Genomic DNA, 57,671 nt, shown 5'->3' on the forward strand with positions numbered 1-57,671 from the left:
TCTGATATATGCGGACCATAGTCTGCCTTGTCTTCGCCCCCAATTCCTGCAAAAAACTGATTTATATAGTGTATAGCTTTTTTCATCTCATATCCTCCTTAGAATTCCCTCATTGTCTTGGTTGACCATCCTGCTACCTGGTCTCCACAGAACATGGCATTATTTTCCATAATTACAGAACCATCTTCTCTTACTGAAGATCCTAAAACTTCATCATCTGCCCATCCGCCTGAAAGTCCGTCTCTGGCAAGTGACTCAAGCTCACCTATTACAGCTGACGCTGGAGCAAGCTCTATTATCTGAGATACGTTGCCTGTCGAAACAAGTGCGTCTGCTTTTTTATCAAGAGTAACAAGTGGCTGCGACGCACCATCTCTTCCTGTACACTCATTGCTTATTCCCACTACTTTTACACCTGCATCTTCAAGCGCTACTATGCATCTTATATAGTCGGCATCGGGATTACCGTATCCTTCTTCTGTAACTATGGCCCCATCTGCACCCAGAGATTTTGCAATCTGTGCTACAAATATTGCTGCTCTTTCTTTTTGCTCAAGTGAAACGTTTAGATTTGACATTATCACTCCCAAAAAGTTTATCGTCTTTCCATGCTCAGTGTAAAGCTCTCTTATAGTCGGGAAATTTTGAAGGTCATATGTTGACCATTTGGATGAAGCCGGCATAAAGCTTCCTGAAATTATTGCTCCGTCCAGAACTTCTGATGGACTCATGAAGGTTGGTACATATTTGTTCATATCCCATCCATAAATCATTGCATTGTAGCCAAGTTCTTCCATCTGTGACTGAGGTTGCATAACCAGGACTACTGAAGGAAGCTTGTTTATTTCTTCACTTCTTTTTGTTACAGGATCCAGCTCATAAACGTCTATGGCTTCTGGCTCAAGGTCCTTTACTGCCTGTCCTATAAATTCTGCAAGTTTGTGGGCGGCCCATCTAAGTGCTTTATTCTTTTTCTGCTGCTCGTATCTTTCAAATTCCTCATCAGTATCTGCAACCATACATATATTTATGAGTTTTGAGTAATATGTATATTTGGCACCAGCATTCATATCTATCATTCCATCTCCAAAGCTTCCCCAGTGCTTTCCAACGGCCAGAACGCTGCAGCCCTTAAGTGCATGAACCCTTCCTTGTCCAGTTGGCATAACTTCACCTGTTATCCCAGGAAAAAGTGTCCTTCCATCAGGTCTTATCCTTGGCTCTACGGCCTCTTTTACAGGAACTATCCTTACATCATCACCAGGTCTTGCTATTACAATATCTACATCTGTTATATGATTCTCTTCTTCTTTTATAAAAGCCAGCGCAGCTTCTTTATCTATACTAAGAATTCCATCTTTGTATGATGTCTCATTTCCAAGTCTGACATCTTTTACATAAAAATTACCTATTTCCAGTTTCATATTTTGCTCCTTTCAAATTAAAATTATTCTGCCGCAACAGCCACACCAATTTTCGTTTCTATTTCAATTTCTATTTCGCTTGCTTTTTCTAATAGCTTTTCCACTACGTATTCAGATTCACTTTCTGCGACATCTTCTCTAAGGACTTTTACAAGTGATACCATTGCTAATAGCATTATGAATGCAAAGGGAAATGCTGCGACTATAGATATGGTCTGTAACATCTGCAGTCCATTACTGCTTCCAATCATAAGTGACAGGGCCAGCGAAGACTGTATTATTCCCCATACAAATTTGCGCTTTGTATCTGGATTAAGATCCCCATTAGAACTAAACATCCCCAGTACAAAAGTTGCAGAATCTGCAGATGTAACAAAGAATGTGCAAAGTAACAAGATTGCTACCATAGAAATTATCGATCCAGCAGGATACTCTCTCATTACTACAAAAAATGCTGTTGAAGTAGATTTTATAGCTTCTGATGCGACTCCAGAACCAAGGTTGAATCCCATTCCTCCAAATACAGCGAACCATATAAATGAAGCCAGAGTTGGTGCTAGTAATACTCCTGTTATAAATTCTTTTATCGTTCTTCCTCTTGATATCCTGGCTATAAATGTCCCAGTAAATGGTGCCCATGCTATCCACCAGGCCCAGTAGAATATTGTCCAGCCTCCATACCAGCTTGTATCTCCAAAAGCTCCAAGTTGGAATGAATTTTGAGCAAGGTCCCTAAAATATACCCCTATTCCCTCAACAAAAATATTCATGATATAAACTGAAGGTCCTATTATAAAGGCCCCAATCACAAGAATTGAAGCAATTCCCACGTTGAGATTTGAAAGGAATTTTATTCCTCTGTCCAATCCTGTTATAGCTGAAATCATAAATGCTACAGTTACAACCACAACTATGATTACCTGAACCATACTGCTTTCTGGTATCCCAAACAAGAAGTTAAGCCCACTGTTTATCTGATAGGTTCCAAGACCAAGTGAAGTTGCTACTCCAGCTACAGTTGCAAATATAGCTAATATATCTATCATTTTGCCTACCCAGCCACTTACTATTTTTTCTCCAAAAAGAGGTATAAATACGCTACTTATGAGACCTGGCTTGTTTTTTCTAAACTGCATATAGGCAAGCGCAAGTGCAAGTACGCTATAGTTAGCCCAGGGGTGCAGTCCCCAGTGAAGAAACGATTTGGATACAGCAAACTCTTGTGCTGCCAGTGTACCAGCTTCTGCACCAAGTGGCGCCATAAAATGATTGAGCGGCTCCGCAGCTCCCCAAAATACCAGACCAATCCCCATTCCTGCCGAAAAAAGCATTGCGAACCATGAGATGTTGCTGTACTCGGGTTTTGAATCATCTGGCCCAAGTCTTATATTCTTGTATTTCGAAAAAAAGCCTATCCATATAGCAAAAATAACAAATGATGACATAGATAAGGTATAGAACCATCCAAACTCATTTACCAGAAATCCAAATACCCCATTTCCTACTTTTTCAAAATTATCTGGAGCCAATAGCCCCCATAAAACGATTATCAGCGTGAAAGCCAATGATATGTAATATACTGAGTTGTCTTTTTTTACATTCAACTTGTTTTTTTCCACAATACTCTCCCTTCATTTTTTAAAATAAATCAGTATTTTTATAAAGCAGAATGATCTTTATAGGCTCCTTTCTAATTTGTAATCATGATTAATTAATGATTCAACTCGTCTCTTTCTGATAATATAATATCAAACTTTATAATAAACGTCAACTACTATTATTAATAATTTGAATAATTTTCATAAAATTTATAAATATCTGTTTTTTAAAAAAAATACGAACTGCTTATGCGCAGTTCGTATTTTTAAGAATTATTTATGGTTTTTCGAAAATCTCATAATTATTTTTCGTTTGCTTCTTTTTTAACTTTCTTTATAAGATCAGTCACAAGCGGAAGAATTTTTGCTACATCTCCCACAAGACCAAGATCTGCTACTTCAAATATAGCTGCATCTGGATTTTTGTTTACAGCTATTATAAGTTCTGATTCTTCCATTCCAGCAACGTGCTGTATAGCTCCTGAAATACCACACGCCATATAAACTTCTGGTCTTACAGTCTTTCCTGTCTGTCCTACCTGTCTGTCTTTGTCAAGCCATCCAGCATCTATTACTGCTCTTGATCCTGAAACAAGTCCACCTATTGTATCTGCAAGCTCATAAAGTGGTCCAAGATTATCTTTTCCACCTACTCCTCTACCAGCTGATATAAGCATGCCAGCTTCATCTATGTTTGCTTTTGCTTTTGTTTCCTTAACATATTCAAGGATTTCTACGTTCATATCTCCTGCTTCAAGTTTTGCATCAAATGCTACTATTTCACCTTTTCTGTTATGATCTGATGCCATTTTTTGCATAACACCAGGTCTTACTGTAGACATCTGTGGTCTAAAGTCAGGGCAAGCTATAGTTGCCATTATGTTACCGCCAAATGCGGGTCTTGTCATAAGAAGATTCTTAGTTTCATCTTCAATGTCAAGGCTTGTACAGTCAGCTGTAAGTCCTGTATGGACTCTTGCTGAAACTCTTGGAGCAAGGTCTCTTCCTATTGAAGTCGCTCCAAAAAGAACTATCTCCGGATTTTCCTGCTTTATAATACCTACCAGAGCTTTTGTGTAAGGCTCTGTAACAAAAAGCTCCAGCATCTTATCATCTGCTATTACAACTTTATCTGCTCCATGAACAATAAGGTCTCTTGCAATATCTGTTACATCATGTCCTAAAAGTGCTGCGGTTACACTAACTCCCAATGTATCTGCTAACGATCTTCCTTTTCCCAGTAGTTCCATAGATACTTTTTGAACTTCTTTATTTCTCTGCTCTATGAATACTAATACTCCTTTATATTCTGAAAGGTTCACCTGAATACCTCCTGCTTTCTTCAAAATTTATATTTTATACGCCTGTTTGATATGTTAATAACTATATAAGGTATTTTTCCTGAAGCTTGTCAACTATAATCTGAGCTGCTTCTTGTGGAGAAACATCGAATAATTTACCCGCTGTTTTTGCACCTTTTGTGAATGATTTTTTAACTTTTGTAGGTGATCCTTTAAGCCCAAGGTTGTTTGGATCAACTTCGATGTCGTTTACAGACCAAATTTCAACTTTATCTCCTTCAAACGCTTCAAATATTCCCTGAACGTTCATATATCTTGATTCGTTAAGCTCTTTAAGCGCAGTTATAAGGCAAGGCGTCTGAACTTTTATCATCTGATATCCATCTTCAAATGATCTTTTTACAACAATTGATTTATCATAAGCTTCTATTTCTTCAACGTAAGCTACTGAAGGAATGTTAAGATGCTCAGCTATCTGTGGTCCAACTTGCGCTGTATCACCGTCTATTGCCTGTCTTCCTGCGATTATCAAGTCACAGTCTATTTTTTTTAGTGCCCCTGCTAAAGCTGATGATGTTGCCCATGTGTCTGCTCCTGCAAATGCTCTGTCTGTAAGCAGTATTGCTCTGTCTGCTCCCATTGCAAGCGCTTCTCTAAGTGCAAGGTCTGCCTGAGGAGGTCCCATTGTAAGCACTGTTACATGAGAACCATTTTTGTCTTTTATTCTAAGGGCAGCTTCTAGTCCTGCCTTGTCATCTGGGTTTATTATTGACGGAACTCCATCTCTTATAAGAGTTCCAGTTTTAGGGTCAAGCTTTACCTCTGTAGTATCAGGTACCTGTTTTATACAAACTACTATATTCATTTTATTCCTCCCGTATTTATTTCAATAAGTTTGCTGCTATTACCATTCTTTGAACTTCTGAAGTTCCTTCGTAAATCTCTGTTATCTTTGCATCTCTCATCATTCTCTCGATTGGGTACTCTCTTGTGTAGCCGTATCCTCCGAATAACTGCAGACATTTTGTTGTAACTTCCATAGCTGTTTCAGAAGCTATAAGCTTTGCTGTTGCAGCCTCAACACTATATGAAAGACCTCTGTCCTTACAGTCTGCCGCTTTGTAAACAAGTAGTCTTGCCGCTTCTACCTTAGCTGCCATACTTGCAAGCTGGAACTGTGTATTTTGGAACTGAGATATCGATTTTCCAAATTGTTTTCTTTCTTTTACATAAGCTATGGTCTCATCCATTGCTCCTTGAGCAATTCCAAGAGCTTGAGCTGCTATACCAATTCTTCCTCCGTCAAGAGTCTTCATAGCTACCTTAAATCCCTGGCCTTCTTTTCCAAGAAGATTTTCTTTAGGTACTCTTACATTTTCAAATACCAGCTCACATGTAGCCGAACCTCTGATCCCAAGTTTTTTCTCTTTAGGTCCAAATGTAAATCCTGGCATGTCTTTTTCAACTATAAAGGCTGATATTCCTCTTGTTCCTATTGATTTGTCAGTCATAGCCATAACTATATATGTATCTGCGTACATAGCATTTGTTATGAATATCTTTGTTCCGTTAAGGATGTAATGATCTCCATCTAATACCGCTGTTGTCTGTTGCCCGCCTGCATCTGTTCCAGCATTTGGCTCAGTTAGTCCAAAAGCCCCCATCTTTGAGCCGTTTGCAAGTGGCACAAGATATTTCTGCTTTTGTTCTTCAGTTCCAAAATCCACAAGCGGACCTCCACCAAGTGATGTGTGCGCTGATACTATAACTCCAGTTGTAGCACATACTCTTGATAGTTCCTCCACTGCCATGGCATAAGCTACATAGTTTGCACCTGCTCCTCCATACTGCTTTGCAAATGGTATTCCCATAATTCCAGCCTTAACCATTTTTTCTACAGTTTCTACTGGAAATCTTTCCTCTTCATCAACTTCTGCTGCTAAAGGTTTAACTTCATTTAATGAAAATTCTCTTAGCATCTGTCTAAGTAGTAATTGCTCCTTAGTTAAAGTAAAATTCATCTTATTTCCTCCTGTTAATTAATAATTAAACAATATTTATTACAAAATAAACTCCTTATCCTATCTAGAGCATGATAAGGAGTCTACTATTGTTATCATGGTTATTTGTTATTGTCAGTGTCTATCTTTTTACTATAAGGGCTGTTCCCATTCCCCCACCTATACAAAGTGTCGCAAGTCCTGTCTTTTTGTCTGCTCTCTTCATTTCATATAAAAGAGTTGTAAGAATACGAGCTCCTGAAGCTCCGATTGGATGTCCAAGCGCTATGGCTCCTCCGTTTACGTTTACCTTTTCCATATCAAACTCGAGTGCTTTTGAAACTGAAAGAGCCTGTGATGCAAATGCTTCGTTAGCTTCTACAAGTTCTATATCATTCATAGCCATCCCAGCCTTATCAAGGGCTTTTCTCACGGTTGGAACTGGTCCATAACCCATTACTGAAGGTTCAACTCCACAAGTAGCATATGACACTATAGTAGCCATTGGCTCAAGTCCTAGCTCGTCAGCTTTGTCTTTTGACATTACTATAAGCATGGCTGCTCCATCATTGATTCCCGAAGCATTTCCTGCTGTAACAGTACCACCTTTTTTGAAAGCTGGCTTTAATTTTGCAAGTTTTTCCATAGTCATGCCTGGTTTTATGAATTCATCTTTATCTATTATCACATCACCTTTTCTAGTTGATATAACTACAGGTACGATCTCATCATCAAACTTGCCTTCTTTTTGTGCTTTTTCAGCTCTTAGCTGACTGTTAAGTGCAAGATCATCTTGCATTTCTCTTGTAAGTTCATATTTTTCAGCAAGGTTTTCTGCTGTTATTCCCATATGATATCCTTCAAATGCATCAGTAAGGCCATCGTTAACCATAACGTCTACCATGTTAACGTTTCCCATTCTTGCTCCCCATCTTGCAGAGTTGGTAACATATGGAGCATTGCTCATACTCTCAGATCCACCAGCAAGTATTATATCTGCATCTCCAAGCGCTATAATCTGTGCGGCCATAGAAACAGCCCTAAGTCCTGATCCACAAACTATATTTACACCCATAGCAGGTTTTTCTACTGGTATTCCAGCATCAATACTTATCTGTCTTGATACGTTTTGTCCAAGTCCTGCAGAAAGTACATTCCCTATTATCGACTCATCTATCATATCTGGACTTATCTTAGCTCTTTTAATAGCTTCTTTTGCCGCTACTGCTCCTAGTTCTCTTGCTCCCATAGGAGTAAGTCCTCCACCAAAACTACCTACTGCAGTTCTTGCTGCACTTACTATTACAACTTCTCTCATCATATTGCTCCTTCCAAAATCAAGTGTTACAACGCACTAGTAATCAATACATATAATTTTATATGATTCAGCAGAACATGCAAGCAGAAGTTGAATTAACTTCAAAGTACTGCTTTTATCCATGCTCTGCTGTATTTCAATCTAATATTGACGAATCACCGTTAACCTTAACTATAAATAATACATGAGTATCCTTTACGAAAATTGCCTGTTAGGTATACTATATTATATTTGGTTTGAGTATGTCAAGGGTTTTCTTCGTTACTAATATGTCGAACATCGTGCATTTTTTATGAAAGTAACCTTTATGTTTGGATAAATCTAATAGTTATAGAATCCTGCTTTTGTCTTTCTTCCTAGAAGATTTGCTCTTACCATCTTTTTAAGAAGTGGATGTGCTCTGTATTTTGTGTCTCCAAATTCGCTGTAAAGTACTTGCATTATAGCAAGGCAAACATCCAGTCCTATAAGGTCTGCAAGAGCAAGTGGCCCCATTGGATGGTTTGCTCCAAGTTTCATAGCTTCATCTATGTCTTCTTTTTTTGCAACTCCATCGGCAAGTATTCCAACCGCTTCATTTATCATAGGTACAAGTATTCTGTTAACTACAAAACCTGGTCCTTCTTCTATTTCTACAGGCACTTTGCCTACAGCCTTTGAAAGTTCAAAAACTTTGTTAAATATATCTTGGTCAGTTACCTGCCCTTTGATAACTTCTACAAGTTTCATTGCAGGAACTGGATTAAAGAAATGCATTCCAATTACTCGCTCTGGTCTTGATGTTGTCGAAGCCACCTCTGTAATTGAAAGTGAAGAAGTGTTAGTTGCCATTATTGCATCTTCTTTTGCGATTTTTTCAATTTCAGCGAAAGTAGATTTTTTAGTTTCCATATCTTCTGCTATAGCCTCTATGAATATATCTGCATCTTTGCACTCTTGGTATTCAAGCGCAACACTTATATTAGACAGTATTTCCTCTTTTTTTGCCTCTTCCATCTTGCCTTTTTCAACCTGCTTTGAAAGAGATTTTGTAATAGAACTGATAGCTCTGTTTAGTGAAGCTTCTGATCTTCCTTTAAATATTACTGCGTATCCTGCCTGTGCAAAAGTCTGAGCTATTCCTGCTCCCATTGTTCCTGTCCCAACTACACAAATTTTCATGTTTTCGCCTCCAAATAAGTATTATATTCAAGTGCTACCGTTAACGTTTCCTAAAAACATTATTGCACACTTGATAAATAAGTGTCAATACCTTTTGCTTTTTTATTTATTTTTTAATGAATACAGGTTTTCTTTTTTCAAGAAAAGCCGCCATTCCTTCTTTTTGGTCTTCTGTAGAAAAACATAGTCCGAAAAGACTGGCTTCTATCTCTATGGCTGTGCTAATATCAGTCTGAGATCCACGTTCGATTGCTTCTTTGGCATATGCAACTGCAAGTTGCGCATTAGAAGAGATTTTTTTGGCCATTTCAAGAGCAGTTTCCATAAGTTTTTCTGGCTCAGTAATGTGATTTACCAGACCTATTTCTTTGGCCACCTGCGCGTTTATAATATTTCCAGTAAATATGAGTTCCTTTGCTTTCCCTGGACCTACAAGCCTTGACATCCTCTGGGTTCCAGAAAATCCCGGTGTAATTCCAAGACCTACTTCGGGCTGACCGAACTTGGCTTTTTCTGAGGCAATCCTTATGTCACATGCCATTGCAAGCTCACAGCCACCACCAAGTGCGAATCCATTTACAGCCGCAATTACAGCTTTTGGCATTTCTTCAAGCTTTCTAAATATCGATGCCCCAAATTTACCGAACTCTTTGCCCTCAGAAGCATTCAAAACACTCATCTGAGCAATGTCTGCACCTGCTACAAAGGCTTTTCCTTGGCCAGTTATGATAATCACGTTCACATTATCATCATTTGCCGCTTCATCAACAGCTTCCCCAAGCTGACTGAGCAGGTCCGTATTAAGGGAGTTAAGGGCTTCTGGCCTGTTAAGCTTTAAAACCAGGACGTTTTCAATGTACTCTTTCAAAATAAATTTTTCCATACTTTTTCTCCTTTCATTTTATAAATCTCATACTCAACTTTTCTTAAGGTCCATCCTCATAATATCATTGATTTACTAAATTTTCAACAAATCCATATGGATATTAGATGCTCTTGTTTTTTTATGGGCTTATACAATTGATATCAAAACGAAGCTATGATATAATCCATTTAAAGAGGTGTAATTATGAAAATTTCAACTAAAGGCAGATATGTTCTGCGTATGCTTCTGGACCTTTCTGAACACAAGGGAGAGGGCTACGTAGCTCTTAAAGATATAGCTAAAAGACAGGGAATATCCAAAAAATATCTTGAACAGATAATCCCTCTTCTTAATAATGCTGATATGCTTGTTGCAAGCCGTGGATATCAAGGAGGCTATATGCTAGCAAAAGATCCTTCCATGTATACAGTAGGAGATATACTTCGAATAACAGAAGGCAGCATTGCTCCTGTATCGTGTCTTGAGGGAAACAATTCTACTTGCGAAAGAGAAGGACAGTGCATGACCCTTTATGTCTGGCAGGGTCTGGATAAAGTTATTTCAGAGTATCTTGACAGTATCACACTCCAGGATATTTTGGACAAGCACAGAAAAGAATTTATTTTTGATTTCAGTATTTAAAACAATAAAGAAAGCATGTTCCATATGGAACATGCTTTCTTTATTGTTTTAAATTTATATAAACATCGGCGTAGATAGGTATCGTTCTCCATTATCTGGTAAAATTACAACTATAACCTTGCCTTCATTTTCTTTTCTTTTTCCAACTATCTCCGCTGCTTTTAGTGCCGCACCTGAAGATATTCCCGCAAGTATTCCTTCTTTTGTTGATATAGCTTTAGCCATTTCAAAAGCATCTTCATTTTCTATTGTTATTATTTCATCATAAATCTGAGTATCAAGTGTTTCAGGTACAAAACCCGCACCCAAACCTTGAATCTTATGTGGCCCTGGTTTCCCTCCCGAAAGTATCGGTGAAGCTGCCGGCTCTACTCCAATAACTTTAATATCAGGATTTTTACTCTTAAGATATTTACCTGCCCCACTTATGGTACCGCCAGTACCTATACCAGCTATGAATATATCTACTTCACCATCAGTATCATTCCATATTTCTGGTCCTGTAGTTTCAAAATGTATCTTTGGATTAGCCGGGTTGTTAAACTGGCTTGGAATAAAGCTGTTTTCTATTTTTTCTGCCAGTTCTGCTGCTTTTTCTATAGCACCTTTCATCCCTTTTGTTCCCTCAGTCAAAATTACTTCTGCACCGTAAGCTCTAAGCAGGTTTCTTCGTTCCACGCTCATAGTCTCTGGCATAGTGAGTATTACTTTGTATCCTCTCGCAGCTGCTGCCGAAGCAATTCCTATTCCTGTATTTCCGCTCGTAGGCTCAATTATAACAGTTCCTTCTCTTATTAAATTTTTTTCTTCTGCATCTTTTATCATTGCATTTGCAATCCTGTCTTTAACACTACCAGCAGGATTGAAATATTCTAATTTTACGAGCACTGTTGCCTTTATGTCAAATTCTTTTTCTAAATTTGCAAGCTCTACTATCGGTGTGTTTCCTACCAGGTCCTTTATTCTTTTGTATGTTTTCATATTAAACTCCTTTTCTCGGAAATAATAACCTACTAAACCTACCTACTTTATATGTTTCAATTTTAATCCTTTTTTTTAACTTTGTCAATATAATGTCTTGATTTTCTACCAAATTTCCATCAATCTTTGCATTATAAGACTTACTGCCGTTATTCCAGTCCAGCATGCAAATCCCATAATTAGAGGTTTCCCACCTGTTCTGACAAGTTTTATAACATCTGTGTTAAATCCGATTGCAGCCATAGCAAGTATTATAAAGAATTTACTCACTTCTCTTATAGGTGCAAATATCTCTATGGGCATTCCTATTGAAACTGCTACAGGATACATTGATCCCAATGCCCAGGATGGAACCGCAATCAAAATACAAATTAAGACTCCTGCAAAATTATTTTTGATGTTTTCCATTTTTGTCCTCGTTTCAATGAATAAAAATATGTGTAAATTTTTTCTCATTGAACAGTTTCACCCATTTTCACCTTAATGTACAATGTTTTTAATACGTGCTTTCTATTTCTTTTATTTTTTTGTATAGCAATTCGTTTACCGGCGATTCTACGGAGTGTTCCTTAGATAGATTTATGACCGTTCCCGAAAAAAGCTCTACTTCTGATTTACGTTTTTCAATTCCATCTTGACGCATTGATGGCATATTTTCAGGGTCTAGTGAATCTACAATACTTAAATAATCCTGAAGTTCTTTTTCCGTAACGTTGGCTCCTTCATATTCAGATAATTTTACTACCTCTCTCATCGCTCCAATCATCATATACCTTGGTTCTCCTGGGCTCTGTATAGTCTTGTATGTTCCTTCATTTACCATAACCACCTGATTCACACCCACATTAAGCATGAATTTACTCCACATTCTGTGAATGATGTCTTTTTCTCTTGTGTAAGGCAGCTGGACCTTTTCAAAAAAATCGCACAGGCTGTCGAGCCTTTCTCTCTTTTGTTTATCCTCACTTTGTATCCCAACTATAAGCTCTCCCATTTTAGAATAAGAAAGATCATTCCCAAGTTTTACAGCATCCATCCCCTGTGCCACGCAGTGTATAATCCTCTCTTTTCCATATCTGTCCGAAATAATTTTTTCGCTTGAGATTCCATTTAGCACCGATATTATCGTTGTGTTATCGCCTATCTGATTTTTTGCCGTTTCAAGCGCTTCTTCAAGTCTTGTAGATTTAACTGCAAAAATTACAAGATCTGCCGGCTCGCCTTTAAGGTCTTCTGAAATATAGCTAAAGTCACAGACTTTACCATTACATAAAGATACTTCCTGATTGTATTTTTTTATTCTGTCGTCACTTGCAATAAAAGAGACTGCAGACTTTCCCATTTTTTCTGTAAAATGATAACCAAACAATATACCAAGAGCTCCCCTGCCCACTATTACTACTTTTTTTATTTCCATAATTATAACCTCGTTTACAAATTAATTTAAATTCAACTATATATTTCTTAATACCTTCAAATCTTTTTTTATTTTCCTTTTTTCATTATACATCTTCTCGTCGGCATTGTTTACAATTGCATCGATATATTCATTAGAATCAAATCTGAATGTTTCAATACCATGGCTTGCACTAATTAAATAATTCCTATTTTCCGTCTCATTCACATTTTTGTATTCTTTAATAATACGGTTCCAAATTTCTTCCGATTGGTCTTCATCAAGGCCTTCAAATATTATCAGGAATTCGTCGCCTCCCAGCCTGGCCACAAAGTCATTATTTCGGATATTTTTTTCAATTCCATTTACTACACTTAAAATAAGTTCATCCCCTGCTTCATGTCCCAGAGCATCATTTACTTCCTTCAATCCATTTATATCAATAAAACAAACACTAATCTGACCGTCGTTTTTAGACATTTTCTTATATAGCTGGGCCAATTTTTCAAACCCGGCACGTCTATTATATGCTCCTGTCATGACGTCATATTCCGAAAAATACTTTATCCGTTCTCTCTCATTTTTATTAATAGAAATTAGCATTGCTATAATAACAGACACCATAAGAATAAGGAGATACCAGATATAATTATCCTTGATTACGCCCATAAGCATTTGTCCCAAGCTTTGAGTGAACAATTTGCCGTTTTGTGTTTCTGTTGGCAGGTAAGAAACCAGCATCCAGTCTCCTGAGCCAAGAACTATATCATAAGCTGAGTTGTCTATTGCAAACGCTCTGTTTGTAATAATATTTGAATATATAAAAGCACCATTTCCACTCAACAGGTATCCATCTTTATTGTTTTGCATGTTTTCCCACTCATCAGGATAATTATTGCTAAAGCTCTGATTTACTCTTTCAGGATACATAAAGGACCATTCATTGTTACTGTTTTTACTGTCATAAATCCAGTAGCCATTATTATTTAGCATGAATATTATGCCATTACTTCCAGACGATACTTCTTTTACCTGTTCCAGCATATCATCTGCAGAATAATTCAAAATAAAAATTCCATTAAATTTTCCATTTTGATCATAATATGGCATCGAAACCCTTAGCATCGGCTTAATTGGCTCTTCTATGGTATTATTTTCCATATTCAAATCTAAAGTGGATATGTAAATTTGATTTTTCGATAAATTGATAGTATCCGTAAAATAATACCTGTCTTTTTTATTTTGCAGATTTGCTTTATCAACAATAATTGCTTCATTTTTCTTATAATTTACCCTTACAACTTCATTTCCATCTGCATCTATAAATCTGATTTGATCATAGGTTTTTTTTCTATTTGAAAATGCCAGCCATTGTTTCTCAATTTCAAAATAGTTTCCGTCACCTTTGTCATACATACGAAAGCAATCTGACACATATAATAAATCACTGGTGATTTTATTTATTTTATTAGTAACAATCTTATTTTCTACTTCAATAAGCCTCTGTTCATTGTTCAATAGCTCATTTTTCTTACTTTCATTCAACGCATACTGTAATAGTGAAGTAATAGAAAAAAAGACTGAACTGAATATCAGGAAAAAAATCAATGTATATTTTAAAAAAGTCTTCTTATCTTTAATTAATATTGTTTTTATCATTTAGTTTTTACCTGCTTTTTATTTTTCACCTTTATTTTACCACATATCCAAAAATCAACAAACAAATAACTTCCGCAAAAAAACCCCAGAAACAAAGTCCCTGAGGTTTTTGTATAAAGATATTTCTATCTTTTTGAGAACTGAGGAGCTCTTCTAGCTGCCTTAAGTCCATATTTCTTTCTTTCTTTCATTCTTGCATCTCTTGTAAGGAATCCTGCTGCTTTAAGAGCTGGTCTTAATTCTGCATCTGCCTTTAAAAGCGCTCTTGATATTCCGTGTCTGATTGCTCCAGATTGTCCACTGAACCCTCCGCCGTTAACATTTACAAACACATCATATTTTGATAATGTATCAGTCATCTGAAGAGGTCTGCGAACGTCTCTCTTAAGAGTTTCATATCCAAAAAATTCTTCTATGTCTCTTCCGTTAATAACAATGTTTCCTTGTCCTGGTAAAAGTCTTACTCTTGCAACAGAGCTTTTTCTTCTTCCAGTTCCATAATATTGTACCTTAGCCATGAATTTTTCTCCTTTCTTAAATTGTTTCTAAAGTTTCAAGTTTTTGTGCTTGGTGAGTGTGCTCTGGTCCAACAAACAACTTAAGTCTCTTCATCATAGGAGATCTTAATTTAGTTTTTGGCAGCATACCATTTACAGAAGCCTTAAGAACTTCTTCCGGTTTCTCTGCAAGCATTCTTCTCAAAGGAGCTTCCTTCATGTTACCGATATAACCTGTATGGTGTCTGTATATTTTCTGATCTAATTTCTTTCCTGTTACAGCTATTTTTTCTGCATTTACTACTACTACAAAATCTCCGCCATCAACGTGTGGAGTATATGTTACTTTGTGCTTTCCTCTTAAGATAGTTGCTATCTCAGTTGAAAGTCTTCCTAATGTTTTTCCCTCTGCATCGACAATAAACCATTTTCTTGTAACTTCTGCAGGTTTAGAAATGTAAGACTTCATTCTAATTCCTCCTTAAACAAATAAACCAACTATTAGTGTATGAATAAAGTCCGGGGCAGTGGACATATAGTTTACACATTCTTTAAGATTATAATGCATTTAAAGCTCATTGTCAATAGAATAGCTCACTTTTTTTAGATACAGACCCATTGCCGGAGCTGTGGGTCCTGCAAATTCTCTTGACTTTGACTCCAAAATTTTTTCAACATTTATATCTTGACCCTTGCCTGCCTCTATTAATGTTCCTGCAATTATCCTTACCATGTTATAGAGGAAACCGTTTCCGGTTATTTCCATTTCAATTATATCACCGTATTTTTTAAGTTCCAGAGAGTATACCGTCCTTACAAATTTCTTAGCGGATGAGCCTTCGGATTTGAATGCCGAAAAATCATGTTGCCCGACAATCATAGCTGCCTGTTTTCTCATGCTTTCTATGTCAAGGTCTCCTTTAACGTAATATGATCTGTTTTTTTCAAAAGATCTTCTCACTGAGCCTGTCTGTATTCTGTAAATATAAGTTTTCTCTTTAGCTACAAATCTTGAATGAAAGCTCTCATTTACTAGGGTGCTTTCTATTATTCTGATATCATCATTCAGTTTCGAATTCAGGGCATATTTGAGCCTTTCAGGGGCTATAGTGGTGTCCGTGTGAAAATTGACCACTTGGCCAAGTGCATGAACTCCCGCATCAGTTCTTCCAGATGCTATCAGTTTTGGTTTTTTTCTTGTAATTTTCTCGATTGCATCTTCAATTGCAGCCTCAACCGTATTTAAACTCCCCTGTTTCTGCCATCCATAAAAAGATGTGCCTATATATTCTATAGTAAGTTTTATATTCATCAATCTGTACTCCTCATGCTTATTAACTTACATAAGTATAACAAAATTTTACAGGAAATTCAAATCAATTTATGCTGAAATTTTTTTGATTTTTTTAACAAATTTTATCACATTAGATGTTGCAATTTTTAGATAATTGTAATATAATGTTTTATAACAATATCGCAAATAAATTAAATGAGGGGGTTTGATTATTTATGGTACCACGTTTGCTTTTACTTTTTGCATTTTTTATTGTTTCATGCAAAGTTTTTCAGCTTATACATATTGAAATATTTAAAAAGAATCTGTGTGATGATAATTTTTACAGTGGTGGTTTGGCTGGTTCTTCTGAAAAATCGGAAATTATGCAAAAATCTTCTGTAAGCTTAAATCTTCGCAGATCAAAAAGGCCAGACAAGGTCAGACCCGCTGCTAAACATAGGATTTCTAACCCTTCAACCAGAACTGTTACATATTCTTCCTACCAAGCATACAAAAAATCAGGTACTGGTTTTAGATAAAACTTTTCTTAAGATGAGCTTTGCTCATCTTTTTTCGCGTGCGGAGGTGTCTAAGTGCCATCTAAATACAAATTTGACAACGTCAAACTATTTTATTTCATTTCTTTTTCAGCTTCATTTTCTCAGGGAATTTTCAGTATGTTTGCAGGTCTTTATCTCATTGACATAGGATACAGTGAGTCTATATCTGGTAATATACTTTCTATAAACACTCTGGCCGTAGCTATTGGATCAATAATAAGTGCTTATCTCATAGAAAGAATCGGACGTAAAAAAAGTTTTTATCTGAGCTGCATCCTTATATCGGTCTCCATGGTTCTTATGGTCGCTTTTACAAATCTGCCCTCTATTGCTTTATTTGTTGTCATAAATGGATTTGGCCTAAGTATAAGGGCCACAGCCGAAGGACTTTTTCTGGCCGAAAATACACAGCCCTCAAACAGGCTCAAAGCTTTCAGCCACAATTTTGTAGTTACTTTTTTCGGTTTTATGACTGCATCTTTTGCAGGTGGACACCTGAGTACATTTTTAAGCGATACTCTCATGATCGAAAATACAATTTTTTACATATCTTTAATATCTTCGCTCTTTACAATGCTCTTCCTCTTCCCAGTTAGCTATATTACTGAAAATAAGCCAGCAAAAACGCGAAGCCTGAGCGAATGTCTAAAAGGATACGCAATTATTAAACGTCCCGATATTGCGCTTTATATCCTTTATTATTCCTTAACAGGTATTGGCGCCGGTATGGTGGTCCCCTTCTTCAGTATCTATCTCAAGTATTCTATGTCTCTTAAAGATGCATCTATAGGTTCTATACTTTCCTTTTCGCAGTTCGGATGTATAGCTGGAGGACTTTTGCTTCCATACCTTACAAAAAATATGGGCAGACATAAGACAGCCATTATATGCCAGATTCTCAGTATTCCCTTTTTGATAAGCATAGCCTTTCCTCAGGGCATAATTCTCGTATACATATCTTTCTTCATGAGAAACGGCCTGATGAATATGGCGACGCCTCTTAATACCAGCATATTTATGGACCTGGTAGAGCCTGTAGAGCGTTCTAATTTCAGCAGCCTTCTTTCTCTTTTTTCGAGTCTGTCAAGAGCTGGAGGTATAAGCATGGGCGGATATATTATGGAGCATTTCAGTTACCACACTCCCTATTACTTTACTACACTCCTATACATAAGTGCCATTGGCGTTTTTATATATGCAAGCAAAAAATCAAATGCAAATAAAACCAAATCTGGCATCTGCGCATAAAAAAATCCTCTCCATGGTGGAAAGGATTTTTTTTGTGATTTTTTATATTATTCTGCTGATTCGTCTTTTATAGGTTTCATTGTCGGAAATGGAATTACGTCTCTTATGGATGCTGAGTTAGTAAGCAGCATTATAACTCTGTCTATTCCTATTCCAAGGCCTCCTGTAGGTGGAAGTCCAACTTCTATTGCGTTAAGGAAGTCTTCATCCATATCATGCGCCTCGTCATCTCCAAGCTCTCTTTGTTTCATCTGATCTTCAAATCTGCCTCTTTGATCAATTGGGTCGTTAAGCTCTGAAAACGCATTTGCTATCTCCCAGGTATTTACGAATGCTTCAAACCTATTTGTAAGTCTTGGATCATCTGGATTTCTCTTTGAAAGTGGAGAAATTTCTACCGGGTGGTGAGTTATGAATGTTGGTTCTATCAGATGCTGCTCTCCGTATTCTTCAAATAAAAGGCTTATTATATGTCCTCTTGTCATCTGTGAAGCTGTAAGTTCCAGACCTTTTTCTTTTGCTGCAGCTATTGCGTCTTCGTCTGTCTGTATCTTGTAAAAATCTACTCCAGCGTATTCTTTTACAGCATCTATCATTGTCATTCTCTTCCAAGGTGGCTTGAAGTCTATCTCTTTTCCCTGATAGTTAACCAGTGTACTTCCCGTTGCAGCCTCCGCCATATGAGCTACAAGGTTTTCTGTAAGTACCATTATCTCTTCGTATCCAACATAAGCCCAGTAAAGCTCCATGGCAGTATACTCTGGATTGTGCTTTATAGACATTCCTTCGTTACGGAACATTCTGCCCATCTCGTAAACTTTTTCAAAACCGCCTACAACAAGTCTCTTGAGATAAAGCTCATTTGCTATTCTCAAGTACATGTCTATATCAAGTGTATTGTGGTGCGTAACAAAAGGTTTTGCATTTGCTCCACCCGCTATTGTGTTTAGTATAGGTGTATCTACCTCTATGAACCCTCTTTGATCAAGGTAGTCTCTAAGGGCTTTAGTAGCTTTGTTTCTTAAAAGGAATGCTTTTTTTACTTCTGGATTTACTATCAGATCGACATATCTTTGTCTGTATCTCATATCTTGGTCTTTAAGCCCTGAGTGTTTATCAGGAAGTGGTTGCAGCGATTTAGTAAGAAGTACAGCTTCTGTAGCTCTTATAGATATTTCGCCTTTTTGTGTCTTAAATACAGTTCCTTTTATTCCTATTATATCTCCAATGTCATAAGTTATGAAATCATTGTAGCTGTCTTCACCTATCTTGTCTGATCTTACATATATCTGAACACGGCCTTCATAATCCTGAATAGTTACAAATGTAGCTTTTCCATGCTCTCTCATTAGCATTATTCTTCCGGCTACTGCAACATCTGTGCCTTCGAGTTCATCAAACTTATCGAATATATCTATGCTGTGGTTTGTAAAATCAAATTTTTCATGAACATAAGGATTTTTGCCTTGTTCCTGAAGCTTTTTAAGCTTATCGATTCTTACCTGCACAAGTTCGTTATAATTAGCTTCAATTCCCATTTTTTATCCTCCTGTTTTTAGTATTTTATTTGATGCCCTATAGTGGCTACGAAATCTTTCGTATTACAAACTATCTTCTTATCCCAACTACCTTTGCCTTTGCAACTCCATCGGGTACATTTATATTTGTCTTATCTCCAACTTTTTTTCCAAGAAGCGCACTGCCTACAGGTGATTCATTTGAAATTCTATCCTCTGAAGGATCTGCCTCAGCTGAACCTACTATTGTATATTCTTCAGTTTCTACAGTCTTGTCCCCAGGATACTTGATTTCAATTTTAACTACTGAACCTACAGTAACCTTCTCATGATCTATAGTTGACTCATCTATTATCTTGGCAGCGCCAAGCTGATTCTCAAGTTTGAAAATTCTTTCTTCCATCTGAGCCTGCTCATTTTTGGCTTCATCATATTCAGCATTTTCTGAAATATCTCCAAAAGATATAGCAACCTTTATTCTCTCAGCAACCTCTGCTCTCCTTACAGCTTTAAGATATTCCAGTTCTTCTACTATCCTGTCATATCCTTCCTGAGTTAAGAGTATTTCCTTATTCTTATCCATTTTCCCGTTTCCTCCAGTGTATATTAAGTATTTATAATCTTACATATTTTTAATATTATACAGAACTAGTCATTTTGTGTCAAGCTGGCCCTATAGTCTCTCATCATTTGTTTTACTTCATCAGCACTGTTGATGTGGTTTATATCATCTCGCATTTTGGCACTTCCATACATGCCCTTGAGATACCATCCCAGATGTTTTCTCATTTCTCTGACGGTTTTATCTTCTCCTTTATACTTTATAGAGAGATTGTAATGTTCCAGCATGACGTCTATTTTCTCTATATCAGATACTTCTTTTATTTCATTTCCACCCATAAAGTCCTTTATCTGGCTGAATATAAAGGGATTGCCCTGTGATCCTCTGCCTATCATATAGGCATCAGCTCCAGTTTTTTTTATGATAGAACTTGCATCTTCAATGGAGAAAATATCCCCATTGGCTATAACAGGGATCTTGACACTTTTCTTGACTTTTTCAATTATGTCCCAGTCAGCTTTTCCACTGTAATACTGCTCTCTTGTTCTTCCATGGATAGTTATGCAATCAACTCCTGCTGCTTCTGCATTTAGAGCAAATTCTACCGCATTTATAGAGTTTTCGTCCCATCCTTTTCTAAACTTTACTGTCACCGGAAGTTTTGAGGTTTTTTTTACTGAATCAATTATGCTAAAAGCAAGCTTAGGGTCTTTCATCAGTGCTGAACCCTCATTATTTTTGGTTATTTTGGGAGCCGGGCATCCCATGTTTATATCTATTATTTTAAATCGTCCAAGGTCACTTAATATAGAAGCCGCTTCTGCCATATATTCTGGCTCATGGCCAAATATCTGAACGGCAACGTCTCCTTCTTCGGGTTTTACCTCTAGCATAGAAAAAGTATTATCATCACCATAACTTAATGCCTTTGCATTTATCATTTCCGTATATAGTAATGAAGCTCCATATTTTTTACAAATCACTCTGAAGGGAAAATCTGTTACACCTGCCATAGGTGCCAGAAAAGTTTCTCCCTGAGTAACAAAATTGCCTATTTTCAAATCTCTACTCCTTATTTGCTCTGTTTATTCTTTTCATATATCATTTTCAGTCCTTCGAGGGTAAGGTTCTTGTCTACTATACTTACGTTTTTTGTTTCAGATATTATAAGACTTGACAAACCCCCAGTTGCAACAACTTTAACATTTTCTTCTCCGGACTCCTCTATCATTTTTTCTACGATGTTGTCTACCATACCTACGTATCCAAAAAATATACCAGCTTGAAGTGCAGTTGTCGTATTTCTTCCTATAACTTCGGTGGTTTCAATTATTTCCACTTTATGAAGTTTTGAAGCTCTTTGAAAAAGTGCTTCACTGGATATTTTAATTCCTGGAGTAATTGCTCCCCCAAGATATTCACCTTTTGCATTTATATAACAAAATGTAGTAGCTGTTCCAAAGTCAATGAGTATAAGTGGAACTCCGTATTTCTCAACTCCGGCTACAGCATTTACTATCCTGTCTGCTCCTACCTGGCTTGGATTTTCGTACTTTATATTTATACCGGTCTTTATTCCAGGCCCAATAATCATAGGCGTTTTCTGGATATATTTCATCACGAAGTTTTCGAGTGAGTGCATAACCTCAGGTACAACTGAGGATATTATTACATCTTCTATCGATGAAAAACTTATGCTGTCTATCAAGAAAAGTTGGGCTATAATAGCGCCATATTCATCTGAAGTCTTGTTTATATCCGTTCCTATTCTAAAACTATTTTTTAGGATATTGCCTTCATAGACTCCCACAACTATATTTGTATTTCCAACATCTACAACTAATAACATATTTTTTCTCCAAGTTTAAGACTTAAATTTCTATTGTTTTTATATATTAATTTTTTACCACTTTCTTTATTGCCATTACCGATGCCGCTGTCACAATCGCTGCGACTATCATCTCTGGAAGACCGTTTGTGGTAGCTATTCCCATAAAGAATGCGAATGCTCCCCCTTGCGGAAGCCCAAGCGAATCAACTATTCTCTGCGCATAAAGTACATATGCAGAACCTAGAACTAATACTGTATTTACAAGTGTTCCAAATGCTCCTGACATAAATAGTACAGTTTTTTCGTTTTTTATGACTTTTTTTACTGCAATATAGAAATAATATGTCAAAATACCTATCAGTACTCTGGGAACCACAGATACAAGTGGATTCAGAAATATGAACGATATTGGGGTTGGCGTCATGAAACTTTTTATCATTGAAGAAATTCCAAATATGAGTCCTACCATAGCTCCTACAAAAGGGCCTTCTACTATAGCTCCAATTATTACTGGTATATGCATTGTAGTTACATTTGCAAGCCCAATTGGAATAAATCCAAGAGGTGTGAATCCAAGGACAACCGAGATTGCACCAAGCATTCCTGTGATAGTCATTTTTTTCGTTCTTCCACTTCCCGTACTTGTTTTTTGAGTTACCATTTTAATTAATCCTCCGTTACGGCTCCTTATGGATGCCGTTCTAATAAATTTGTTAACATTATCTTTGATTTGATTTCACATAGGAATATCAATCTAACTTCATTATTATATGACATATTTTTGATTTTTTCTACTTTTTATTCAATTATTACAGAGTATTTTTTTTAATTTCCATAAATCCTTTTATTTTATTTATGCTTTGTGCATTCTTTACAGCCTCTATAACTGCTTTCCTTACAGCTATCTGAGCTGCTATACATATTTGATCTATAGAGCATTCAATCATTCCGGTGGCTGCTGTGAATATTGTATCTCCGTCCATAGAAGTATGTATTGGACTGATACTTTGGGCTAATCCGTTGTGAGCTACCTGAGAAACCTTCTGACATCCTGCCTTGTCAAGCCTTGCGTTAGTTATTACGCACCCTATAGTTGTGTTTCCGTTCATAAACTCTCTTTCATTAATACCTCCAAGTATTATTTCGGCAGTATTAACAAAATTTCCTTCAGGATTAAGTGCTCCGGCTATTATCCCGGTTTCATCAAATACATCCCCCACCGCATTTACACACATGAGGGCCCCTAATTTCAATCCATTTCCAAACTCTGTCTCATAGTATCCTATTCCACTTTTCATTGAATTTTCAGGCCCCATTATCTTCCCTACTGTGGCCCCGCATCCGGCCCCATAATTGCCTAGCTCGAATTCTTCATTTAAATTCTGGCAGGCTTCATAGCCCATTTTTATATCCGGTCTTATGTTTGATTTGCCTATGCCCAGATCAAATATTATGGCCTGTGGTACTATGGGCACTATGACGTCTCCTACGCAAACTCCTTTGCCATGTTCCTCCATATACCTCATAACTCCGCCCGCAGCATCCAGCCCATAAGCTGAACCTCCTGAAAGTACTATAGCATTAACTTTGTCCACAGTCCTTCCCGGCCTGAGCAATTCCGTTTCTCTTGATCCTGGTGAAGACCCTCTAACATCGAGTGAAGCTGTGGCTCCTTCTTCAAATGCAATCACCGTAACCCCTGTAAGCGCATCCATATCTTGAGAGTGACCAATCTTAACTCCCCTTATTCCTATCCTTGATGTTTTTTGCATACAAATTCTCCAGTTTTTTTATATTTAAAGTTAAAAAAACAGACTGGAAATATACTCCAGTCTGTCCCTGTAATTTCCCTAAAAATAAATATTTTTATTCTTCAGGATTTTTTTCAGTTTTCTCTTCTTCTGCATTAGCATTAGCATCAGCAGTTTCAGTTTCAGACTTATTCTCTAAAGACTCAGAGTCTTCCAGAGTTTTTTGGGTCTCTTCACCATTAAGATCTATCTCATTTTCACTAAGATCCAGCTCGCCATTGAATGCTTTAAGATAATTTTTAGCGTCAAGAGTCTCGTATTTGAGAAGTGCCTGCGCTACAAGATGAAGCTTGTCCGTGTTTTCTTCAAGCAGTTTCAATGTAGTCTGGTATGCTTCGTCTACAAGTATCTTTATTTCTTCATCAATTATAGATGCTACTTCTTCTGAGTAATTTCTCTTTGTTGCAAAGTCTTTTCCAAGGAAGACTTCTTCTGAAGGATCTACAAATGCCATGGCTCCAAGCCTGTCGCTCATTGCATATTTAGTTACCATGCCCCTTGCTATCTGAGCAACTCTTTCAAGGTCATTACTTGCACCAGTTGAAATATCCCCAAGTATGAGTTTTTCTGAAACTCTACCTCCAAGAAGATGTACCATATGTTCTTTGAGTTCAGTTTTGGTCATGTAGTATCTGTCTTCTTCTGGAAGGATCATTGTAAATCCTCCAGCTTTGCCTCTAGGTACTATAGTAACCTGATGAACTGGGTCTGTGTAGGGAAGCATAGTTGCTACTACCGCATGCCCTGCTTCATGATAAGCTGTAAGTTTTCTTTCTTTTGGGCTTATTACTCTTGATGTTTTCGCAACCCCAGCTATCACTTTTGTTATAGCTTCTTCTATTGTCTGATTATTTATTTTGAGTCTTCTTTTCCTTACTGTAAGCAGTGCAGCTTCATTCATAAGGTTTTCCAGGTCTGCCGGTGTAAATCCAGGCGTACCTTTGGCTATATGTTTAAGATCTACGTCTTCAGCAAGTGGTTTGTTCTTTGAATGAACTTTTAGTATAGCTTCTCTTCCTTTTACGTCAGGAGATCCTACCATTACCTGTCTGTCAAATCTTCCCGGTCTCAAAAGAGCTGGGTCAAGGATATCTGGTCTGTTTGTAGCTGCCATGATTATAACGCCTTCATTGAGCCCAAACCCATCCATCTCAACCAGTAGCTGGTTTAGAGTCTGTTCTCTTTCGTCATGTCCTCCGCCAAGTCCTGCCCCTCTTCGTCTTCCAACTGCATCTATCTCATCTATAAATATTATGCTTGGTGCGGATTTCTTAGCCTGTTCAAAAAGGTCTCTTACTCTTGATGCTCCAACCCCTACAAACATTTCAACGAAATCAGATCCTGATATTGAATAAAATGGAACGCCTGCTTCTCCTGCAACCGCTTTACTCAGATATGTCTTACCAGTTCCTGGAGGACCTACCAGAAGTACTCCTTTAGGTATTCTCGCTCCAAGTTCAATGTATTTTTGTGGACTCTTGAGAAAATCCACTATTTCTTCAAGTTCTTCTTTTTCTTCATCCAGACCTGCAACGTCTTTAAAGGCTATCTTTGGAGAACCATCTTCTTTGTGAATCTTGGCTTTTGATTTTCCAAAGCCCATAACTTTTGAGCCTCCACCTTGTGACTGCTGCATGAACATATACCATACTCCAACCATTACAAGCAGCATAAGCAGTGTAGGCAGCATGCTTATTATCCATGATGGCTGAGGAGGATCTTGTCCCGTTACTTTAAGTGCTCCTGTTTCTGTCTGAGTAAGAATAATCTCAGTCAGCTTGTCATTGTTGATAGCATAAGGAACCAGAGTACTGAATTCCGTGTTATCTTTTTTAAGCTTTCCTGTTACTTTGTTTTCCATTATTGTGAGTTCAGTTATCTGTTCACTCTGAAGTTTTGTGTAAAACTCCGAAAACGATAATTCCTGGACTTCCTGTGCTGGGCTTCCTAGCAGATTTATCATTGATACTATTAAGACGAATAACAGTATATAAAACGTCGCCCCTTTAAATAATTTTTTCAAATTCCTGCTCCTCCTTGTGGATCATTGATTTTAATATTTCTGATACTTATTCTTATAACTTCTTTTGTGGAATCTGAAATCTTGGCCTCTTCGCTCATGCAGTATCCTGCAAGCCAGAGTATTTTTTCATCATCACAAATAACTGGGATACTGTTCCTTTTTTCAAGAGGAACTTTGTTGTCGATTAATATGTCCTTGACCTTTTTGGTCCCCCCCAGTCCAAGAGGTTTTATTTTGTCACCATTTCTACGATTTCTTATGGTTAGTTTTCCTGATATATTCTCCACATCAAATGACTTGGTGGAATTACCAGTAGCAAACATTTTGGATTTTTCTTTAGAAATCCTATGTGCCTCTACCCTTATACCCAATTCTTCTATTATTATGGACTTATTAACTGGAATTTCAATCTCGTATTCAATTGTTTCATTTTTAATTTCTTTTCTTGTGATATAGAGATAACTCCCCTTCTTATCAGCTATGATTCCTTTGGGAAGGTTTATCTTTGCTTCTTTTTTAGCATTTTGCATTAAATCCAGTATATCATCCAGATGGACCGTTTCAAGGCCCTTATAGGTTCCTTCTATATCTTTGTAGGCATTTCTTAATATGCGCTTGGTAATTGATATATCCTCATATTCGATAAGGTCCAAATCTATTCTTACTGTATCCTTATCTATCAATGAGGACATGATTTTACATCTTTCATCGGCCGTTTTTTCTATATAGCAACTGTCTTCTCTCAGGCCGTTTGCCATTCTTGAGAGTATTTCTTTTATGTTTGAAGCATATTCACGCTCAATATATGGAAGCAAATGTATTCTTATTTTATTTCTTGTATATTCATCTTCCAGATTGGTGTGATCTATTCTTGCTTCCAGTTTGTTATCTTTGCAGTAATTTTCTATATCATGTTTAAGGACATCCATAAGTGGGCGTATTATTCCATCTGGTCTTTTATAGTCCATCCCCTTAATTCCATTGAGGCCCGTGCCTCTCATTATCCTCATCATTACAGTTTCAGCCTGATCGTCGAGGTTGTGAGCAACAGCGATTTTGTCTGCTCCTACTTCTTTTTTGAGCTGAAAGAGCATCTCGTACCTTAAAATCCTTGCCGCTTCTTCCATGGTAAGTTTTTTTTCTTTGGCATAGGAGGGAACGTCCACAGATTTAAGAAAGCACCTTATCCCCAGCGACTCACAAAACTCCATAGCGTAGAGCGCGTCCTTGTGCGCTGCAATTCCTCTTATCTGGTGATTAAAGTGAGCAGCATATAAAGTGAAACCGTACTCTTTGCTCATTTTGCTGAGGATATGGATCAGACATACTGAATCCGGCCCCCCTGAGAGCGCTACGATTATCTTGTCTCCTTTTTGAATTAAACTTTCACGTCTTAGCGTATCCATGACCTTATTTTCTATCACCAGGTTCCATCTCCTTTTCGAGTTATTTTAGATCACTTCGATCTTCATAACATTTTTACCCTGAAACAGTCCCTTGAGAGATATACTGTACTCTACTTCAAGATCGAGTTTAAATGGTTCGTCTTGTTGATTGAAGGAAATGCGATTTGTCAATATCTCCAGGGGTATATTACCCATAGGAGTGGTCATCAGGCTCTCGAACCTTCTTTTATTCTCAAACACCATTTCAGAATCATGCTTTCCTATTCTTTTAAGTTCTACCTTATTGCTGGTCATTTTTATCTTTGTTGTAGTATCTTCAAGACCCGAAAGTTCACTTTCTTCATATACCAAATAATGGTTGTTATTCTTTTTAGTGTATTTTGCTTCTGTCGTCAGTTCTATTACGTCTGAAATGTTTGTAGCATTATCGTGCTGAACTGTTTTTATCTTAATTACAATATCTTTCAAGTTTTTCACCTATTTTCAATTATTCAAATACATCATATCAAAAAAAAGCCTTTTTATCAATAATAATCAATATTTTTGTATCTCTACCACAGAAATGTTATCAAATGGTTTTTGAATAAAGTTCTGCCCTATATTCATGAACCTCTCCGGCATGTCAGAAACAAAATATTTATAATCTGGCTTTTGTGTCTGATTATTTATCAGATTTTTTTCTTCAAGCAGCTTTTTAAGATCAAGCGCTGTTTCTTCCGCTGGATTTACCAGCTTTATCTTATTTCCCGTAATCTTTTTTATTGTGCCTGCAAGAATTGGATAATGCGTACATCCCAGCACCAAAGTATCAATATCAGTCCCGTTGAAGGCGCTCAGATAGTCTTTTGCAGTAAGAAGAGCAACTTCAGTGTCTGCCCAGCCTTCTTCTACTATAGGCACAAAGAGTGAGCACGGTTTTGAATATACATCTATTGTGCTTACCAGTTTGTGTATCTCCATCTCGTAGGCTTTTGAAAAAACTGTACCCTCTGTACCTATAACCCCAATCTTGTTGTTCCTTGTGCTTATTACAGCCCTTTTAGCTCCAGGCTTTATAACTCCTATTATGGGTATGTTATAGCGTTCCTGGGCTTTTTCCAGGCTTCTTGCGCTAGCGGTATTACAGGCTATTACTATTGCCTTTATGTCTTTCTCAAGAAGGAAATTTATAGACTGATAGGTATATTTGGTAACGGTCTCTGAAGACCTCGTACCATAAGGTACTCTTGCAGTATCTCCAAAGTATACTATATTTTCATTTGGAAGCACCTTGGAAATTTCTTTGAGCACAGTAAGCCCCCCAAGCCCCGAATCAAATACTCCTATTGATTTTGTTCTCATATCTTCCATTCATTTTCTCCTTGCTATAATTGCTCGAATGAAAGTTCTATCAACTTAGTTATAAGTTGTTTGTATGAAACACCATCATGCTCCATTAGTTTTGGATACATACTTATTTTAGTAAAACCTGGCATTGTATTTATTTCATTCAAAATCACGCTTCCATCTTTTCTGTCTATAAAAAAATCTACTCTTGAGAGTCCTGTGCACTCAAGCGCTCTGTAAGATTTTTCTGCTATTTCTTTTATTTCTTTTATTTGCTCCTTAGTAATCTCAGCTGGAATCTGAAGCTTGGATGTGCTTTTTACATATTTTGTTTCATAGTCATAAAAATCATCGTTAATGATTATCTCGCCAGGTGTGGATACTATTATATCATCTTGATTACCCAGTACAGACACTTCAATTTCTCTTGCGTCCACGCCTTCTTCAATCAAAAGCTTTGTATCGTACCTAAATGCTGTCTTTATTGCATTCTCGAGTTCATTGTAGTTCTTTACTTTGGTGATTCCAACGCTTGATCCCATATTTGCCGGTTTAACAAAAAGAGGATAAGTAAATCCTTCTAAAGCTCCCCGCACATCCTCTGTATCATGATTTTTTTTCACAACAACATATCTGCTTTGTCTTACATCTTCCGCATTAAGAATCTGTTTTGTGTATATCTTGTCCATACAAAGCGCTGAACTCATCATTTTGCAGCCTACATATGGAATCCCCGAGTAGTCGAGTATCCCCTGCAGCCTCCCATCTTCACCGTAAGGCCCGTGAAGTACAGGGAATATACAATCCAGTTCAACTGACATATCTGTCCCATATATACCTGCAGGGTTTTCATTTCCAAGTATATCAACCCTGCTGTCTGATACAGCGCTTTCCCAGCTACAATCCAGCATCATATCCGGACTGCCTGTAAAATGTCTGAATTTGCCCTCTTTAGTTATACCTATAAGATAGACTTCATATTTATCTGTGTCTATATTGTTATATATCGAATTTGCAGATATACACGATACCTCATGCTCTGCTGATTTTCCACCAAACAAAATTCCTATCTTCATATTTTCACCTGTTCTCTATAATTAAAATTGAGTCCTTCACTGTTTTTGTCATGTAAACATCTCTGTAAATTTTTGAAAAATACTCATATGCTTTTTGCATATCATACTTGTCTTCAAATATCCCAAATACAGTTGACCCACTCCCTGTCATCATGGCTTTTGGACACCCGTACTCCAGGTGGAGCTTATCTATTATACCTTTCATTTCAGGAACAAATGTTAAACTTGTTTCATAGAGGACATTACCCATATTTTTGTATAGATTTTCTGTGTCATCTTCATTTATGGCTCTTACAAGCTCTTTGTTGTCAGGATTTTGAGGCAATTTATCCAGATTAAGCCTTTTGAATATCTGCGAAGTTGAGATTCCCCAGTCAGGCTTTACAATTAATATATCAAGGTCAAGATCTTTGAGCTGAGTGAATTCTTCTCCTATCCCTTGAGCCAAAAGAGTCCCTCCCCTGAGACAAAAGGGCACATCTGCCCCCAGTTCGAGTCCAATCTCCATAAGCCTGCCAACACTGAGAGGATTTGAATTTAGATAGTTCAGCCCTGCCAATACTCCAGCAGCGTCTGCACTTCCTCCTCCCATTCCCGCACCCGAGGGAATATGTTTTTCTATAAATATATTATATCCCTGGCAAGATTCAGTCTCTTCAAGAAATCTCTTCGCTGCTTTAAATCCTATATTTCTTGCGTCAAATGGAATTTTATCCGTGTTTCCCGAAATTGCTATCTGACCTGTATTATTTTTAGATATGAAAATTTTGTCACTTATATCAACTGTCTGCATTACCATAGACAGAAGATGATAGCCATCTGATCTTTTTCCTTTTACTTCAAGGGAAAGATTTATCTTTGCTCTGGCTATGATATTTATGCTGTTCATATATTTCCTCTTTCAAATTTCTATTAGATATTCTATTATACTATTACTTTAGTATTTTTTCTATAGAATAATATCATTTTATATAGTCAATTCAAACAAATCCAATTGTTTTTGAACGTAAAAAATCACTATTCAATATATATGTATCGAATAGTGATTATGTTTAATCTCTTATTAATTTGATCTGGACGTTTGATGTCAAAATGTCCGAGTAGCTATAAGATACCCTACTTATGACTTCATCATCAATCCCATATTTAACTATAAATATGCTGGGATAAGTAGCTTCTAGCAAGCCTGTTCTTGTGACTATTTTTTTTCTTCCTTTGTTAGCCTTTACGACTATCTTTTTACCCACATATTTCCCTATACCTTTTTTTATATCTTCTGTAGTAAGTGCCTTATTCATTTTACACCCCCTCAATATTCTATATTAATATTACCACAAAGAGGAGTATCTGTCAAGACATAAATTTTTATTTTATATCAATTTCAAGCATATGTCAACACTTATTTTTTTTATTTATACTTTTTTCGCAAAATGTTGATTTATTAATGTCTTTGTGATTTAAAACTGCCCAGCATTTAGACTGGGCAGTTTTAAATTTCAAGCTATATCAATTGTGTTTATTATTTATTTCTATTTTTCGCTCTCATGTTTTTATCTAGAATCTTCTTTCTGATTCTTATAGATTTTGGAGTTATTTCTACAAGCTCATCATCTTCTATGAACTCTATAGTTTCCTCAAGTGACATCCTCTTTGGAGGTGAAAGCTTTAGAGATTCATCAGTACCAGATGCTCTCATATTTGTAACTTGTTTTCTCTTGCATATGTTGACGTCTATATCTCCTGCCTTGGCATTTTGACCTACTATCATACCCTGATATACATCTTGTCCCGCGTCTATAAAGAGTATACCTCTGTCCTGTGCATTAAACAGGCCATAGGCAACCGCTACGCCAGTTTCCCATGCAACAAGAGAACCTATGTTTCTCGTTATTATATCGCCTTTATAAGGCTCATAGTTTTCAAACAGTGTATTTAGTATTCCATTTCCTTTTGTATCAGTCATGAACTCTGATCTGTATCCTATAAGACCTCTTGTAGGAATAAGAAACTCTAGTCTTACATAAGTTCCTTTTGATTGAGTCATGTTTACCATTTCACCTTTTCTTGATCCCAGTTTTTCCATTACAGGTCCCATAAAGTCATTTGGCACATCTATTATAACTCTTTCTATTGGCTCAAGTCGATTACCTTTTTCATCTTTTTTGAAAAGAACTTCCGGTTTAGAAACCTGGAATTCATAACCTTCTCTTCTCATAGTTTCCATAAGAATTGTAAGGTGAAGCTCCCCTCTTCCAGATACTTTAAAAGTATCCGCTGTGTCGGTTTCTTCAACTCTAAGGGCTACATTAGTCTTAAGTTCTTTCATAAGTCTGTCTCTGAGCTGTCTTGAAGTTACAAACTTTCCTTCTCTTCCTGCAAAAGGACTGTCATTTATGCTGAAGGTCATCGCTATTGTTGGCTCCGATATTTTTACGAAAGGAAGGGCCTCTTTTGTAGTTAAATCCGTAATTGTATCACCTATATTTATATTTTCAATACCTGCTATTGCAATTATATTTCCTACATTGGCAGATTCAACTTCTACTCTGTTAAGACCTATATAATCATAGACCTTACCTATTCTTGCCTTATATCCGATTTCAGGATCAGCATAGTTTACAACATACATTTCATTTCCAGTCTTGATAGTTCCTCTTTGTACTTTACCAACTCCGATTCTTCCTACATACTCATTATAGTCTATAGTTGAGATCAGTATCTGAGGAGTACCGTCTAAATCTCCTACCGGTGCAGGTATATGCTCTACTATCTTTTCAAACAGGTCATGCATATTTTCTTTAAGCTGGTCTGGTTCTAATCCAGCTTGGCCCGCTCTGGCTGATGCAAATATAAATGGAGAATCAAGTTGAATTTCGTTTGCATCAAGTTCCATGAATAATTCAAGAACTTCATCTACAACTTCTGCAGGTCTGGCTTCAGGTCTGTCTACCTTGTTTACGCATATAATTGCAGGCAACTCAAGTTCAAGAGCTTTTTTTAGAACAAACTTTGTTTGAGGCATAGGTCCTTCAAAAGCGTCAACTACAAGCACAACCCCGTCAACCATCTTGAGAATACGTTCAACTTCTCCCCCAAAATCGGCATGTCCTGGAGTATCTACAATGTTGATTTTCGTATCTCCATACATTACTGCTGTATTCTTGGAAAGAATTGTAATTCCTCGCTCTCTCTCAAGATCATTTGAATCCATTACTCTTTCATTCACTTCCTGATTTTGTCTGAAAATATTACTCTGCTTTAAAAGCGAATCTACAAGAGTTGTTTTACCGTGGTCAACGTGCGCTATAATAGCTACATTTCTGATATCATTTCTACTACTCAAAGTTACACATCCTTCTTTTTTTTTAATAAAAAATTATATATATATTAACAAATTTCATCTGTCTAATTTGCTATTAACTTATATATTATAGCACAACAGTTCAACTATTACTATTTTTTTTACTTAATATTTTTGATATTTTTGTTGCAAAATCTATTTTCCTCTATTATTCACAAAAATAATTTCACTTTACTATGGAAAAAAGTCCTGTTATTTGGTAACATATAAATAGCACTATAATTATTTTACCAATGATTTCGGATATAAGCTATAAAATAAAACTTTTATCTGCTTTTATTGAATACAAACCCAAGGAGAAAAAAATGGAAAATAAAGTACTAGCAAAAGTTGGAAATTACGAAATAACAGATGCAGAGATTGCATTCATGCTTCAGAGCCTGAATCCACAGGTTGCGTCTCAGTTTATAGGACCAGAAGGAGAGGAAAGACTTCTTCAAGAGATAATAAATCAAAAACTTCTTCTTTGCGAGGCAGTAGAAAGCAAGTTCGAAGAAAATGAAGATTTTATAGAAGAATTCGCAAAACTTAAAGAAAATTTTCTTTCTCAGTACTCTGTAAAGAAAATATTAGGAGCAGTTACTGTTTCAGATGAAGAAGCAAAAGAATTCTACGAAGCAAACCCGAATCTTTTCGTTACTCCAGCACAAATAAGAGCAAGTCACATACTTGTAGCAGAAGAAGATAAAGCTAATGAGCTTTACGCAAAAATCCAATCTGGCGAAAGTTTTGAAGAACTTGCAATAGACAATTCTACATGCCCATCGGGTGTAAATGGAGGAGATCTTAATTTCTTCAGCAAAGGACAGATGGTTCCTGAGTTTGAAGATGTAGCATACACACTTGAAATTGGACAGATTTCTGAGCCAGTAAAGACTCAATTTGGATATCACATAATAAAACTTACTGAAAAGAATGAAGATCAGCAGCATTCTTTCGAAGAAGTTCTTCCAAATATAATTCAAAATCTTACAGCGCAAAAGCAAAACGAAACATACTTTGCTCATATAGAAGCACTTAGAACAAAATATACAATAGAGCAGTTATAATAAAACCTTCAAAAGCATGGCCCAGGGCAACCTGAGCCATGCTTTTTTTGATTCTGTATTGATTTTTTTTTTTAGCTGTGATAGTATGTATTAGTCTCACGAGTACACATGTGTTTTACTCGCAAACAAAACAAAGGAAATCATAAAGAGGTGCGAATTATGAGCTTAATAGTACAGAAATTTGGTGGCTCTTCTGTCGCCGACAAAGATAGGATTTTTAATGTTGCAAACATTGCAACACAGGCTTTTTCTGAGGGAAACGATGTAATCGTAGTACTTTCAGCTCAAGGAGATACAACAGATGATCTTCTTGCTAAAGCAGGCGAAATAAACTCCAACCCAACGACGCGCGAGATGGATATGCTGCTTTCAACAGGCGAGCAAATTTCTATCTCACTGCTTGCAATGGCTATACAGGCGCTTGGTTTTCCAGTAGTTTCACTCACCGGATGGCAGATAGGCCTGAGAACAGATTCAAACCATTCCGCAGCAAGAATTAAAAGCCTTACAAATACTCGAATACAAGAAGAACTATCAAATAGAAAAATAGTTATAGTTGCCGGCTTTCAGGGTATAAACAAGTCATATGATATAACCACGCTTGGAAGAGGCGGAAGCGACACTACAGCAGTGGCACTGGCTGCTCAGCTAAGAGCCGACCTGTGCCAGATATACACAGATGTAGATGGGATTTACACCGCAGATCCAAGAAAAATCAAAAATGCAAAAAAACTTGATCATATTTCATATGACGAAATGATTGAGCTTGCAACAATGGGGGCTCAGGTATTGCACAATCGCTCTATTGATCTCGCAAAAAGATATAATGTCAATTTGGAAGTATTATCTAGCTTTTCAAGACTTCCAGGAACAATAGTAAAGGAGAATGACCAAATGGAAAAGATGTTAGTAAGAGGAATAGCTAAAGATGAGGATGTTGCAGTAATAGAACTTATAGATGTAAAAGACATCCCCGGGATAGCTTTTAAGGTTTTTTCTCTGATAGCCAATAAAAAAATAAGCGTAGATATGATACTTCAGTCTACAGGAAGAAACGGAAACCGTGACATCAGCTTTACAATCTCAAAGAGTAACGTAGAAAATGCCGTAAAGGCACTCGATGAACTCAAGCCCATATTAGGCTTTACTGAAGTATCAGTTAATGAAGATGTCGCTAAAATTTCTCTGGTAGGAACAGGCATGATAAACAATGCCGGTATAGCTGCCGGAATGTTTGAAGCTCTTTCTAACTCTGACATAAATATCCAGATGATATCTTCATCAGAGATTAAAATATCTATCCTTATAGACAAAAAAAACGCCGACAGAGCCGTTCAGGCCATACACGATCATTTCTTCGATTAAAAAACAATAGTTTACCCTGCAAATTAAAAATAGAGATTCCATGGCTTTTTTATAGCTCAGAGGAATCTCTTTTTGATTTATATATTTTATTTCATCTTACTCAATAGTCCTTATGCTCCTGAAAACATAAAGAACTAGATCTGGTTTGTATTCAAGTGCGTATTCTTCTACCGATTTGTCCTTATAATACCTCATGTCCAGCATTCTGGTCTCCGATGCCATTGTAGACATAAAAGCAGAGAAAGGAATGCCAAACGAATCTTTTACTATAAGCAGTTTCAAATCGTTAACACTGCGTTTATTTTCTATTATCACTTCTGGATAATCTGCTCCAAAATATGATACATATCGGTTTGTGAATATATCTCTGTCCTTAAGTATATCGTTGTTTATAATAGCCTCAGTAAAATCTCCCTCAAATTTATCGGTACTGTCCTTCTTTTTTATCGTGACGCTGTAGTCAGTTTCAAATTTAGGAGTCACAAGCGTAAAATCATCAACTCCGCTGTAGTATTTTCCCACTCGCCTTCCTTGAGAACCAAGAAAGTTGTTTTCATAATAATCCGTTTTGTAATTGCCCAAATTTGTATAAAAACCATCAGGATCCATGTCTATATCAAATAAAGTTTTTATCTTTTCAACTGTCCTGCCAACGCCCCAAAAAGCAGTCTCTATCCTCCAGTGATGATCCGTATCATAAAACAGCCTGCTCTTGTCAATACCGGCATCATCAAGCAGATTTCTCAGATCTATGGTATCTACTCCCGAATTTCTAAGACCCGCTACTATCTTATCTGAGTTCTCATTAGAATAATCTGTAACGGCAGGATTTATTTTAGTAAATCCTTTGATGTATTTTATGGGAGTCTGAACATACAAAAGATCTATGTTGTTTTTCTCCAGTGCTTTGCTCAGTGATACTATTTCATTAACAGCCAATTCATTGTCTTCTTTAAATGAAGAAAAATGAAGCTTTCCACCATTGTCCTTTATTATGTTATAAGAAGTGTCTACGTCTATTATATATTGCCTGTCAACAAAGCGTTCTGTCATACCATACAGATTTATAAAGTTGTTCTGACCAACCAAATTTGAAGAAAATCCATTTTCTATTCCTCCTGTGATACCCTTCATCAGTCCATTTATTCCATGACTTGAAGCCCCTACATCTCTTATGGATATATAAGTATCCTTTGCAACACTTACAGAATTTACTGTTATGCTGAGGAGTCCTGTTATACCGATAAAAGCGAAAAATGCTGCTACAGCCGCTCTTTTAAGTGTAATCTTCATATGTGCTCCTCACTAAAAGTTGAAATATATAAATGGGTTGTAGGTGCCTTTTATAAGATAGGCTGCAGATACCATAAAAAGTAGCGTCAAGACCGATATAAAGCTTATCTCCATAGCGATTACATTTTCTCCAGCATTTTGCCTTTTATGATACCGACTCATTGCCATTGATATCAGTGGGAAACAGGCAATTATACCTGCAACATATACAAACCTGTAGTCATGCAAATAAAGCATAGCAATTGGCTCTAAAGCGAATTGTCCATTCATGGCAAACATAGATTTGATAAAATCTACAGCATAAGTTATGCTCTCAGACCTAAACAACACCCAGCCAAATATCACAATTGTCATTGTATATATGTGTCCCAAAACCTTACTCTTTTGAAGAATTTTTTCAAGTCCGGTAAATTTTTCTATTATTATAAATGTGCCAAAATATATACCCCATACTATAAATGTCCAGTTGGCTCCATGCCATATTCCCGTACAAAGCCATACAACAGCAATATTTCTCAGCTGTATGAGTTTGCCGCCTCTGCTTCCTCCAAGTGGAATATAAACATAATCCCTGAACCAGCTTCCAAGCGATATATGCCACCTTCTCCAGAAATCAGAAATAGATTTTGCCATATAAGGGTGATTAAAGTTTTCCGGAAAATGAAATCCAAACAACTTTCCAAGCCCTATTGCCATGTCTGAATATCCTGAAAAATCAAAGTAAATTTGCAGAGTATATGCAATTGCTCCCATCCATGCAAGCATTAGAGAAACCGAGTCAGCCGGGAAGCTGTATGCCTTGTCTGCTATAAGTGCAAACTGATTTGCAAGTATGACTTTTTTGGCTATACCAAGTATAAATCTTGATGTCCCTTGAACAAAATCATCTTCTGTAGCATTTCTTTGCCTTAGTTCCTTGGCTATAGTTTCATATCTTACTATAGGCCCTGCTATAAGTTGAGGGAAAAATGAAATATAAAGTCCTACATCAAAAGGGTTTTTAAAAGCTTCAGCTTTTTTTCTGTGGACATCTATAACATAAGAAATCCCCTGAAATGTAAAAAATGATATTCCTATAGGAAGGGCAATATGAGGCACGCCAAGCTCCAGAGAAAATAAGGAATTTAAATTACCTACTATAAATCCCGCATATTTGAATACCGCAAGCAGTCCAAGATTGAATGAAAGCATTAAAATAAGTATATATTTCTTTTTGTCATGACTATAATCCAATTCAATTTCACGCGCAAACCAATAATTGGCAAGTATGCACCCTGCCATTACAAAAACGAACAGTGGTTCTCCCCATGCATAAAATATAAGGCTAAAAACCAGAAGCAGCCTGTTTCTTTTTGAATGCTCCTTAGTAAAGCGATAGTATAACAAGATGAGAAGGGGAAGAAAAAAGAATAAGAAAAATGTGCTCGAAAAAAGCATCAAAGTCTCCTCTCAAATGATTATATTTTTTTATAAAAAATTTTTAAATACCTGTCCGATTTTATTATCAATGACAAGCGATGCCCTGCAGTTTTTACTCGTAGAGCCTTTGTTTATAAGCACCAGATCCTTGCCCGAAAAATAATCCACAAGACTGGCAGCTGGGTATACTCCAAGAGAAGTCCCTCCAATTATGAGCATATCCGCTCTTGATATATGCTTTACTGCCTGTTCTACAATTTCATTGTCAAGCCCTTCCTGATAAAGTACTACGTCAGGCTTGATTACTCCACCACATTCACAACGTGGTACATCTTTAGTCCCAAGTATATAGGTAATATCATAAAATTTGCTGCATTTCATACAGTAGTTTCTGTGAACCGAACCATGAAGCTCCAGCACATTTTTACTTCCAGATTTTTGATGAAGGTTATCTATATTTTGAGTAACTATGGCCTTGAGCTTTCCCTTTTTCTCAAGCTCAGAAAGCGCAATATGTGCATAGTTTGGCTTCGCATCAGGAAAAATCATCTTATCTCTGTAAAACCTGTAAAATTCCAAAGTGTTTTTCATAAAAAAATCATGAGACAATATTGTTTCTGGAGGATACTTGTATTTTTGACTATAAAGACCGTCTATACTCCTAAAATCAGATATTCCACTCTCTGTCGAAACTCCCGCACCTCCAAAAAATACTATGTTGTCACAATGCGAAACAAGCTCAATAAATTTTTCAATTGATGAATCCAAAGTTATCACTCCTGACTTAAATTATAAAAAAGTCACACCTTCTATTTGAAGTGTGACTACTTTACGTGTTTATATACAAACTACTTATTGTATTGCTTTCTTTGCTGTTTCAACGATCTGTGCAAATCCTGCTGGATCGTGGATAGCCATTTCTGAAAGCATTTTTCTATTTATAGTTATGTTTGACTTCTTAAGTCCATTCATGAATTTTGAATAACTTAGTCCGTGCATTCTTGTTCCTGCGTTTATTCTTGCAATCCAAAGTTTTCTGAAATCTCTCTTCTTAAGTTTTCTTCCTTTGTATGCGTGAGCTAGTGCCTTCATTACGAATTCGTTAGCTGGTCTGTAAAGTTTACTTCTTGATCCTCTGAAACCTTTTGCAAGCTTCAGTATTTTCTTATGCTTTTTACGTGCATTTAGTGCTCTTTTAACTCTTGCCATTTATCTATACCTCCTTCTTTTTATATATATGGTAATAATCTTGCAATTCTAGACTGATCGCCTTTTGACATTATAGCTGATTTTCTAAGTTTTCTCTTAGTATTAGAACTTTTCTTTGTTAAGATATGTCTTTTGTAGGCTTTTGATCTCTTTAATTTTCCGCTTCCTGTTGCTCTGAATCTCTTCGCAGCTCCACGGTGAGTTTTCATCTTAGGCATAACTGTATCCTCCTCGCTTAAATTTTCTTTGGTTCCATCATCAGTACCAAGCTGTTTCCTTCAAATTTAGGATCCTTATCAGGAACTCCCGATTCTCCAACCAGCTCGATAAATTTATTAATAACTTGGTATCCTATCTCCTTGTGTCCAAGCTCACGGCCTCTGAATCTAACAGCTACCTTTACTTTGTCACCATCTTCCAAGAATCTACAAGTCATTTTCGCTTTAGTTTTAAGGTCGTTCATTTCAATTACTGGTCTCAGTCTTATCTCTTTAACTACAACTACTTTTTGTTTCTTCTTTGATTCTTTTTCTTTTTTTGCTGCCTCGTATTTGAATTTACCCAAATCCATAATCTTACATACCGGTGGTACTGCATTTGGGGATATCTTTACAAGGTCAAGATTTTTCTGACTAGCCATCAATTGAGCGTCCTTGGTTGGTACTACTCCAAGCTGCAGCCCATTCTCGTCAATAAGTCTTACTTCCTTATCACGAATTTGCTCATTAATTTGTTGTTCTTTAATAATTTTTCACCTCCAAATTTTTCATGCTCAGCTTTGTTATCTTTTCTATATTATTAAAAAAGGGCGAATAGTATATACTATCCGCCCAAAATTATAATCTTAAATACTGCACAATTTTAAAATTAATCTTGTAAACCCTATAAACTTAAAGCAATAAGGTGAGAAGCGGTCTTCTACTTAATCAACATTGATAATTATACATGTATTATCCATATATGTCAATGCCTTGTCTTTAAAATATTTTTTTCCCTCTATAATAATAAGCATATATTTTTTCAAAGTCCTGGTCTGTAAATATTTTCTGGGCCACAGCATTATCTTCTTGAACGTCTGCTATAACAACTTTTATCCCTCTTGAAAGTCCCTTGCAGAGCATACCTTTGAGCAGTTTTTTACCATAGTCCAGGTTTCTGTATTTTGGGGATACAAACAAGTCGTTTATTATCATATACTCGTCAATAAAGGTAACATAGCCCATGGCTATAACCCGTTCTCTGTCTACTATTGCAAAGAACATATTCTCAAGCATGCTTTTTTGTATATTGTCTTCAAAAAAAGATTTTTGCCCTGGGTGCATGTCAGTAAGATGCTGGTAGTCACTTAGCCACTCGTCATTAAGGCTGGTGTCTACGAATATCCCCTGCTCAATAAAATTTGCGAATGCAAAAAGTTCTTTTTCCCTGTTTTCAAGATTGAGTGCAAGTACCACCCCAGGGTTTGATATTTCAAATCCACTCCTGACCATTTCCATCTCAAGATGTTCAAATTCCTTTGAGAATACAACTCTGTAATATGGGTTTATGTCATTCTTGGATAGTTTTTTTAAGTGCCTGTCCATTATATTAACTATTTCATTCTTTTCAGGAGGAATTAGCATATTTATTGTACAGACATTTGCCGTATTGAAATATCTTATTAAAAAACCATTATCTATCGTTATGCCAGATGAAGGATTAGAATTCATCAAAAGTTCTTCTATTCTTTGTATCATCGAATCAGCGCCCTTCTAACTATATTTTATGATATTATAACATAAAATTTAATTAAATTCTATCCTTTGATTCTTTAACCAGCTTGTCCACGAATTCCTGAATGCTTAGTGAACCCAGTTCTCCACCGTCTCTTGATCTTACAGATACATTTCCTTCGTTAACTTCTTTTTCTCCAACAATTATCATATATGGTACTTTTTCCATCTGAGCTTCTCTTATCTTGTAACCTATTTTTTCTGCTCTGTCATCGATTGTAACTCTTATTCCTGCATCAAAAAGTTTCTTGTAAAGATCGTCTGCATAGTCCATGAACTTGTCAGATATAGGAAGAATCTTTGCCTGAACTGGAGAAAGCCATACAGGGAATTTTCCTGCGTATTGCTCTATAAGGATTCCTATAAATCTTTCTATACTTCCAAATGCAACTCTGTGAATCATTATAGGTCTGTGCTTTTCGCCGTCTTTTCCTGTGTAAGTCAGGTCAAATCGCTGTGGAAGCTGATAGTCAAGCTGGATTGTTCCACACTGCCAAGTTCTTCCTATACAGTCTCTAAGATGGAAATCTATCTTAGGCCCGTAAAATGCTCCGTCTCCTTCGTTGAGTCTATAGTCTAATCCAAGCTCCTCAAGAGCGGCTTTTAGTGCTGCTTCTGCCTCATCCCACATTGATATTTCACCAAGGAAGCTCTCTGGTCTTGTAGAAAGTTCTACGTGATAAGAGAATCCAAACTGCTTGTAAACCTTGTCTATCAGCTGCGCAACACCCTTTATTTCATCCTTGATCTGTTCAGGAAGCATGAATATATGTGCATCGTCTTGCGTAAATGCTCTTACTCTCATAAGTCCATGAAGGGCTCCTGAAAGCTCATGTCTGTGAACCCTTCCAACTTCTCCCATTCTTATAGGAAAATCTCTGTAAGACCTCATTTTTGTCTTGTAGGCAAGCATGCCTCCAGGACAGTTCATAGGCTTGATGGCAAAATCCTCATCATCTATCTGTACTGTATACATATTTTCCTTGTAGTGGAACCAGTGACCAGAAGTTTCCCAAAGTTTTCTGTTAAGTATGATTGGTGTTTCAATCTCAACATAACCAGCCGCTCTGTGTACTTCTCTCCAGTATGTCATAAGTTCATTTTTGAGTATTGTTCCATTTGGAAGGAAGAATGGGAATCCAGGTCCCTCTTCTAATATTGTAAACAGTTCCAGTTCTTTTCCAAGTTTTCTGTGGTCTCTTTTTTTAGCTTCTTCTATCATTTCAAGATATTCATCAAGAAATTTCTTTTTCTCAAAAGATATACCATAGACTCTTTGAAGCATCTTATTGGACTGGTCTGCTCTCCAATATGCACCTGCAACACTTGTAAGTTTTAATGCCTTTACTTTTTTAGTATTTGAAAGGTGTGGCCCTGCACAAAGATCTACAAAGTCTCCCTGTCTGTAAAAGGAAAGTCTCTGCCCTTCTTTTGCAAGATCCTTTATAAGCTCTATCTTATAGTCTTCATTTCTTTCTTTCATCAGCGCTATGGCCTCATCTTCATCAAGCTCAAATCTTTCAATATCAAGCTCTGATTTCACTATTTTTTTCATTTCAGCTTCAATTTTTTCAAGATCTTCAGGAGTAAGTCTGTAGTCCAGGTCTATATCATAATAGAAGCCATTTTCTACAGCTGGACCTGTTCCAAGCTTTGTGTCCGGAAACAGATTTTTGATTGCATGGGCCATTATATGAGTGGAAGTATGCCAGAAAATATCTTTTCCATCTGCATCATCAAATTTTAAAAAGTCAATCTTTCCGTCTTCTTCTATGAGATGATTGGTTTCTACTACCTCTCCGTTAAATTTTGCACCTACTACCGCTCTTCCAAGTCCTTCACTTATTGAATTAGCAACATCCAATACGCTTACCTTTGATTCAAACTCTTTTATTGAGCCATCTTTTAACTGTACTTTAATCATATTATCCTCCACTTTTAAATTATGGTATTAAAAAATCCCACGAGCATATAAGCTCATGGGACGTGTATACGTGGTTCCACCCAAGTTTGTTCTCTTATGGCTGTATCGGGCCTCCCGCTCATTACTAATGAGTGCTCTAAGGTGGTTTTCATAGTTATATTTACCAGAAACTCTCAGCTAAATGTTTCTTCTCTGTAGATAACAAATCACTATTACTCGTCTTTTCAACGCATTATATTATATATCTTAACAACAATTATATTATCAAGAAATATTTTTGTCAACAGTAATTACCACAAAAATTGCATCACTACTGCCTGAAATAGTCCAATCGCGGCTCCAAGAAAGCCTCCTAGAACCTCTATATGTTTAAGTTCCGACTTTGCGACACTTAAAATTATCTCTTCTATCTTTTCAAGTTCAAACTGATTAATCTTTTCCTCGACCATTTCGCCTATATTTACATTTTCTCCGGCTTTTTTTATCAATTCTCCAGATTTTTCATCTATGAATACTGATATTTCCTTATCTACAACATCTCCAAACATTCCCATTGCCATCATTTTAAGGCTCGATGGAAGTATGGACATCTTTTCGTCTATAACAGTTGATATCTTTCCTTTGATCTCATCTGCTATCCAATTCTTGTTTTCATCGGTAAGAAGTTTTTCGCCTATCTCGTCCATAGATATCAGTTCATCATGAACTGTCTGTCCAATGTTTCTGGCTATATCAAATCTTCGCTTTGGTATAAGCCCTATGATATGAAAGTTTATAAGTGGTATTTTTACTGGCAAAAGTGGACGAAATAAAAGCTTGATAGCTATGACATTAGTCATCCAGCCTATAAGACCACCAACCACCACCATAAACATAATTTTTAAAAATAACTGCATTTACTCACCTTTTTTCGTTGATTCAAATATATTTCTTAAAACCTTATTTATGAATTTAAAGGCCTTTTCTTCTGAGAACAGTTTTGCAAGTTCTACCGCTTCGTTTATAGACACCGCTTCAGGCACATCATCAAAATAAAGCATCTCTGTCGTTGCTGCCCTTATTATACTAAGATCTATTTTACCTAGTCTTTCCATCTTCCACTTCTGAAGATTTTCAGAAATAGCAGCATTTACTTCTTCTTTATTATCAAAATAAGTTTCAAGTATTCTTTTTGCAAATTTCAAATTTTCTTTATCAAGTTCATATTTATCAAAATACTCGTTGATATATGAAGTCTCATCTTCTTTTTGCACAACCATTTCATACAAAAGCTCTACGGCTTTTTGACGTTCATCTCTTCTTCCCATATTTTCTCCATTATTCTGATACGTTTTTTTGCTTATCAGGTTTTTCTGACTTTATAACTACTCCATGCACATGAACGTTAACTTCAATAACTTGTCTTTCAGTCATTGATTCTATAGCGTTTTTTACATTTTCCTGTACTTTTTTTGCAATTTCTGGAATTATTTGACCATATTCTACATCAATAATTATAGTCACGGCTATTTTCTCTTCATCAAGAACCACAGAAACGCCCTTGTTGAATTTCTTCCCTCTGAATATTTCCAGCAGTGCATCTGCTATTCCACTGTATACCCCTGCTACACCCTTTATTTCATCCGCCGCTATATTTGATATAGTAACGATTACATCTTCTGATATATTGATATTTCCCATCTCGCTCATACTACGACCTCCTGATTTTGTATATAATTCATACATATCATTATATCAAACTTTACCTCAAGTGGCAAAATATTTTTAAATCTCTGATATGTGCGACTTGAGATCTTCAATATAATTGGAATCTTTAAATTTCTTTGCCTGAAGGATTGCATTTGTAATAGCAAGTGCCTTTGAATTTCCATGGGCCTTGAGTACTACACCATCAACTCCTAAAAACGGAGCTCCACCTATTGCATCAGCACTAAATCCGTCTTTTAACTTTCTCATGTCATTCTTGATCATAGCCCCTGCAATTTTTCCCTTTGCAGATGACATCATGACGTCTTTCATCATATTCATAATAGTTGAAGCTACGCCTTCGGTAGTCTTCAAAACTATATTTCCTGTAAATCCATCAGTTACAGCTACGTCCACTGTGCCTTCAGGCATATCTCTGCCTTCAATATTTCCATAAAAATTAATCTGAGTGCTTTCTTTCATGAGTAAATAGGCTTCTTTTGTAAGGTCATTGCCTTTGCCTTCTTCTGAGCCATTATTCAAGAGTCCTACCGAAGGATTTTCTATGCCAAGCACATTTTTCGCATAGAGTGATCCCATTACTCCAAATTCAAGTATATTTCTTGCCTTACACTCTGCGTTTGCACCTATGTCAAGCAGGACCGTATATCCTTTTGGATTTGGAAAAAATCCAGTAAGCGCAGGTCTGTCAATCCCTTTTATTCTTCCCACTACAAAAAGACCTCCCACGAGTATTGCCCCTGTGCTCCCAGCGCCCAGGAACGCATCCACTTTTTTGTCTTTTAAAAGTTTCATTGCAATAACAAGAGAAGAATCTTTTTTTGATCTGACAGCTCTTGTAGGAGCATCGTCAAATTCTATTACTTCAGTAGCATTTACAACTTCTATTCCCGATCTGTCTTTAGTTTTTTTATCTATGATTTTATTTATTTCATCTTCTTTTCCAACAAGGACTACCGTTATGTCTGGATTTTTGCTTACAGCATCAAGCGCTCCGACAACTATCTCATATGGTGCATGGTCTCCACCCATAGCATCTACAGCTATTCTCATCGTATCCTCCTGCATAATAAAAAAAAGCATGTAGTGTCCACCTACATGCCGGTAAAAATTTACTTCGCTATTACTTCTACGCCTTTATAAAATCCACATTCAGGACAAACTCTATGTGATAATTTTAATTCGTTACACTGTGGGCATTTTGTTAAACCCTTTGCACTGATCTGCATAACTGTCGCTCTTCTTGAACGTGTTGCAGATTTAGCCATTTTACGCTTTGGAACTGCCATTTATGTCCACCTCCTTTTTATTTAATCATTTCTTTTAGTTTATCAAATCTGACATCAATATTATCGTCTGACATACTGCATTTGCACTGGACTTTATTGAAGTTACTTCCACATACTGGACACATACCCAAGCAATCCTCTTTACAAAGTAGTTTATAAGGTATCTGATTCAAAATCTCAATAAAGCAGAGATCCATCAAATCTACATGATTCTCAGAAATAACGTAAGTATCATATTCTTCTGAAAAAATCTCATTTCCTGATACCAAATATACAATTACGTCCTCACTGACTGATACGTCTGCATCGTCTAAACATCTTGCACACTGGCCCTTAACCTTAGCTGATAGCTTCGCATTTAACACCAATCGATCATCAGTTTTAACTATAATTCCATTTAAAACAACCGGTGAAGAAAATCTGAGATCATGTTTATTGTTATTCGTCTGATCCATATCAAAGCTCACATTTACTGCCAGAGTGCTTCTCTCGCCGGACAAAATTCCACTTAAATTCATCATGTTCATCACCTCTTATTTATCACAAACATTATACATAAATAAAAAATATTTGTCAAGTTTAATTGCCTTACAAGTTAAAATCAATAAGGTCGCCCTTATTGATTTTAAGCATTTTATGATATTTGAACTATTTTACTAATTCTAAAGTATCTCTTGCAATCATAACTTCTTCGTTAGTTGGAATACAAAGTACTTTTACTGCTGAATCAGCTGCAGATATAACTTTTTCTTTTCCTCTTACTTTGTTTTCAACTTTATCTATTGATATTCCAAGTCTCTCAAGTCCGCCACAAATTTCTTCTCTTGCGTCAATTGAGTTTTCTCCAAGTCCAGCAGTGAATACTATCACATCTACTCCGCCCATTTCAGCCATGTAAGATCCGATGTACTTCTTAACTCTCTTGTAGTATGTCTCAAGCGCTATAGCTGCTCTTTCGTTGCCTTCAGAAGCTGCATTTTCGATATCTCTGAAGTCTGAACTTACGCCCGACATACCAAAGACACCTGATTTTTTGTTCATTACGTCATTTATTCCGTCTGCATCAAGATTAAGCTTTTTCATAAGGAATGTTACTATTGCAGGATCCATGTCCCCACATCTAGTTCCCATTATAAGGCCCTCAAGCGGAGTAAATCCCATTGATGTATCAACTACTTCTCCACCGTCAACAGCAGCTACAGAAGCTCCGTTTCCCAGGTGACAAGTTATTATTTTTAAATCCTTTATATCTTTTCCAAGCATTTCAGCCGCTCTGTAGCTCACGTACTTGTGTGAAGTACCGTGGAATCCGTATCTTCTTACTCCAAAATCAGTATAGTACTCGTAAGGGATTCCGTACAGGTATGATGATTTTGGCATTGTCTGATGGAACGCTGTATCAAATACCGCAACCATTGGTATAGTTGGCAGTATTTCTCTGCATGCATTTATTCCTATTAAGTTTGGCGGGTTGTGAAGTGGAGCAAGCTCTATACATTCTTCGAGTGCTTTTACAACTTCATCAGTAATAATTACTGATGATGCAAATTTTTCTCCTGCATGAACAACTCTGTGTCCAACAGCATTGATTTCATCCATACTCTTGATTGCGCCATATTCTTTGTTAACAAGTGCATCCATTACATGCTTAAGTGCATCTTTGTGATCTTGCATTGGCTCTTCAATTATTTCTTTGTCTCTTCCTGGTGTCTCATGCTTTAGAACGGAACCATCTATTCCTATTCTTTCAACAAGACCTATAGCCAGTACAGACTCGTCTGTCATATCAATCAGCTGATATTTTAGTGATGAACTTCCGCAGTTAATTACTAATACTTTCAGCAATTTCCCTCCATCTTATATATGTAACACAACTAAATAATCATGTTATTATACTTTATAAAAATTGGCGGGAATATGTGGGAATCGAACCCACCCAAGAAGCTACTAACCCCTCGAACTGGTGTTGAAGACCAGCGGGCACACCAGCACCCATCTACTCCCAATCGCTATTAATCTTAACATAGATTTTTTGTCATTTCAAGATATTTTTACAATATACGGTAATTTTTGTGTAAAAAATTTAATGATTCAGTTTTTGCTGTCTTATATTTTTACAGTTTCATGGGGTCATATTCTTCTACAAACCCTTCTCCAAGGACCTCTCTTACTTCAGCTATGGTAATAAAAGCATTTGGATCTATTTCCATTATTACCTGTCTTAGCAGTGGAAGTTCTTTTTGAGAAAGCACTACAAATATCATTTCTTTTTCCAATTTTGAGTACATGCCTCTCGCCTTGAGAGCCGTAGTACCTCTTCCAACAGTATTCATTATGGACTCAGCAATTTCATCACTTCGCTCAGAAACTATAAATGCCGCCTTTGCAGAGCTTCCACCTTCGAGTACAAGTGTAACCATTTTGGTTGTAACTATGACAGATATTATTGCATACATGGTATTTATAATTCCAAATACAAACATTCCTCCAACTATTATAATTGCGTCTATTAAGAGCATTACTTTTTGGATAGGAAGGTCCGGCTTTATAAATTTGAATATAGCTGCAAGCATATCTGTGCCACCTGTCGTAGCTCCTGCCCTTATAACGAGTCCTACCCCGATTCCTACCAGCACCCCTCCAAAAAGACTTGAAAGTAATAGATCGTCTATATGGGCAAAGGGATTGGATAAAATTTCACACCCCCACAAGGATATAGAAAGAAATATCACCGCATAAAGCGATTTTTTTGCAAAAGCAAAACCCCTCTGTTTTATACTAACCGCAAACAAAGGTATGTTAAGAATAGCATTGGTAAGCCATATTGGAACCCCATTTTCAAAGAGTCCAAAAGATATTTTCTCAACAATTATTGCTATCCCCGTAAGCCCACCCGTAACAAGACCTGGCGGTGATAAGAACCAGGTTATTCCAAAAGCCAGAATAATAGATCCTGCTAATATCATTATAATTTCACTTAATTTTAAAGTACTTTTCATTTTTTCCTTTCTATCAGGCTTTATTCATCCTGAGCTTCAAAATTTCTTAAGTATATTTCTGCTGACCTGCTCATTTCTTTGGAAAAATCGGACATGTATTTTCTTTTGCAGAATTTTGATACATAGTCTTCAAAATCAAAATCACTTTCTTGAGATCTTTGTGTAAACATCTCTACATGTTCTTCTTTAGAAAGTCTTTTGTATGAATTCTCATGTACTATAAATCTCTTTTCAAATCTGACAGGCTTTTTTCGTTCCTTCTGCTGATAAATCGGATACCCAAATACCACCATAGACGCAGGCATGACATACTCATCCAGATTGAGCAGTTTTATGTGCTTCTCCGCGTTTTCAAGTATATCTCCTATGTAACAGGACCCAATCCCCAAAGACTCCGCAGCAACCACCGCATTTTGGGCCGCCACTACTGCATCCTGACAGGCCAGCAGTAAATCTCCTTTACCAGGTTTTCTCGGAGACATGCCCGCAAATTCATAGGAATCCAGCCATCTTCTGCAGTCAGCAAGAAAAATAAGCACCATAGGGGCCTTTGCTATAAAAGGCTGATTATCACAGCTGATTGCAAGTTCATCTTTTAATTTCTGATCAGTAATATCCAGTATTGAATAAAGCATCTGATTTCCTGCTGTAGGAGCCTGAAGTGCAGCTTCAATTATCAAAGATTTAATTTCTTCAGGTATTTCTCTTTCCTCATATGCCCTTACCGATTTTCTCTCAAAAAGCGCTTTAAGTATAGAATTCATATATTTCTCCTCCTTAGTAAACTGAAAAAATTCCGAAAAGAAAAAAGTATACCATTATTTAAAACAGTATACCCTTAAATACAAATTTATTCACTGAATTTTATTCGTTATCTTCCATCCATTTATTCAGTATCTTCATGTACTTTTCGTTTTCCTCTACAAAGGGCATATGTCTGCTGTACTGGAAAAGTTCCCAAACAGATCCCTCTATTGAATCATTTAAAACTTTTGCAATAAAAGGCGTACAAAGATCAGAAATTCCACTTGTTATAAGCGTTGGAACTTTTATATCCTTTATCTTTTCTCTGTATTCCCATCCCTTGAGCGTTCCTGTAGGTGTAAACTCATTTGGTCCCCAGGCGGTTATATAAGCTTCCGTTCCTTTTACTTTTGGGCGAGTCAGGCACGCTGGATCATCTGGTCCAAATACTGGAGCGCAGTGACGCAGCATAAACTCATCATTTGCCGCAATATAGGCAGGATCACCATAATTTCCAGTTGCTTCAGCCTTCGCTATAGCATCTTGCATATCTTGAGGAAGAAGTTTAACCATCCTTCTTTGCTCGCTTTCCCAAAGGTCTGCTGATGCAGGCGAACTTGAAAGTATAACACTTAATATTCCTTCTGGTTTGTAGTCACACAGGTATTCTATTGCCTGCATTCCTCCCCATGACTGGCCAAGAAGATGAATTTCATCAAGTCCCAGATGGTCACGAAGAGCAATCAGCTCATCTATCCATGTCTTTGAATTCCAAAGATCTGGGCGTGATGGAGTCGCAGAAAGTCCACATCCAAGCTGATCATACATGATAATCTGACGTCCTTCATCCGCAAGCGCATCAAGTACCTCAAAGTAGTTGTGAGCAGATCCTGGTCCTCCGTGTAAAAGCACAAGCGGCTTTTTGTTTCCCTTCTGCTCTCCCACTATTCGATAATAAGTCTTATATTCCAGATAGGGCATATATCCTTCAACGATTTTCATTATAATTCCTCCTGTTAATTTTTTAATGTTTTAATGTTTAAATTATAACATTGTAGGAGAAAGATTTCAACCCAGGGTTTTTTTAATAAATTTTTCTCTCCTGCTCGGCATACTCTCTAAACAGCAGCAGGCAATCTTGTCTGCCTTCTTCTTTAAATTTAAGTACAGTTTCGTCTGACATGTCTTTTTTTATAAAATGATAAATAAAGTCATCTCTGAATCCGATTTCATCTGCGTCCTCGGGCCTGCAACCATAAACCACCTCTTTAATATTGGCCCATATAATAGCCGAAAGACACATGGGGCATGGATACCCCGTTGCATAAATAATGCAGCCACTCAGATCATGCGTACCCTTTATCTTAGCTGCTTCTCTTATAGCATTTATCTCGGCGTGCGCGGTTGGGTCATGGTCTCCTAAAACCGTGTTAGATGCTAGTGATAATAAATTGCCTTCTCTGTCTATTACAGCTGCCCCAAAAGGTCCGCCAAGATTTTTGTTCATCGTTTCTCTTGCAAGTTCAATTGCTTTGTTAATAATGTCTTTTTTCATAATGTTAATTCACTTTCTTGTTTTTATCTTCCTTTTTTGATTTTTTGCTTGTATTCTACCTGTTTCCTGAATAGAAATCTCAGTATGTCATCTCTGGTCGTTGAGGACATATCTACATAATTTAGTACATAGACCATGTTTCCAACAGAATTATACATCTTTGCTATACGGCACTTTACTTTTTTTACTCCCGACTTTTCTGCGGTTTCTTTATCTAATATGACATCAAAGCTACCCCCGAGATTTTCTGTGATTTTTTCACTGTCTTGTGGATCAACCTTGAATACAAGTGTATCTCCACCCAGTTTCATCATATCTACGTCCATTTCAAATCCATCTTTTTTCAGTTTTATTATACTCTCTAAAACAAGTGAGAAAAATTTATCTGTAGGAGTGTATGATATCTGCGAAAGTTCTATGCTCTCTGGTGACAGATTTTCTATACTGCACTTGAATTCGTAGAAGTCCTTATTTTCAGAAAAACTTATGGTAGGCAGGAAAATTCTAGAAACTATCCAACTCGGATTATATTCAGCTCCTGAGGCCAATATGAATATAGCCTTTTCATTTTTAAGTACTATATTTCCTTGAAGCGTGCATATATTTTTAAAATCTCCAAAGTAGAATCTTAAAGAAGCATTGATTATGAATTTAGATTTTTTCATGACCATAGTCCGTGTATTTTCATAATTGTCTTCTATTGCATTTATTGCAGCTCTTGCTATGTCTGGATCAAACTGCTGACCACTAAGCATTTTAAGCTCCCCTATTATCTCATGTGGCTCTTTTGCGTCTATACCCGGTCTCTTGCTCATCATAAAATCTATACTTTCAGCGGTAGCTACTATTCTGCTCAGATATGGTATTTCTTCTCCACAGAGTCCATCTGGATATCCTTTGCCATCATATCTTTCATGATGATACTTTACAATATTAGGTACGTCATTAAAAAAGGTCATTCCATAAAGGGATGATTTTAGAAGGTTGTACCCATTTATACAATGCTTGTTTACTATTTCTTTTTCCTTGTCAGTAAGTTTTTCTGGTCTGTTTATTATCGAGTCTGGAATAAATAGCTTTCCTACATCGTGCAAAAGTGCTGCTATATATAATATTTTGGTATCTCTCTCATTTATTTCAAGTTCATTTGCTATCTTTATACTCCAGTTTGCTACATTTGACATATGATGTGGCATCAGGGGGTCTTTTGCCGACAGCATCTCGCAATAAGCATCAATAAGATAATACAGCTTCTCATAATTTGTTATAACAGCTTGTATATTGTATAGAAAATATTCTGCCGTTATAAGATTTATCTCAGAAATTATATTGTCAGTAACTATTTTGTTTTCAAATTGAAGATTCATTGTGGCAATATAAATCTTGGGCTCAATTAAAGGATTTACCGCTGATACGTATATGTTTGTCTTTTCTCCGATTTGAGATACATGTATTTCTGTAAAGCCACTGGTCTTTACTGGATCATTTTCTGACACAAAATTCTTAAATGATTCAATATCTTCTTTTAACGCAAGCGCCTCTACTGTATTATAGATATATTCTATAGACGTAAAATCAGGATTAAATATAAGGAACTGAGTATTTTCGCTTTTCCCAAGTACACTGTGCCTTGATATAAACTCATCAAAAAAACTGGAAACATCTACAAACCCGTCTAACATGAATGCTTTCATATGTATGTCCTCTCTTTTTTATACAAAAGCACAGGTCTGTATAATAAGACCCGTGCTTTTACATATTTTTGTCTTACATTCCCAAGTTTTTTACAGAAGCTGGTTATTTTTCATAAATTCTTTGAATGTCTTTCTTTCGAAACTTGTATTTGTAGCTGTTTCAACAAGCTTTGAGACCTTGGCAGGTTTTAGAACAGCCTCTGATACTGGATAACTCCAGAACTTATCTGCTTCAAGTTTTGCAAGTCCTTTGTATGCTGGATTAAAGTTTCCAATAGCTTCTTGAATATCCTCTATTTTGTCAAATCCAAAGTCTGGCTCAAGAACCCTTGCTATATCCATAGCTATCTTCCAGTTGGATCCTGCTATGCCATTATTAAGGGCTTTTCTTGATCTTTGGATTCTTCTTTCTGCATTTGTATATGATCCTTCAGATTCTGCAAAGCTCGCTCCAGGAAGTACAATATCAGCTATCTTTGCCATGTCTGACATATTGATATCTTGAACTACTACAAGCTCGAGTTTTGAAAGATCTACATCACAGATGTTCTCTCCAAATGATATTATCCCTTTTACAGTTCCATTTTCTATTTTTTCAAGAAGCTCTGCCTTATCTGTACAGATTCCAAGATCAACTAGTCCCTGGCTGTTGGCATTTTTCTTCATCTGGATTATTCCAGCTCTTGGTCTGTTTACATGACCTGCCATAACTGCAGTATTTACAAGAGAAAGTGCACCGTCATAGCTAAGTTCTCCCTGATTGTATACTGTCATAGCTGTTTTTGCTCCTGTGTACATATCCGCGATTTTTTGTGCTTCTTCGCTTATCTCAATTCCTGCAAGTGATGCTTTGTGTTCATCTGTTGCGATTTTTGAGTTTTTAGCTACTGCTTTTTCTATCTGAAGAAGGAAATCTGTAGAGTCTGTATGAACAGAGATTGTCGCTATTTCATCAAGAAGCGTATGTTTGTCATTGATTACAACAAGTTTTGCACCATCAAGAGCAGCCTGTCTTATCTTGATTCCAATTATAGTGTTGTTTATCATGATGTCTGATCCTGCAACTATTATCATCTCTGTTGACAGAAGTTCTTCGTAGCTTGATGTTGAAGCGTCTGTTCCAAGTACATCTGCAAGTGCCGATTTTTCAGCATTCATACTGTATACCTTTGAAGCTCCGAAAAGTTTTTCTCCAAGAGTCTTTACTGCAAATATATCTTCGTTTGTGTACTTGTCTGAAACAAGGATTGCAAGGCTCTGTGGTCCATTAAGACTTACAAGGTTCTGCGCCTTTTTAGCTGCTTCTACAAGTGCACTTTCAAGAGTCGCTTCTTCAAGTTCTTTGTCTCTTCTGAGAAGGGCTGATTTTATTCTGTCATAGCTGTGAGCCACGTCATATCCAAATCTTCCTTTTGCACAAAGTCTTCCGTCGTCAACCTTGCTTGAATTGTCAGACTCTATTCTCATTATCATTTCGTTTCTTGTGTTTACTTTTATGTTACAGCCTACGCTGCAGTTTGAGCATACTGTATTTGTTATTTCAGCAATAACTGGAACTGGCTTTTTAATCTTCATTCTTTCCTGAAGTGCTCCCGTTGGACAAACGCTTACACATTGTCCACATGAAATACATCCTGTTTCATTCAAGGGCATCTCCACAGCTGGTTTAACTATTGTGTCAAATCCTCTGTGTACAAGTCCAAGCGCGCTTACGCCCATAACTTCTTCACATGTTCTTACACAAAGTCCGCAAAGTATACACTTGTCAGGGTTTCTGTCTATGAATGGATGTGAGTTGTCCTCTTTACGTTTGTGCATTTCTCCTTCAAACTTTTCAGGTTTGATGTCATATTCATTTGAATATTTTAGGAGTTTGCACTCATAAAGATCCATACATCCGCACTCAAGACATCTTGCCCCTTCTTCCATAGCCTGCTCATCAGTGTAATTAGTAACTACTTCTTCAAAGTTGTTTCTTCTTACATCTGGATTCACATGATCTCTGTGGGGTCTGTAAGTTATTTCTCTGTCCTCAAAATCATCGGCGCTCATGCCTTCGATTTCTGAGTAGAAAGGTTTTTTGTATGCAACCATGTCGCCGTCCATGTATGTCATTATAACCTGGGCTGCTCTTTTTGCATCTCCTATTGCTGCTATCGCTATATCTGCACCTTTGTTAGTTGCGTCTCCTATTGCAAATACTCCCTCAACATTTGTTCTAAATGTTTTTTCGTCTGCTGCAACAGTTCCTCTTCTTGTAAGTTCTATCTCTTCAAATCCCTTTGGATTAACTATCTGTCCAATAGCGCTTATTACGCAGTCAACTACAAGCGTCTGCGTCACTCCTTCTTTTGGAATCGGCGATCTTCTTCCACTTGCATCTGGCTCTCCAAGCTCCATTACCTGAAGTGTCATCTCAAGCTGGCCGTTTTCCAGCTTTTTGATTTCAATCGGGTTTACAAGCTCTTTAAATATAACGCCTTCTTCTTCTGCTTCTACAATCTCTATTTCTTCTGCAGGCATCTGATCTTTAGTTCTTCTGTATACGTTGTATACTTCTTTTGCTCCAAGTCTCACTGAAGTTCTGCAGGCGTCCATAGCCGTGTTTCCACCACCTACTATTGCCACTTTTTCTCCGGCTTTAAAAGGCTTGTTGGTAACATAGTTTTCAAGGTATTCTATACCACCAATTACGCCTTCTGCTTCTTCGCCCTTGCAGCCAAGTTTTGTACTGCTCCATGCTCCAATTGCTAAAAGAGTTGCATCAGCTGTGTCGTTGATATGCTCAAAACTTATGTCTCTTCCTACTTTTGTATTAGGAACAAGCTTTGCGCCCATCTTCTCTATTACATCTATCTCTTTTTGAAGAATTGATTTTGGAAGTCTGTACTGGGGTATTCCATATCTCAGCATTCCACCTAATTTGGGCATCTGATCGTATATTGTTACGTCATGGCCTTCCATAAGCAGGAAGTACGCTGCTGAAACTCCACCAGGTCCTCCACCTATTATATTTACTTTTTTCCCTGTTTTCGCCTTAAGCTCTGGAATATACATCTCTTCATTTGCATGATCATGGTCTGCTGCAAAGTATTTTAAATTTGCTATTGCTATCGGCTCATCTATAAGCCCTCTTCTACAGGCAGTCTCACATGGATGAGGACACACTCTTCCTATACTTGCAGGAAGTGGCAGTTTATCTTTGATTACTTTATTAGCTTCATCAAACTGTCCATTTGCTATTAGTCCTACATATGCCTGGCAATCTGTATTTCCAGGACAGGCAATAACGCATGGTCCCTGACAGTCTCCTGTGTGATCTGACATAAGAAGCTCAAGCGCTACTTTTCTGGCTTCTATTGTTCTTTTTGTATTAGTTTTTATTATCATGTTATTTGAAGCATCTGTTGCACATGATCTCATAAGCTTTGGCATTCCTACAGCTTCAACTACGCAAAGTCCGCATGATCCATAAGCTTTGATTCTCTCATCATGGCAAAGTGTTGGTATTTCTATATTGTTTTCTCTTGCGATATCGAGAATTGTCTGTCCACTGTAGCCAGTAACTTCTATTCCATCTATATTAAGTCTGATTTTTGACATTTTCGGCCTCCTCCCTATGCTTTTATTACTGCATCAAATTTGCAGCTTTCGATACATTTTCCACATTTTATACAAAGATCGTGATCTATTACATGAAGCTTCTTAACTGAGCCTTCGATTGCATCTACTGGACAGTTACGTTTACACAGTCCACAGCCTATACACTTATCTTCAAGTATGTTGAAAGTAATAAGTGATTTACACTGAGCTGCTGTACATTTTTTGTTGTAGATATGATCCTCGTATTCGTTTCTAAAGTATCTGATTGTACTAAGAACAGGGTTTGGAGCTGTCTGACCAAGTCCACAAAGTGAACCGTCTTTTATTTTTTCTCCAAGATCTTCAAGAAGCTCTATATCTCCGTCTTTTCCTTCGCCTTCACATATTCTGTTAAGAATTTCGAGCATTCTCTTTGTACCAATTCTACAGTGTATACATTTTCCACATGATTCTTTTCTTGTAAAATCAAGGAAGAATCTTGCCATGTCAACCATACAGGTAGTTTCGTCCATAACAACCATACCACCCGAACCAACTATCGCACCAGTTTGTGCTATGCTTTCGTAGTCAACTGTTGTATCTATTATACTCATAGGGATACATCCGCCTGATGGGCCTCCAAGCTGGACTGCCTTAAACTGCTTTCCGTCTCTTATTCCACCACCGATATCATAGATTATTTCTGATATTGGCATTCCCATAGGAACTTCTACAAGTCCACCTTTTTCAATTTTTCCAGTAAGTGCGAATACCTTTGTTCCCGGGCTCTTTTCAGTTCCCATGGCAGCAAATTTTTCTCCGCCGTTTCTCATTATCCAAGGCACGTTTGCAAGTGTCTCAACGTTGTTGATGTTAGTCGGCTTGTCCCAGTATCCTTTTTGTGCAGGAAATGGTGGTTTAAGTCTAGGCATTCCTCTTTCACCTTCAAGTGAAGCTATAAGTGCTGTCTCTTCCCCACATACAAAAGCTCCTGCTCCTGCTTTTATTCTCATGTTGAATTTTGCGCCTTCTATCCCAAATATGTTGTCTCCCAGGATTCCTCTTTCCATTGCCTGTTTTATTGCATTTGTAAGTCTTATTATAGCAAGTGGGTACTCTGCTCTTACATATACGATACCCTCTTCTGCTCCGATTGCATATGCCCCAATCATCATTCCTTCTATAAGACCATGAGGGTCTCCTTCTATTACGGCTCTGTCCATGAATGCTC

57 protein-coding genes, 1 tRNA gene and 1 other annotated feature (1 of these 59 running past the window's edge) are annotated in these 57,671 nt (G+C 36.9%); of the genes, 5 read left to right on the top strand and 53 right to left on the bottom strand.

What is annotated here, in order from left to right:
- From G558_RS13620 to G558_RS0104365, 9 genes are all read right to left on the bottom strand, one after another.
- A partial coding sequence (locus tag G558_RS13620; RefSeq protein ID WP_156888510.1) for a glycine/sarcosine/betaine reductase selenoprotein B family protein occupies window positions 1-86 on the bottom strand: 86 nt, incomplete at its 3' end.
- 12 nt (window positions 87-98) lie between these two features.
- On the bottom strand, window positions 99-1,424 hold the full coding sequence (locus G558_RS0104330; protein ID WP_028829078.1) for a glycine/sarcosine/betaine reductase component B subunit: 1,326 nt from the start codon (window positions 1,422-1,424) through the stop codon (window positions 99-101).
- Between the two features lie 23 nt (window positions 1,425-1,447).
- Window positions 1,448-3,043 carry a glycine betaine uptake BCCT transporter gene (locus G558_RS0104335; RefSeq protein ID WP_036931595.1) on the bottom strand — a complete coding sequence of 532 codons (1,596 nt, stop codon included), beginning with the start codon at window positions 3,041-3,043 and terminating at the stop codon, window positions 1,448-1,450.
- A gap of 281 nt (window positions 3,044-3,324) precedes the next feature.
- On the bottom strand, window positions 3,325-4,344 hold the full coding sequence (locus G558_RS0104340) for an electron transfer flavoprotein subunit alpha/FixB family protein (protein ID WP_028829080.1): 1,020 nt from the start codon (window positions 4,342-4,344) through the stop codon (window positions 3,325-3,327).
- A 61-nt stretch (window positions 4,345-4,405) separates the two neighbouring features.
- Entirely contained in the window at window positions 4,406-5,188 is a 783-nt protein-coding gene (locus tag G558_RS0104345; RefSeq protein WP_028829081.1) for an electron transfer flavoprotein subunit beta/FixA family protein, read from the bottom strand.
- A 16-nt stretch (window positions 5,189-5,204) separates the two neighbouring features.
- Window positions 5,205-6,344, bottom strand: a complete 1,140-nt coding sequence (locus G558_RS0104350; RefSeq protein ID WP_028829082.1) for an acyl-CoA dehydrogenase — start codon at window positions 6,342-6,344, stop codon at window positions 5,205-5,207.
- Between the two features lie 121 nt (window positions 6,345-6,465).
- A complete protein-coding gene (locus G558_RS0104355) occupies window positions 6,466-7,641 on the bottom strand; it encodes an acetyl-CoA C-acetyltransferase (protein ID WP_028829083.1) in 1,176 nt (391 codons plus the stop codon).
- Window positions 7,642-7,962: 321 nt separating this feature from the next.
- Window positions 7,963-8,802, bottom strand: a complete 840-nt coding sequence (locus G558_RS0104360) for a 3-hydroxybutyryl-CoA dehydrogenase (RefSeq protein WP_028829084.1) — start codon at window positions 8,800-8,802, stop codon at window positions 7,963-7,965.
- A 106-nt stretch (window positions 8,803-8,908) separates the two neighbouring features.
- Window positions 8,909-9,685 carry an enoyl-CoA hydratase-related protein gene (locus tag G558_RS0104365; RefSeq protein WP_028829085.1) on the bottom strand — a complete coding sequence of 259 codons (777 nt, stop codon included), beginning with the start codon at window positions 9,683-9,685 and terminating at the stop codon, window positions 8,909-8,911.
- 186 nt (window positions 9,686-9,871) lie between these two features.
- On the opposite strand from G558_RS0104365, the gene G558_RS0104370 reads away from it, so the two are divergent.
- Window positions 9,872-10,309, top strand: coding sequence for an RrF2 family transcriptional regulator (locus G558_RS0104370; protein ID WP_028829086.1), 438 nt, complete (start codon window positions 9,872-9,874; stop codon window positions 10,307-10,309).
- 54 nt (window positions 10,310-10,363) lie between these two features.
- On the opposite strand, the gene cysK is transcribed toward G558_RS0104370, so the two are convergent.
- From cysK to truA, 7 genes are all read right to left on the bottom strand, one after another.
- Complete coding sequence (gene cysK, locus G558_RS0104375) at window positions 10,364-11,290, bottom strand: cysteine synthase A (RefSeq protein WP_028829087.1); 927 nt, start codon at window positions 11,288-11,290, stop codon at window positions 10,364-10,366.
- Window positions 11,291-11,395: 105 nt separating this feature from the next.
- Window positions 11,396-11,698, bottom strand: coding sequence for a putative sulfate exporter family transporter (locus G558_RS14265; RefSeq protein WP_028829088.1), 303 nt, complete (start codon window positions 11,696-11,698; stop codon window positions 11,396-11,398).
- Window positions 11,699-11,786: 88 nt separating this feature from the next.
- Complete coding sequence (locus G558_RS0104385) at window positions 11,787-12,707, bottom strand: ketopantoate reductase family protein (RefSeq protein WP_028829089.1); 921 nt, start codon at window positions 12,705-12,707, stop codon at window positions 11,787-11,789.
- Window positions 12,708-12,743: 36 nt separating this feature from the next.
- Window positions 12,744-14,345, bottom strand: a complete 1,602-nt coding sequence (locus G558_RS0104390) for a sensor domain-containing diguanylate cyclase (protein WP_028829090.1) — start codon at window positions 14,343-14,345, stop codon at window positions 12,744-12,746.
- A 125-nt stretch (window positions 14,346-14,470) separates the two neighbouring features.
- Complete coding sequence (gene rpsI / locus G558_RS0104395) at window positions 14,471-14,863, bottom strand: 30S ribosomal protein S9 (RefSeq protein WP_028829091.1); 393 nt, start codon at window positions 14,861-14,863, stop codon at window positions 14,471-14,473.
- Between the two features lie 16 nt (window positions 14,864-14,879).
- Window positions 14,880-15,311 (bottom strand): 50S ribosomal protein L13, encoded by a 432-nt coding sequence (gene rplM, locus G558_RS0104400; RefSeq protein WP_028829092.1) that lies wholly within the window; start codon window positions 15,309-15,311, stop codon window positions 14,880-14,882.
- A 99-nt stretch (window positions 15,312-15,410) separates the two neighbouring features.
- On the bottom strand, window positions 15,411-16,154 hold the full coding sequence (gene truA / locus G558_RS0104405; protein ID WP_278233963.1) for a tRNA pseudouridine(38-40) synthase TruA: 744 nt from the start codon (window positions 16,152-16,154) through the stop codon (window positions 15,411-15,413).
- A 197-nt stretch (window positions 16,155-16,351) separates the two neighbouring features.
- On the opposite strand from truA, the gene G558_RS0104410 reads away from it, so the two are divergent.
- Both G558_RS0104410 and G558_RS0104415 read left to right on the top strand, forming a co-directional pair.
- Entirely contained in the window at window positions 16,352-16,657 is a 306-nt protein-coding gene (locus tag G558_RS0104410) for a hypothetical protein (protein ID WP_028829094.1), read from the top strand.
- Window positions 16,658-16,711: 54 nt separating this feature from the next.
- The gene (locus G558_RS0104415) at window positions 16,712-17,926 is read left to right on the top strand and encodes an MFS transporter (protein ID WP_028829095.1); all 1,215 of its coding nucleotides are present in this window, start codon (window positions 16,712-16,714) and stop codon (window positions 17,924-17,926) included.
- 47 nt (window positions 17,927-17,973) lie between these two features.
- Here G558_RS0104415 and lysS read toward each other — a convergent pair whose 3' ends face one another.
- The 14 genes from lysS to typA all read right to left on the bottom strand — a co-directional run bounded on the left by lysS (window position 17,974) and on the right by typA (window position 32,821).
- Complete coding sequence (gene lysS / locus G558_RS0104420) at window positions 17,974-19,464, bottom strand: lysine--tRNA ligase (RefSeq protein ID WP_028829096.1); 1,491 nt, start codon at window positions 19,462-19,464, stop codon at window positions 17,974-17,976.
- 70 nt (window positions 19,465-19,534) lie between these two features.
- On the bottom strand, window positions 19,535-20,026 hold the full coding sequence (gene greA, locus G558_RS0104425) for a transcription elongation factor GreA (protein WP_028829097.1): 492 nt from the start codon (window positions 20,024-20,026) through the stop codon (window positions 19,535-19,537).
- Window positions 20,027-20,091: 65 nt separating this feature from the next.
- The gene (dusB, locus tag G558_RS0104430; RefSeq protein WP_028829098.1) at window positions 20,092-21,066 is read right to left on the bottom strand and encodes a tRNA dihydrouridine synthase DusB; all 975 of its coding nucleotides are present in this window, start codon (window positions 21,064-21,066) and stop codon (window positions 20,092-20,094) included.
- A gap of 11 nt (window positions 21,067-21,077) precedes the next feature.
- Complete coding sequence (locus G558_RS0104435) at window positions 21,078-21,854, bottom strand: type III pantothenate kinase (RefSeq protein WP_028829099.1); 777 nt, start codon at window positions 21,852-21,854, stop codon at window positions 21,078-21,080.
- A 46-nt stretch (window positions 21,855-21,900) separates the two neighbouring features.
- Window positions 21,901-22,497 carry an ECF transporter S component gene (locus tag G558_RS0104440; protein WP_028829100.1) on the bottom strand — a complete coding sequence of 199 codons (597 nt, stop codon included), beginning with the start codon at window positions 22,495-22,497 and terminating at the stop codon, window positions 21,901-21,903.
- A gap of 148 nt (window positions 22,498-22,645) precedes the next feature.
- Window positions 22,646-23,608 carry a P1 family peptidase gene (locus G558_RS0104445; protein WP_028829101.1) on the bottom strand — a complete coding sequence of 321 codons (963 nt, stop codon included), beginning with the start codon at window positions 23,606-23,608 and terminating at the stop codon, window positions 22,646-22,648.
- A 94-nt stretch (window positions 23,609-23,702) separates the two neighbouring features.
- Window positions 23,703-25,670, bottom strand: a complete 1,968-nt coding sequence (ftsH, locus tag G558_RS0104450) for an ATP-dependent zinc metalloprotease FtsH (protein WP_028829102.1) — start codon at window positions 25,668-25,670, stop codon at window positions 23,703-23,705.
- Window positions 25,667-27,094: a tRNA lysidine(34) synthetase TilS gene (gene tilS, locus G558_RS0104455; protein WP_028829103.1), complete on the bottom strand. Its 1,428-nt coding sequence runs from the start codon at window positions 27,092-27,094 to the stop codon at window positions 25,667-25,669. The genes ftsH and tilS overlap by 4 nt, the downstream gene beginning before the upstream one ends.
- Before the next feature lie 27 nt (window positions 27,095-27,121).
- Complete coding sequence (locus tag G558_RS0104460; RefSeq protein ID WP_028829104.1) at window positions 27,122-27,544, bottom strand: DUF1934 domain-containing protein; 423 nt, start codon at window positions 27,542-27,544, stop codon at window positions 27,122-27,124.
- Between the two features lie 66 nt (window positions 27,545-27,610).
- Window positions 27,611-28,426 carry a glutamate racemase gene (murI, locus tag G558_RS0104465; RefSeq protein WP_330363796.1) on the bottom strand — a complete coding sequence of 272 codons (816 nt, stop codon included), beginning with the start codon at window positions 28,424-28,426 and terminating at the stop codon, window positions 27,611-27,613.
- A 14-nt stretch (window positions 28,427-28,440) separates the two neighbouring features.
- A complete protein-coding gene (locus G558_RS0104470; protein WP_028829106.1) occupies window positions 28,441-29,478 on the bottom strand; it encodes a D-alanine--D-alanine ligase family protein in 1,038 nt (345 codons plus the stop codon).
- Window positions 29,479-29,482: 4 nt separating this feature from the next.
- Complete coding sequence (gene ispE / locus G558_RS0104475; RefSeq protein ID WP_051188462.1) at window positions 29,483-30,367, bottom strand: 4-(cytidine 5'-diphospho)-2-C-methyl-D-erythritol kinase; 885 nt, start codon at window positions 30,365-30,367, stop codon at window positions 29,483-29,485.
- 163 nt (window positions 30,368-30,530) lie between these two features.
- The gene (locus G558_RS0104480) at window positions 30,531-30,776 is read right to left on the bottom strand and encodes a Veg family protein (protein ID WP_028829108.1); all 246 of its coding nucleotides are present in this window, start codon (window positions 30,774-30,776) and stop codon (window positions 30,531-30,533) included.
- A 221-nt stretch (window positions 30,777-30,997) separates the two neighbouring features.
- On the bottom strand, window positions 30,998-32,821 hold the full coding sequence (gene typA, locus G558_RS0104485; protein ID WP_028829109.1) for a translational GTPase TypA: 1,824 nt from the start codon (window positions 32,819-32,821) through the stop codon (window positions 30,998-31,000).
- 323 nt (window positions 32,822-33,144) lie between these two features.
- Between typA and G558_RS0104490 the strand changes: the two genes are divergently transcribed.
- The gene (locus tag G558_RS0104490) at window positions 33,145-33,888 is read left to right on the top strand and encodes a peptidylprolyl isomerase (RefSeq protein WP_028829110.1); all 744 of its coding nucleotides are present in this window, start codon (window positions 33,145-33,147) and stop codon (window positions 33,886-33,888) included.
- A 159-nt stretch (window positions 33,889-34,047) separates the two neighbouring features.
- Window positions 34,048-35,253, top strand: a complete 1,206-nt coding sequence (locus G558_RS0104495) for an aspartate kinase (RefSeq protein ID WP_028829111.1) — start codon at window positions 34,048-34,050, stop codon at window positions 35,251-35,253.
- Between the two features lie 96 nt (window positions 35,254-35,349).
- Here G558_RS0104495 and G558_RS0104500 read toward each other — a convergent pair whose 3' ends face one another.
- The 23 genes from G558_RS0104500 to G558_RS0104610 form a co-directional block, all read right to left on the bottom strand.
- Window positions 35,350-36,546 (bottom strand): alginate O-acetyltransferase AlgX-related protein, encoded by a 1,197-nt coding sequence (locus tag G558_RS0104500; protein ID WP_028829112.1) that lies wholly within the window; start codon window positions 36,544-36,546, stop codon window positions 35,350-35,352.
- A 12-nt stretch (window positions 36,547-36,558) separates the two neighbouring features.
- On the bottom strand, window positions 36,559-37,983 hold the full coding sequence (locus G558_RS0104505) for an MBOAT family O-acyltransferase (RefSeq protein ID WP_028829113.1): 1,425 nt from the start codon (window positions 37,981-37,983) through the stop codon (window positions 36,559-36,561).
- Between the two features lie 30 nt (window positions 37,984-38,013).
- Window positions 38,014-38,733 carry an NAD-dependent protein deacylase gene (locus G558_RS0104510; protein ID WP_028829114.1) on the bottom strand — a complete coding sequence of 240 codons (720 nt, stop codon included), beginning with the start codon at window positions 38,731-38,733 and terminating at the stop codon, window positions 38,014-38,016.
- Window positions 38,734-38,817: 84 nt separating this feature from the next.
- Entirely contained in the window at window positions 38,818-39,174 is a 357-nt protein-coding gene (rplT, locus tag G558_RS0104515; protein WP_028829115.1) for a 50S ribosomal protein L20, read from the bottom strand.
- A gap of 20 nt (window positions 39,175-39,194) precedes the next feature.
- On the bottom strand, window positions 39,195-39,392 hold the full coding sequence (rpmI, locus tag G558_RS0104520) for a 50S ribosomal protein L35 (RefSeq protein ID WP_028829116.1): 198 nt from the start codon (window positions 39,390-39,392) through the stop codon (window positions 39,195-39,197).
- A gap of 17 nt (window positions 39,393-39,409) precedes the next feature.
- A complete protein-coding gene (infC, locus tag G558_RS0104525) occupies window positions 39,410-39,922 on the bottom strand; it encodes a translation initiation factor IF-3 (protein ID WP_071604451.1) in 513 nt (170 codons plus the stop codon).
- 229 nt (window positions 39,923-40,151) lie between these two features.
- The gene (locus G558_RS0104530) at window positions 40,152-40,910 is read right to left on the bottom strand and encodes a GNAT family N-acetyltransferase (RefSeq protein ID WP_028829118.1); all 759 of its coding nucleotides are present in this window, start codon (window positions 40,908-40,910) and stop codon (window positions 40,152-40,154) included.
- A 52-nt stretch (window positions 40,911-40,962) separates the two neighbouring features.
- Window positions 40,963-42,870, bottom strand: coding sequence for a threonine--tRNA ligase (gene thrS / locus G558_RS0104535; RefSeq protein ID WP_028829119.1), 1,908 nt, complete (start codon window positions 42,868-42,870; stop codon window positions 40,963-40,965).
- Between the two features lie 53 nt (window positions 42,871-42,923).
- Window positions 42,924-43,107: a binding site (T-box leader), on the bottom strand.
- Window positions 43,108-43,160: 53 nt separating this feature from the next.
- Entirely contained in the window at window positions 43,161-43,766 is a 606-nt protein-coding gene (locus G558_RS0104540; RefSeq protein ID WP_028829120.1) for a DUF445 domain-containing protein, read from the bottom strand.
- On the bottom strand, window positions 43,767-44,177 hold the full coding sequence (gene nusB, locus G558_RS0104545) for a transcription antitermination factor NusB (protein ID WP_028829121.1): 411 nt from the start codon (window positions 44,175-44,177) through the stop codon (window positions 43,767-43,769).
- A gap of 10 nt (window positions 44,178-44,187) precedes the next feature.
- Complete coding sequence (locus G558_RS0104550) at window positions 44,188-44,559, bottom strand: Asp23/Gls24 family envelope stress response protein (protein ID WP_028829122.1); 372 nt, start codon at window positions 44,557-44,559, stop codon at window positions 44,188-44,190.
- 75 nt (window positions 44,560-44,634) lie between these two features.
- Entirely contained in the window at window positions 44,635-45,630 is a 996-nt protein-coding gene (gene plsX / locus G558_RS12360) for a phosphate acyltransferase PlsX (protein WP_036931599.1), read from the bottom strand.
- Window positions 45,631-45,689: 59 nt separating this feature from the next.
- Complete coding sequence (gene rpmF / locus G558_RS0104560; protein ID WP_028829123.1) at window positions 45,690-45,866, bottom strand: 50S ribosomal protein L32; 177 nt, start codon at window positions 45,864-45,866, stop codon at window positions 45,690-45,692.
- A gap of 17 nt (window positions 45,867-45,883) precedes the next feature.
- Window positions 45,884-46,387 carry a YceD family protein gene (locus tag G558_RS0104565; protein ID WP_028829124.1) on the bottom strand — a complete coding sequence of 168 codons (504 nt, stop codon included), beginning with the start codon at window positions 46,385-46,387 and terminating at the stop codon, window positions 45,884-45,886.
- A 127-nt stretch (window positions 46,388-46,514) separates the two neighbouring features.
- Window positions 46,515-47,708, bottom strand: coding sequence for an acetate/propionate family kinase (locus G558_RS0104570; RefSeq protein WP_028829125.1), 1,194 nt, complete (start codon window positions 47,706-47,708; stop codon window positions 46,515-46,517).
- A gap of 65 nt (window positions 47,709-47,773) precedes the next feature.
- Window positions 47,774-47,870: transfer RNA gene (locus G558_RS0104575), tRNA-Sec, on the bottom strand.
- Between the two features lie 110 nt (window positions 47,871-47,980).
- Complete coding sequence (locus tag G558_RS0104580) at window positions 47,981-48,865, bottom strand: YitT family protein (protein WP_036931601.1); 885 nt, start codon at window positions 48,863-48,865, stop codon at window positions 47,981-47,983.
- Between the two features lie 20 nt (window positions 48,866-48,885).
- On the bottom strand, window positions 48,886-49,629 hold the full coding sequence (locus G558_RS0104585) for a nitroreductase family protein (RefSeq protein WP_028829127.1): 744 nt from the start codon (window positions 49,627-49,629) through the stop codon (window positions 48,886-48,888).
- Window positions 49,630-49,729: 100 nt separating this feature from the next.
- Window positions 49,730-50,611 carry a proline iminopeptidase gene (pepI, locus tag G558_RS0104590; RefSeq protein ID WP_028829128.1) on the bottom strand — a complete coding sequence of 294 codons (882 nt, stop codon included), beginning with the start codon at window positions 50,609-50,611 and terminating at the stop codon, window positions 49,730-49,732.
- A gap of 82 nt (window positions 50,612-50,693) precedes the next feature.
- Window positions 50,694-51,164: a nucleoside deaminase gene (locus G558_RS0104595; protein WP_036931603.1), complete on the bottom strand. Its 471-nt coding sequence runs from the start codon at window positions 51,162-51,164 to the stop codon at window positions 50,694-50,696.
- A gap of 23 nt (window positions 51,165-51,187) precedes the next feature.
- Entirely contained in the window at window positions 51,188-52,858 is a 1,671-nt protein-coding gene (locus tag G558_RS13330) for an HD-GYP domain-containing protein (RefSeq protein WP_051188464.1), read from the bottom strand.
- A gap of 90 nt (window positions 52,859-52,948) precedes the next feature.
- Window positions 52,949-56,461, bottom strand: coding sequence for a molybdopterin-dependent oxidoreductase (locus G558_RS12370; RefSeq protein ID WP_051188465.1), 3,513 nt, complete (start codon window positions 56,459-56,461; stop codon window positions 52,949-52,951).
- A 14-nt stretch (window positions 56,462-56,475) separates the two neighbouring features.
- A protein-coding gene (locus G558_RS0104610) for an NADH-quinone oxidoreductase subunit NuoF (RefSeq protein ID WP_028829130.1) crosses the window boundary here: on the bottom strand, window positions 56,476-57,671 show its 3' portion. 559 nt of this gene lie beyond the right edge of the window; 1,196 of the gene's 1,755 nt are visible here — the last part of the coding sequence; the start codon falls outside the window, past its right edge; the stop codon is at window positions 56,476-56,478.

It is taken from the genome of Proteocatella sphenisci DSM 23131, assembly GCF_000423525.1.
Classification (GTDB): Bacteria; Bacillota; Clostridia; order Peptostreptococcales; family Filifactoraceae; genus Proteocatella; species Proteocatella sphenisci.

What these genes read in the sequence shown, in the direction of transcription:
- G558_RS0104330 (WP_028829078.1), bottom strand. Translation starts at nt 1,424, where the DNA reads ATGAAACTGGAAATAGGTAATTTTTATGTAAAAGATGTCAGACTTGGA.
- G558_RS0104345 (WP_028829081.1), bottom strand. Translation starts at nt 5,188, where the DNA reads ATGAATATAGTAGTTTGTATAAAACAGGTACCTGATACTACAGAGGTA.
- G558_RS0104350 (WP_028829082.1), bottom strand. Translation starts at nt 6,344, where the DNA reads ATGAATTTTACTTTAACTAAGGAGCAATTACTACTTAGACAGATGCTA.
- G558_RS0104355 (WP_028829083.1), bottom strand. Translation starts at nt 7,641, where the DNA reads ATGAGAGAAGTTGTAATAGTAAGTGCAGCAAGAACTGCAGTAGGTAGT.
- G558_RS0104360 (WP_028829084.1), bottom strand. Translation starts at nt 8,802, where the DNA reads ATGAAAATTTGTGTAGTTGGGACAGGAACAATGGGAGCAGGAATAGCT.
- G558_RS0104365 (WP_028829085.1), bottom strand. Translation starts at nt 9,685, where the DNA reads ATGGAAAAATTTATTTTGAAAGAGTACATTGAAAACGTCCTGGTTTTA.
- G558_RS0104370 (WP_028829086.1), top strand. Translation starts at nt 9,872, where the DNA reads ATGAAAATTTCAACTAAAGGCAGATATGTTCTGCGTATGCTTCTGGAC.
- cysK (WP_028829087.1), bottom strand. Translation starts at nt 11,290, where the DNA reads ATGAAAACATACAAAAGAATAAAGGACCTGGTAGGAAACACACCGATA.
- G558_RS14265 (WP_028829088.1), bottom strand. Translation starts at nt 11,698, where the DNA reads ATGGAAAACATCAAAAATAATTTTGCAGGAGTCTTAATTTGTATTTTG.
- G558_RS0104385 (WP_028829089.1), bottom strand. Translation starts at nt 12,707, where the DNA reads ATGGAAATAAAAAAAGTAGTAATAGTGGGCAGGGGAGCTCTTGGTATA.
- G558_RS0104390 (WP_028829090.1), bottom strand. Translation starts at nt 14,345, where the DNA reads ATGATAAAAACAATATTAATTAAAGATAAGAAGACTTTTTTAAAATAT.
- rpsI (WP_028829091.1), bottom strand. Translation starts at nt 14,863, where the DNA reads ATGGCTAAGGTACAATATTATGGAACTGGAAGAAGAAAAAGCTCTGTT.
- rplM (WP_028829092.1), bottom strand. Translation starts at nt 15,311, where the DNA reads ATGAAGTCTTACATTTCTAAACCTGCAGAAGTTACAAGAAAATGGTTT.
- truA (WP_278233963.1), bottom strand. Translation starts at nt 16,154, where the DNA reads ATGAATATAAAACTTACTATAGAATATATAGGCACATCTTTTTATGGA.
- G558_RS0104410 (WP_028829094.1), top strand. Translation starts at nt 16,352, where the DNA reads ATGGTACCACGTTTGCTTTTACTTTTTGCATTTTTTATTGTTTCATGC.
- lysS (WP_028829096.1), bottom strand. Translation starts at nt 19,464, where the DNA reads ATGGGAATTGAAGCTAATTATAACGAACTTGTGCAGGTAAGAATCGAT.
- greA (WP_028829097.1), bottom strand. Translation starts at nt 20,026, where the DNA reads ATGGATAAGAATAAGGAAATACTCTTAACTCAGGAAGGATATGACAGG.
- G558_RS0104435 (WP_028829099.1), bottom strand. Translation starts at nt 21,854, where the DNA reads ATGTTATTAGTTGTAGATGTTGGAAATACAAATATAGTTGTGGGAGTC.
- G558_RS0104440 (WP_028829100.1), bottom strand. Translation starts at nt 22,497, where the DNA reads ATGGTAACTCAAAAAACAAGTACGGGAAGTGGAAGAACGAAAAAAATG.
- G558_RS0104445 (WP_028829101.1), bottom strand. Translation starts at nt 23,608, where the DNA reads ATGCAAAAAACATCAAGGATAGGAATAAGGGGAGTTAAGATTGGTCAC.
- murI (WP_330363796.1), bottom strand. Translation starts at nt 28,426, where the DNA reads ATGGAAGATATGAGAACAAAATCAATAGGAGTATTTGATTCGGGGCTT.
- G558_RS0104470 (WP_028829106.1), bottom strand. Translation starts at nt 29,478, where the DNA reads ATGAAGATAGGAATTTTGTTTGGTGGAAAATCAGCAGAGCATGAGGTA.
- ispE (WP_051188462.1), bottom strand. Translation starts at nt 30,367, where the DNA reads ATGAACAGCATAAATATCATAGCCAGAGCAAAGATAAATCTTTCCCTT.
- G558_RS0104480 (WP_028829108.1), bottom strand. Translation starts at nt 30,776, where the DNA reads ATGAATAAGGCACTTACTACAGAAGATATAAAAAAAGGTATAGGGAAA.
- G558_RS0104490 (WP_028829110.1), top strand. Translation starts at nt 33,145, where the DNA reads ATGGAAAATAAAGTACTAGCAAAAGTTGGAAATTACGAAATAACAGAT.
- G558_RS0104495 (WP_028829111.1), top strand. Translation starts at nt 34,048, where the DNA reads ATGAGCTTAATAGTACAGAAATTTGGTGGCTCTTCTGTCGCCGACAAA.
- G558_RS0104500 (WP_028829112.1), bottom strand. Translation starts at nt 36,546, where the DNA reads ATGAAGATTACACTTAAAAGAGCGGCTGTAGCAGCATTTTTCGCTTTT.
- G558_RS0104505 (WP_028829113.1), bottom strand. Translation starts at nt 37,983, where the DNA reads ATGCTTTTTTCGAGCACATTTTTCTTATTCTTTTTTCTTCCCCTTCTC.
- rplT (WP_028829115.1), bottom strand. Translation starts at nt 39,174, where the DNA reads ATGGCAAGAGTTAAAAGAGCACTAAATGCACGTAAAAAGCATAAGAAA.
- rpmI (WP_028829116.1), bottom strand. Translation starts at nt 39,392, where the DNA reads ATGCCTAAGATGAAAACTCACCGTGGAGCTGCGAAGAGATTCAGAGCA.
- G558_RS0104530 (WP_028829118.1), bottom strand. Translation starts at nt 40,910, where the DNA reads ATGATACAAAGAATAGAAGAACTTTTGATGAATTCTAATCCTTCATCT.
- thrS (WP_028829119.1), bottom strand. Translation starts at nt 42,870, where the DNA reads ATGATTAAAGTACAGTTAAAAGATGGCTCAATAAAAGAGTTTGAATCA.
- G558_RS0104540 (WP_028829120.1), bottom strand. Translation starts at nt 43,766, where the DNA reads ATGCAGTTATTTTTAAAAATTATGTTTATGGTGGTGGTTGGTGGTCTT.
- nusB (WP_028829121.1), bottom strand. Translation starts at nt 44,177, where the DNA reads ATGGGAAGAAGAGATGAACGTCAAAAAGCCGTAGAGCTTTTGTATGAA.
- G558_RS0104550 (WP_028829122.1), bottom strand. Translation starts at nt 44,559, where the DNA reads ATGAGCGAGATGGGAAATATCAATATATCAGAAGATGTAATCGTTACT.
- plsX (WP_036931599.1), bottom strand. Translation starts at nt 45,630, where the DNA reads ATGAGAATAGCTGTAGATGCTATGGGTGGAGACCATGCACCATATGAG.
- rpmF (WP_028829123.1), bottom strand. Translation starts at nt 45,866, where the DNA reads ATGGCAGTTCCAAAGCGTAAAATGGCTAAATCTGCAACACGTTCAAGA.
- G558_RS0104565 (WP_028829124.1), bottom strand. Translation starts at nt 46,387, where the DNA reads ATGATGAATTTAAGTGGAATTTTGTCCGGCGAGAGAAGCACTCTGGCA.
- G558_RS0104580 (WP_036931601.1), bottom strand. Translation starts at nt 48,865, where the DNA reads ATGAAAAGTACTTTAAAATTAAGTGAAATTATAATGATATTAGCAGGA.
- G558_RS0104585 (WP_028829127.1), bottom strand. Translation starts at nt 49,629, where the DNA reads ATGAATTCTATACTTAAAGCGCTTTTTGAGAGAAAATCGGTAAGGGCA.
- pepI (WP_028829128.1), bottom strand. Translation starts at nt 50,611, where the DNA reads ATGAAAATCGTTGAAGGATATATGCCCTATCTGGAATATAAGACTTAT.
- G558_RS0104595 (WP_036931603.1), bottom strand. Translation starts at nt 51,164, where the DNA reads ATGAAAAAAGACATTATTAACAAAGCAATTGAACTTGCAAGAGAAACG.
- G558_RS13330 (WP_051188464.1), bottom strand. Translation starts at nt 52,858, where the DNA reads ATGAAAGCATTCATGTTAGACGGGTTTGTAGATGTTTCCAGTTTTTTT.
- G558_RS12370 (WP_051188465.1), bottom strand. Translation starts at nt 56,461, where the DNA reads ATGTCAAAAATCAGACTTAATATAGATGGAATAGAAGTTACTGGCTAC.